The organism is Amycolatopsis sp. (assembly GCF_035276945.1).
Taxonomy (GTDB): Bacteria; Actinomycetota; Actinomycetes; order Mycobacteriales; family Pseudonocardiaceae; genus Amycolatopsis_E.
Genome location: NZ_DATELF010000116.1, coordinates 1 through 56,587, shown reverse-complemented (window position 1 = coordinate 56,587; position 56,587 = coordinate 1). Strand labels below are relative to the sequence as shown.

Sequence of the window (56,587 nt, the reverse complement as noted above, 5' to 3'; positions counted from 1 at the left end):
ACCGCTCGGCGCTGGACCAGCGAGGATCTCGACGCGGCCCAGCACACGACCGACCTTGTGCCGGGAGACCGGATCCACCTCAACCTGGACTACGGCCAGAACGGGGTCGGCACCGGCGCGTGTGGCCCCGGCGTACTGCCCCAGCACCGGCTCAATCCGGAACCCGTCTCTTTCGGCCTGACGATCCGCCCGGTTTCCCCGGGCTGAACGAGCGTCACACGTCCCGCTTCGTGACCGCGAAAGGGGGGTCTGGGGGCTTGCCCTCAGTCGTCATCCGGGGGGCAAGCCCCCCAGATGACGCGAGCCCGTCGAGGTGGCGCGCCAAGCTGCGCGGGGGGTCAGGTCGGAGCGGCGAGGAGGCCGCTTTCGACGCCGAGCCTGGCCTGGTCGGCGGCGGTGCGGCCGGCGTACCAGCCGGCGCCGTTGCTGATCGAGTGGCGGCGGCTCACCACGTCCGGGAACATCTCCTCGAACAGCGCGTCGACCTCCTTACTTCGCTTGGCCAGCACGGGAAGCAGGCGCTCGTCGGCCAGGTTCTCGCCGGTCGCGCGGTTGGCCTCGGTGAGCCGTTCGCGGATGCGCGCGGCGTAGGCGAGCAGGAACGACTGCCGGAACGAGCGGGTGCGTGACTGGCCACCACGGCCCACCTGCCTGCCCGCCGCGAGCATCGCCTCGGTGGCCTGTACCAGCAGGGAGGTGACGAGCAGTTCGACGATGTCCAGATCCACTTCGTGCCCCACGACCGCGACGAAGCCCAGCTTCTCGTAGGACACCGCGCGGCATCGGTTGGCCGAGGCGACCGCCGACACCAACGAGGACTTCGCCGACAGGTAAGGGTTGTCGAGCCAGACGCGCCGAGCCGAACCCCGTTGCCGCGGGACCGGATCGACCAGGGCCTGTTCGAAGGAGTACCGGCTCATCAGTTCCTGCGCCTTCGCGGAAAGCGCTTCGGCCTCTTCCGGGAACTGGGTCGACTCCGCCTTCGCCAGCAGCGCCCGCACGCGGGCGAGCATCTTCTCGTCCACGCCGGCCCGGGGCACCTCGGGTAGCGGGATCTCCGGCAGCGCCGGCAGCGTGGCGAACCGGGCGAGCACCGTGATCACTGTCCGCAGCGCCCCGGCCGGAGTCTGGCCGTGCCGCTCGGCCCACTGGGTCAGCTGCGGCCGGCCGGCGTCCCACCACACCGCCGCACCGATCCGAGCCAGTTGGTCATGCCAGCGCGGGTGCACCGTCGCGGTCGCACGCTGCCCGGTCTCGGCGGCGAGCGCGTCGACGACCAGCGTGACCGCCGCCTCGGCAAGCTGCCGGGTCGCGATCTGATAGACGTCGTACGGCTGCCAGCCGTGACCGAACAACGCCGACACCGTCTCGCGCAGCACCAGGTCCGCCGCCACGCCGACCAGGCGCGCGTGCGGGCCATACCGGCCGGTCAGCTCCCCCACCATGGTCGAGATGTCCCGGCCGCGCTGATGATCGAGGGCGGCGTGCCGGATCATCGCGGTGAACATCTCGACGGGTGGCGCGTCCCGCGCGCGCCGGGTCCCCTCGTCGCCGTGCCCACCAGCCTGCCCGCGGGCCCGCGCCTTTTGCTTCGCCGCGCGCTTCGCCTTGTTGTGCCTGCTCAACGTTTCCTCCCCCTCCGATTCGCGAATGTGTCTATCGGCCGCCGACCGGTTCCCGGCCCGGGAAAGGGGCGAGTTTATCGGCCGCGCTCGCGCCCTCGGGAGCGACACGCTCGGGACCGAACGGCCCGCCGGGGCCACGCGGTGTTTCGGCGAACCGGCTCCGCCAAGCCGCCAGCGCCTGCTCGGCCAGTTCGGGCTCGAAATCGATGGACTGTCCGGTGGCGTCCGCGATGTCCCAGCCGTGCGCAAGATACTCATTGGTGCGTATGTGCACCAGGAACGCGCCGGGCGCCGGGCCGAGCGGCGTCTGGACGGTTCGTTCGAGCAGCCCCGGCTCGGTCAGGGCGGCGCGGGCCTGCTGGAGGGTGTCGGCGAAGACGGCACGGAAGTCCTCGCCAGCCGGTCTCCTTCCTCGGGCGGCGGACCACTTCCCGCCCACGCCACCGTCTTCAGATTGCCCTGCACCAGATGGTTGCCGACCGCGCGCACATCCCATTCCGCGCACGCCGTCGGCAGCCCCGGTTGCCCGGGCTCGACCGCTTCGATGATCTTGGTGACGGTGGCGGTCGCACGGTCGAAGTCGTCGAATGAACTCATGCCCGGCATCATGCCCGCACCCACCGACAGTTTTGCTTCACACACGGCCCACGGGACCGGGCACATGGTCCAGCCACAAAGAAAACAGCAGGTCAGGCACGATCCAGGAGCGCGACGCACTCCACGTGGTGGGTCATCGGGAACGCGTCGAACGCGCGGAGTTCGGACAACGGGTAGCCGCGGCCCGCGAACGTGGCGAGGTCTCGGGCCAGAGCCGCGGGATCGCACGCCACATACACCACCCGTGCCGGGGACGAGTCCGCGATGGCGTCGACGATCGCGCGCCCCGCCCCCGCTCGCGGCGGATCCAGGACCACCACCTCGGGATCGCCGAGCTGCCGCACCACATGCTCGACACGCCCCGCGTGCCACCGTACCTGCGGCAGGTCCGCGAGGTTCGCCCCGCCGTCGTTCACCGCCCGGCGCCCTGACTCGACCGCCAGCACCTCGCCGCCGGGTCCCACCTGCCCGGCGAGCACCGAGGCGAACAGCCCCACGCCCGCGTAAAGGTCCCACGCCCGAGCGCCCGGCGACGCCCGCGACCACTCGCCGGCAACGGCCGCGAGCGTGTCCGCGGCGGCCGGGTGCACCTGCCAGAAACCGTGCGCGTCGAGCTTCCACTCCCGCCCGGCGGCATGCTGTACGGCGACACCGCCACGGATCTGCCGCGCCCTTCGCTTGCCCCGCACCGTGCTCAACTCACGCACATGCGTGTTCCCGTCGCCGTCCACGGTCAGTTCCAGCTCGGTGCCGGGCCGCCAGCGCCTCGACACCGCCGGATCCAGCAAGCCGGGCAAGGAAATCGGGCAGTCGTCGAGCGCGACCACGGCGTGGCCGCGGTGCTCACGCAACCCCGCACGCCCGTCGCGGCCCGCGACCAGCCGCACCCGGCTGCGCCAGCCGAGCATCCCACCCGGCAGCTCTTCGACCTCGACCGCGCGCTCGATTCCGGCCAGCCGCGACAACTGCTCCTCGACCACCCGGGCCTTCAGTTCTCGTTGGAGAGACGGGGAAGCGTGCTGCCAGTCGCAGCCCCCACATTTCCCTGGCGCGGCGAGCGGGCACGGCGGCTCGACCCGCTCGGCGGCCGCCCGCAGCACCCGCACCGCGTCGGCCCGGCAGTACGAACCGCCCTTGTCCTCGGTGACCTCGGCCAGCACCAGTTCCCCCGGCAGCGCGTGCCGGACGAACACCACACGTCCGTCCACTCTGGACACACAGTGCCCGCCGTGCGCGACCGCGCCGACCTCGAGCTCCAGAGTCCGTCCGGCCCAGCGTTGTGAGGTCTGGGGGCTGTTACCCGGCCGGGGGTCTGGGGGCGGTCCCCCCGACGCCCCGGACGACCCGGTCACCGCTTGCCTTCGGAGTACAGGCCGCGGCGGACGTCGCCGGGAGCGGCCGGATGCGCGCGCATCGCGCGGTCCACGGCCTTGGCGGAGGACGCGAGCTGCCACGGCACGCTGGTCACCATCACGCCCGGCTGGAACAGCAGCCTGCCCTTCAACCGGAGGGCGCTCTGGTTGTGCAGCAACTGTTCCCACCAGCGCCCGACCACGTATTCGGGAATGAACACGGTCACCACGTTACGCGGATTGTCGCCGCGAACCCGCTTCACGTAGTCCAGCACCGGCTTGGTGATTTCCCGGTACGGCGACTCGATCACCTTCAGCGGCACCTTGAAGCCGCGCTTCTCCCATTCCGCCACCAGTTCCCTGGTCTCGGCGTCGTCGACGTTGACCGTGACGGCCTCCAGCAGGTCCGGCCGGACTGCCTTGGCATAGGCGAGCGCCCGCAGCGTGGGCCGGTGCAGTTTGGACACCAGCACGATCGCGTGGTTCCGCGAAGGCAGCACGGAGGGCTGCTGCCCGTCGGTTTCGCTCAGTTCGACCGAGACCCGGTCGTAGTGCCTGCGGATCGCGGTCATCGTCAGGTAGATCGCCACCATGGCGGCGATCGCGATCCACGCGCCGAGCAGGAACTTGGTGATCAGCACGATGACCAGCACGGTGCCGGTCATGGTGAGGCCGATCGCGTTGACCGTCTGCGAGCGCCGCATCCTACGCCGCACCGCGGGATCGGTTTCGGTGCGCAGCAAGCGGTTCCAGTGCCGCAGCATGCCGGTCTGGCTGACCGTGAACGACACGAACACGCCCACGATGTAGAGCTGGATCAGCCGGGTGACCTCGGCATCGAACGCGATGATCAGCAACAACGCGAAGGCGGCCAGCAGGATGATCCCGTTGGAGAAGGCCAGCCGGTCGCCCCGGGTGTGCAGTTGGCGCGGCAGATACCGGTCCTGCGCCAGGATCGAGCCCAGCACGGGGAAGCCGTTGAACGCGGTGTTCGCCGCCAGGAGCAGGATCACCCCGGTGGCGAAGGAGATGTAGTAGAAACCGGGCGGGAAACCCGAGAACACCGCCTCGGCGATCTGCGTGACGATGGTCTTCTGCTGGTAACCGGGTGGTGTCCCGGTGAGCTGGGTCGCCGGGTCCTCGGCGAACTTGACGCCGGTGATGATCGCCAGCGAGATGATGCCGAGCAGCATGGTCACCGCCAGCAGGCCCATCATCAGCAGGGTGGTCGCCGCGTTCTTCGACTTCGGCTTGCGGAAGGCGGGCACGCCGTTGCTGATCGCCTCCACCCCGGTCAGTGCCGCGGCGCCGGAGGAAAAGGCACGCAGGATCAGGAAGACGAACGCGAACCCGGCGAGCGAGGTCTGCTCGCCGTGCAGGTCGAACCCGGCGCTTTCCGCACGAAGGTCGCTCCCGGTCAGTGCCTCGACCAAGCCCCACAGCACCATCAGGAAGATCCCGATGATGAAGCCGTAGGTGGGGATCGCGAACGCCTTGCCGGACTCACGCACACCCCGCAGGTTCATCGCGGTGAGCACCGCGACGATGAGGATCGAGCAGAGCAGTTTGTGTTCGGCCACCCACGGCAGCGCCGAACCGATGTTCGCCACCCCGGACGAAGTGGACACGGCCACCGTCAGCACGTAGTCGACCAGCAGCGCACTGGCCACGACGAGCCCGAACCGGCCGCCGAGGTTGGTGGTGGCGACCTCGTAGTCACCACCGCCGCTGGGATAGGCGTGCACGTTCTGCCGGTACGAGGCGACGACCACCAGCATGACCAGCGCGACGGCGACCCCGATCCACGGCGCGTACGCATATGCCGACAGCCCCGCGACGCTGAGGGTCAGGAAGATCTCCTCGGGCGCGTAGGCCACGCTCGACAGCGCGTCCGAGGCGAAGATTGGCAGCGCGATGCGCTTGGGCAAGAGCGTGTGGGCCAACCGGTCACTGCGGAATGGGCGCCCCAGCAGCAGCCTTTTGGTCACGGTCGCGAACTTCGGCACGCCAGCAGCGTAATGCCTGGCTCTACAAGGTAGGTTCTGCGCTGGCGCAACGCGGGTAACCGTGCCCTCTGGGGGCGCAACCCCCATACCAGTGACGTTGAGGAGGCAGGCAAGTGCACGTGGTGATCATGGGATGCGGCCGGGTCGGCGCGTCCCTGGCCGCGGCCCTGGAGCGCCTCGGTCACGAGGTCGCGGTGATCGACAAGGCCCAGGAGGCGTTCCGCCGGCTCGGCAGCGACTTCCACGGCCGTCAGGTACTCGGGGTCGGCTTCGACCGGCAGGTGCTGATCGACGCGGGCATCGAGCGGGCGGGCGCGTTCGCGGCCGTGTCGAGCGGCGACAACTCCAACATCATCTCGGCCCGGGTGGCGAGAGAGAACTTCGGCGTCGAGCACGTCGTGGCACGCATCTACGACCCGAAGCGCGCGGCGGTCTACGAGCGGCTCGGCATTCCGACGGTGGCGACCGTGCCCTGGACCACCGACCGGTTCCTGCGCACCCTGCTGCCCGACGGCGTGGCCTCGGCCTGGCGTGACCCGACCGGCAACGTGGCGGTGCTGCAGTTGCCGCTGCACGAGGCGTGGGTGGGGCGCAGCGTGGCCGACCTGCAGGACGCGACCGGGGGGCGGGTGGCGTTCGTGATGCGGTTCGGCACCCCCGTGCTGCCGGAGAACAAGACGGTGTTGCAGGCCGACGACCTGGTCTACGTCGCGGCGCGTTCGGGCACGGTCAGCGATGTGACGAGCGTCGCTTCGAGGGCCCCGGAAGAGGGGGCCTGATGGGCGAGAATTGCGCAGCCGCGCATCGAAGCCAACCGGGTGCGGGTGCCCCGCATGACACTCCGGGTGCGGGTGCCCCGCATGACACTGAGGAGGCGTGATGAGGGTCGCGATCGCCGGGGCCGGCGCGGTGGGGCGTTCCATCGCCGCGGAGCTGATCGACGGCGGGCATCAGGTGATGCTCATCGAGCGGCAGGCCGAGCAGTTCGAGCCGGAGACGGTCGAGCAGGCCGACTGGGTGCTCGGGGACGCGTGCGAGGTCTCGACGCTCGAGGAATCGGGTATCGAACGCTGTGACGTGGTGATCGCCGCAACCGGTGACGACAAGGTCAACGTCGTGGTGTCGCTGCTGGCCAAGACCGAGTTCGCGGTACGCCGGGTGGTGGCCAGGGTGAACAACCCGGCCAACGAGTGGCTATTCACCGACGCCTGGGGGGTGGACGTGGCGGTGTCGACGCCGCGCATGCTCGCGGCGATGGTGGAGGAGGCGGTCAGCGTCGGGGATCTCGTGCGGCTGATGACCTTCCGGCAGGGGCAGGCGAACCTGGTCGAACTCACCCTGCCCGAGAAGACCCCGCTGGCGGGCAAGCCGGTCAGCGAAATCGCGCTGCCGCGGGACGCCGCGCTGGTCACGATCCTGCGCGGGGACCGGGTGATCGTGCCGCAGCCGGAAGACCCGCTGGAAGCCGGCGACGAGTTGCTTTTCGTGGCCGCCGCCGAAGTCGAACCGGACATCCGCAAGGCACTGGGCTACTGACCCGCGGGCGACCGCGGGTCACGGCCCTTCCTTGTTCAAAGGATTCACAAAAACGTGAATCTTTTGTATATTGTGAAATATGGCCACTATGATCGAGCCCGCTCTGCCGGACGGGCTGCCCACCACGCGCCGCTGTCCCTTCGACCCGCCCGACGAACTGGGCCGCTTGCGCGCCCGGCATCCGGTCAGCCGGATGATCTATCCCGACGGGCACGCGGGCTGGCTGGTCACCGGGCACGCCGCCGTCCGTGCCGTGCTGGCCGATCTCCGCTTCAGCAGCAGGCAGGAGCTGATCCTGCACGCCCCGATCCCGCATCCGCTCGCGCCACGGGGAGAGCCCGTGCCGGCGATGCCCGGCACCCTTACGCGCGTCGACCCGCCCGAGCACACCCGCTACCGCCGGTTGCTGACGGGCCAGTTCACGGTGCGGCGGATGAAGCAGCTCGCACACCACATCGAAGAGATCGCCGAGGAGCACCTCGACGCGCTCGAAAAGGCCGGACCGCCCGGCGATCTGGTGCGGGGTTACGCGCTGCCGATCCCCTCGCTGGTGATCTGCGAACTGCTCGGCGTGCCCTACGCCGATCACGAGCGCTTCCAGCGAGACGCGGCGACACTGTTCAACCTCGAAGGCAAGGCCGAGAACATGATGGCCGCACTGACCGACCTCACCGATTACCTCGGCGAGCTGGTGCGCCGCAAGCGTGCCGAGCCCGCGGACGACCTGCTCACCGGCCTCGTCACGAGCGGGGCGCTCACCGACGCGGAACTGACCACCATCGGTCTCACCCTGCTCGTCGCCGGCCACGAGACGACCGCGAACATGCTCGCGCTGGGCACCTTCGCGCTGCTGGAGCACCCGGATCAGCTGGCCGCGCTACGCGCCGAGGAGTCGCTGATCGACAACGCGGTCGAGGAGCTGTTGCGCTACCTCAGCATCGTGCACATCGGGCCGGTGCGGGTGGCGCTGGAGGACGTCGAACTCGAAGGCGAGCTGATCAAGGCCGGCGACCACGTCACGCTCAACCTGCCCGCCGCCAACCGGGATCCGGCCCGTTTCCCGGATCCCGACGAACTGGACATCACCCGGCCGGCGACCGGGCATGTCGCGTTCGGACACGGCGTGCACCAGTGCCTCGGCCAGCAGTTGGCCCGGATCGAGATGCGCGTCGCCTTTCCGGCGTTGCTGCGACGCTTCCCGGGACTGCGCCTGGCCGTCCCGGCGAACGAGGTTCCCGCACGGCCACACGCGGCGATCTACGGCCTGGACCGGCTACCGGTCACCTGGTAGCTAAGCCTCGCGCGGCGGGGTCTGGCCGTATTTGATCCGCAACGTGGCCTCGGTGCTGGCCTCCTCGGCCGCCCGTGCCGCTTCGAGTTCCTTGAGACGCTTGTCGGAGCGGCGCACGGCCCAGACGACCACCAGCAGGGCGAGACCGTAGAGCGGGTAGCCCATGGCGATCTTCGCGAACGCCAGCCAGCCCGTGTAGTCCGCTTCGTACAGCCAGCGCTGTACCACGAACCGGGCGCCGAAGACGAACGCGAGCGCCAGGGTGGCCACGTCGTAACCGAACCGGGACGGCTTGTCGCTGAGCCAGGCCTTCCCGGTGCCGTTGAGGAAGTTCCAGATGACCCCGGCCAGCGGCCGGCGGACGAGGATCGACAGCACGAAGACCCCGCAGTACACCAGGCTCGCCCAGATGCCGAACAGGAAGAAGCCCTTGGCCGAGCCCGTGCGATAGGCGATGAACGCGGCGATGGCCACCCCGAAGAACCCGGAGATGGCGGGCTGTAACGGCTCCTTGCGCACCACACGCAGCACGGTGATGGCCACCGCGCTGCCCACCGCGCTCCAGATGCCCACCTGCAGCCCGAACAGCCAGTTGGCGAGCACGAACACCACCACGGGCACCGACGAGTAGATCAGGCCGGACACCCCACCCATCTGCTCCAGCAATGTGGGTTCGGGTTTGGCCCCGGTCTTCTCACCGGCTGATTCGGTCACGGTGGGGTCCTTGTCGCGATCCCGCGGGCGGGATCAGAAAGTCGTCTGCAGCTCGTAGAACGGGTTGTAGAGCACCTTCTGGCCATCGCGCTCGGCCATGCGGCCGCGCACCTTGATGGTCCTACCCGGTTCGATGCCCGGGATCCGGCGCCGTCCGAGCCAGACTAGCGTCACGCCCGCGGTCCCGTCGAACAACTCAGCCTGCAGTGTCGCCGCCTCGTCGTTGGGGCACAGCTGCACGCTGCGCAACCTGCCGAGTACGGTCACCTCTTCCCCCGACCGGCAGTCGCAGGCCCGCTGCGCCCCGCCTGCCTCGGATTTTTCGGACAGATCGTCGGCATCGAGCTCGTCGACGTCACTGGTCAGTTTGCGCACCAACCGGCTGAAGTAGCCGCCCTCTTTGGCGGACATAAGCGCCTGCTCCCATGAGTTCCGGGGCCCCCGACTACCACGGCCCTTTACGTGATCCAGCGTAACCTTTCCGAGCCAGGGAAACGGGTTTGCGGCAAGATCGCAACGTGACTTCCACGATGCCGGCGACCCGCGCCGTGCTCCTGCCGGGCACCGGATCGGACGAGACCTTCGTGGAATCCGTTTTCGCCGGCCCGCTCGCCGCCGCGGGGGTCGACGCGCTCATGCCGCCGCCACCGGCCGGTGCCAAGCTGGCCGTGGGTTTTCTCACCCTGCTGGACTCGCTGGCCGATGGCGCCGGTGTCCCGTGCGGGCACACCCCCTGTGTTCTGTGGGGGCACAGCCCCCACACCCCCACTGGAAGCAAGCCCCCAGACCGCTGTGTCCTATGGGGGCACAGCCCCCACACCCCCACTGGGGGCAAGCCCCCAGACCGCTGTGTCCTATGGGGGCACAGCCCCCACACCCCCACTGGGGGCAAGCCCCCAGACCCCCTTAAGTTGATCGTCGGGGGGATCTCGTTCGGCGCGCATCTGGCCGCGGAGTGGGCGGTGCGGAATCCGGACCGGTGCGCGGGACTGTTGCTCGCGCTGCCCGCCTGGCACGGCTCCCCGGACGGCGCGCCCGCGTCCTTGGCCGCGAAGGCGTCAGCGGACCTGGTCGAAACACAGGGCATCGAAGCCGCGCTGAGCCTGTCGACCGCGGGTGTCGTTCCGTGGCTGGCCGCCGAACTGACCCGGTCCTGGCGGCGGCACGGGGACGACCTGGCCGTGAGCCTGCGAGTGGCCGCGAACCGTGCCGCGCCGACGCTTTCCGCCCTGCGGCGGCTCGCCGTGCCGACCGGGATCGCCGCCTGCGTGGACGATCCGGTGCACCCGGCCGGGGTCGCGCATGCCTGGGCGGCCGCACTCCCCCGCGCCTCCGTGTCCGAAACGACCTTGGCCGCGCTGGGCGCCGACCGCGCGTCACTCGGCCGGGCGGCCGTGGCCGCACTCAAGCGCGCTGCTGGGCCTGCTGCTCCGCGATGTGCTGGGCGACCGCGTCCGGCAGGGTGACCGGCAGCGGAGTGCGCACGGGCATCGGGGCGTCACCACGGACGACGACCGTGCCGCGCACGATCTCCCGCAGCACGCGGGGTGCCTCCGCCGCCTGCGACTGCGGGCCGGCGATCACGCCGCGCAACATCCAGCGTGGCCCGTCCACGCCGACGAAACGCAGCGCCACGTCACCGATGAGCGCGGACAGCTCGAACCCCCACTCGCCTTCCCCCGGCGAGACCTTCGCGCCGTCGGCTCGCAGCTGCTGGGTCAGCTCGGCGCCGACCTCGTCCCACAGCCCGCCGGAACGTGGCGCGGCGTAGGCGCTGACCGTGACCTGGCCCTGCGGGGTCACCACGTGCACCGCGCGCACCCCGCCCGCGGCCGGGTCCATCTCGACCTGAACCTGGGTGCCGTCGGGCACCGGGACCCGCACCGAGCCGAGGTCGATCCGCGGCACGGCGTCCTCGGGCGCGTCGACGATGTCGAACGGACCGGTGGTCAGGGCCTCTTCGGGGACCTCCGTCTCCTCGACGGCGGCCTCCACGCGCTCTGGCGCCGCATGCCGTCCCCGGCGCCGTCTGCGTCCGAAAATGCCCACTACTTCCTCGCTCCTTCCCCAGGTGTCCCGGCGTCCGCGCGGCGTTTTCCGGGAGTGGGACTTCCGGGCCCCGCCTGGGGGCAAGCCCCCAGACCGCTCTGCCCTCCGGGGGTGCGACCCCCGGACCCCGCCTGGGGGCAAGCCCCCAGACCCCCTTCATCCAGCGTCGCATGCCCGCCGGTCGATCCGTAACCGCCGTCCCCCCGGACGGAGGCGTCCAGCGCCTCGACCTCCACGAACTCGGCGGTCTCCACCCGCTGCACGATCAGCTGCGCGATCCGGTCGCCCCGCGCGAGCTCGACCGGCTCGGCGGGATCGTGGTTGATCAGGCAGACTCGGATCTCACCCCGGTAACCGGCGTCGATGGTGCCCGGGGTGTTGACCACCGACAGGCCGACCCGTGCGGCCAGGCCGGAGCGGGGATGCACGAACCCGGCGTATCCGGGGGGTAGCGCGATCGCGATGCCCGTTCCCACCATCACGCGCTCGCCGGGCCGCAGCACGGCGTCGCTGGTGGTCACCAGATCGGCCCCGGCGTCGCCGGGATGCGCGTAGGTGGGCATCGGGACACCCGGATCGATCCGGGTGAGCAGGACCTGCACAGTGGACACGGGCGGCGAGACTACCCTGAGCGTGTGGGTGAGACGTCGAGCGCGCCTGGTGCGGCGGCGAACGGGACTTCCAAGCGGTACTCCGAACGGCTCTACCTGCCGTGGTGGAACTGGCCGCTGCCGCTGATCGGGGCGGCCCTGATGGCCGCGACCATCCATCTCGGCTATCCGGGCCTGCGGGCGTGGCTGCCGTACGCGGTGCTGCTCCCGCTCATGGCGGCGCTGCTGGTGCAACTGGGCCGGGCTAAGGTGGAGGTCGCCGACGGCGAGCTGCGGGTCGGGAAGGCGCATCTTCCGCTGCGATTCGTCGGTTCGGTCGAGGTGATCGGGAAGGACCGCAAACGCAAGGCCCTCGGGCCCGAACTCGACCCGGCGGCGTTCATGCTGCACCGCGGCTGGGTCGGGCCGGCCCTGCGCGTGCGCTTGACCGATCCCGAGGATCCCACTCCCTACTGGGTGTTCAGCACCCGGAAACCGGAGGAGCTGGCCGAACTGCTGCGGTCGCGGTAACGTCCGTGAGACGGAAGCCGCCCGGCAACATGTCCGCATGTTGCCGGGCCTTGCCGGTCACGCGCAGTCGCGGCAGATCATCCGGCCGTTGCTCTCCTCGGCCAGCCGGCTGCGGTGGTGCACCAGGAAACACACCGAACACGTGAATTCGTCGGCCTGCTTCGGTACCACCTTGACCGTCAGATCCTCGCCGGAAAGCCCCGAAAGGTCCGCCCCTGGGAGCTCGAAGTTCTCCGCGGTCGCGTCCTCGTCGACGTCCACGACGCCGGACTGGTTCTCGTTGCGCCGCGCCTTCAACTCCTCCAACGAGTCTTCGGCAAGCTCGTCGGCCTCGCTGCGACGTGGTGCGTCGTAGTCGGTCGCCATTGTCCCTCACCCCTGCGATCAGCTTGGATGTCAATCATTCCAGGCCCGCGAAGCCTTCGCGCGCCCGTCGTGCCGCTGGACAACGTTCCAGCGCCCCTGTTTGTGCCCGGCGCCGTAGTGAGTCAGGTCTCTCTTGGCAATCGGTTTCACGAGCCTGATCCACGGCCGGAGCCCGCAGAGGGTAGCTCACCAGGTACCCGTACTCGCAACGTGCTAGGCAAAGCCACCCATTCCTCACCCGGCCGGAGGAGCAACATGAACCAAATGCCTGGTCGCCCGGGTCGCGCGCAGCCACCCGAACGGGGTGTGGCGCGGACGGTGCGGGCACGGCCTAATCTGCTCTCAGACGGCGTTCCGGTACCGGCATGGACGCTGGGGAGCGGAAGGAACGGGCACGTGGCGTCGGGGATGAGTTCCGGCAACCGGAAGTCGAAGGGCTACCGCAAGCGCCGTCCGTTGCCCGGGCTCATCGTGATCGGCGTACTCGGCGTCGTCGCGATGGCCGTCTGGGTCCGCGCGATCACCAGCAAGGCGGACGTCGACGCCATCATCCGGTGCACCCCGGCCGCCACCCCGCCGAGCGGCGTCACCTACACCTCGCTCGGGCATACCGCGCTGGACGACACCTCGCCCGTTCCGCCTGCCAGCGTCGCGGTGAAGGTGCTCAACGCCAGCCAGAGCCGCGGCGAGGCGATGATCACCACGGAGAGCCTGCGAGAGCTGGGCTTCACGCAGGTCGGCGAGCCGGGCAACGACCCTGCCTACCCCAACGGCGACGCCAAGTGCCGCGGCCAGATCCGGTTCGGGGAAAGCGGCACGTCCGCCGCGCGCACCCTCAGCCTCGTCGCCCCCTGTGCCGAGCTGGTCAAGGACAACCGGCAGGACGCGAGCGTCGATCTGACCATCGGCAACGGCTTCACCGACCTCCAGCCCACCCGGCAGGCGCGCGAGGCCTTGCGGCAGCTGGCGGACTGGTCGGCGCGGCACCCGGACGGCGGCAGCGAGCAGTCCGCCCCGGCCGGCCCCGTCATCGACCACGCCCTGCTCGTCGACGCGCGCGAGGTCTCCTGCTGACTAGACCTCCCCGGCGCCGCAGGCGATGAGCGTTTCGCGCAGCGGCGCGGCGATGGTGGGCGCGGCGGCGAAGGTGGCGTCCGCGCCGAGTTCCCGGTCCTCGCCGGGCAGGCTGACCACCGCACCCGCCTCGGTGGCGATCAGCACGCCCGCCGCCCAGTCCCACCGGTGCAGCCCATGTTCGCAGTAGCCGTCGGTCCAGCCCGCCGCCACCGAGCACAGATCGAGCGCGCAGGATCCCGGCCGCCGCACGTCGCGGACGTGCCCGAGCAGCCGGTGGACCACACCGGCCTGCCTTGCCCGGCGTTCGGCCTGGTAGGAGAACCCGGTGGCGACCAGGGCCAGACCGAGCCGCTCCGGTGACGACACCCGCAGCCGGCGGCCGTCCAGCCAGGAACCCTCGCCGCGCACCGCCGTCCAGCATCGTCCGCCGACCGGTTCGACGATCGCGCCCGCGACCGAGACCCCGTCCACCTGCGCGGCGATGGAGACCGCGAAAACCGGTGAGCCGTAAAGGAAGTTCACCGTGCCGTCGATCGGGTCGACCACCCAGGTCACCCCGTCGTAGGCGGATCCGCCGCCACCGCCCCCTTCTTCACCGAGCACCGGCTCACCCGGCCGCAGTTCCCCCAGCCGGCGCCGGATCAGCTCCTCGGAGGCGTGGTCCACCGCGGTGACCACGTCCGTGTCGGAGGACTTCGTCTCGACCTGAACCCGCTGGCCTGCGACCATGGCGTCACGGGCCTTGGAGACCAGGTCCGCGGCCTCCCGGCCAACCTGGACGGCCACATCCTTCAAGGCATACTCGGCAGCTCCCACACCACCATGGGACCACACCCGGTTAAAGTCTCCTGAGCAGGCATCTGAATCGAGCAGGAAGGGACACGCCAATGACGGCGACCCGAGGTTTCGGTATCGACATCGGGGGCAGCGGTATCAAGGGCGCCCTTGTCGACCTGGAAAAGGGCGCGCTCATTGGCGACCGCCTCCGGATCGACACCCCCCAGCCCTCGACGCCCGAAGCGGTCGCCGAGGTGGTGGCCGAGATCGTGCGCCACTTCGGCTGGACTGGCCCGGTCGGCATCACCCTGCCCGCCGTGGTCAAGAAGGGGGTCGCGCACACCGCGGCCAACATCAGCCACCGGTGGATCTCCACCGACGCCGACGCGCTGTTCGCCAAGCAACTGGGCCGCGGCACCGACGAGATCGCGGTGCTCAACGACGCCGACGCGGCGGGCATGGCGGAGATCCGCTTCGGCGACCCGATCGCCCGTACCGGCGTGACCACCCTGCTCACCTTCGGTACGGGCATCGGCAGCGCCGTGTTCCAGGACGGGAAGCTGGTGCCGAACACCGAGTTCGGGCACCTGGAGGTGGGCGGCCACGACGCCGAGAAGAAGGCCGCGGCCTCGGTCAAGGACAACGAGGGCCTGTCATACCCGGAGTGGGCGAAACGGGTGAACCGTTATCTGACTGTGCTGGAGAACCTGATCTGGCCGGACCTGTTCATCGTGGGCGGCGGAGTCAGCAAGAAGTCCGAGAAATGGGTCCCGCTGCTCGACATCCGTACTCCGATCGTGGTGGCGTCGTTACAGAACAACGCGGGTATCGTCGGTGCGGCGGCCGCCGCGGCGGAGGGCCTGGAACACTAGGCGCCTCGGGCACCGGCCATGATGATCGGCCGCAACGCACAGGCGTATCGTCGTTACAATGGAAGCAAGCCCCGGGTCGCGGGAGGCGAACTCACCGGCCAGGGGACGTTCCCCGAATTTGAGGCTCGCTGGGATTCCGGTCCCGGCCGGCCGTGATCGACCGCTGCGAAAGGGCGTACGTGGCAGCCGCAAAAACCGCTACCCGAAGCGGCACGAAGACAACGAGCGCCGCCCAGGCTTCGTCGGCCGACGCGAGCGCGGAACCCGACGCGGGCTCGAACACCGACCAGACCGGCACCGAGCGGAACGGCACCGCCACCAGGAAGCCGGCCGCGCGGAAGTCGACCGCGGCCAAGCCGGGCGCGAAGAAGGGGCAGGCCAAGACGGCCGCCAAGCCCCGCAAGGCCGCCAAGGCCGAGGACGCCAAGACGGATCCCGATGACGGCCCCGGCGAGGACCTGGAGGAAGTCGACCTCGACGTAGACCTGTCGGACCTGGAAGAGGTCGAGGTCGATGTCGTCGACGCCACGGTCAGCGACGAGCCGGACGAGGACGAAGAAGCCACCGACGCGCCGCGTGGACGCGGCAAGACGAAGTCGGCCAACGACCCCGACTTCGTCTGGGACGAGGAGGAGTCCGAGGCGCTGCGGCAGGCCCGCAAGGACGCCGAGCTCACCGCCTCCGCGGACTCGGTCCGCGCCTACCTCAAGCAGATCGGCAAGGTCGCGCTGCTCAACGCCGAGGAGGAGGTGGAGTTGGCCAAGCGGATCGAGGCCGGGCTCTACGCCGCCGAGCGCGTCCGCGTCGCCGAGGAGGAAGGCGAGAAACTGGTTACCCAGCTCCGCCGGGACCTCAAGTGGATCGTCCGTGACGGTGAGCGTGCCAAGAACCACCTGCTGGAGGCGAACCTCCGGCTGGTCGTGTCGCTGGCCAAGCGCTACACCGGCCGTGGCATGGCGTTTTTGGACCTGATCCAGGAGGGCAACCTCGGGCTGATCCGCGCGGTCGAGAAGTTCGACTACACCAAGGGCTACAAGTTCTCCACCTACGCCACCTGGTGGATCCGGCAGGCGATCACCCGCGCGATGGCCGACCAGGCCCGCACCATCCGCATCCCGGTGCACATGGTCGAGGTGATCAACAAGCTGGGCCGCATCCAGCGCGAGCTGCTCCAGGACCTCGGGCGCGAGCCCACCCCGGAGGAGCTGGCCAAGGAGATGGACATCTCCCCGGAGAAGGTGCTGGAGATCCAGCAGTACGCCCGCGAGCCGATCTCGCTCGACCAGACGATCGGCGACGAGGGCGACTCCCAGCTCGGCGACTTCATCGAGGACTCCGAGGCCGTCGTCGCGGTGGACGCGGTGTCGTTCACGCTGCTGCAGGACCAGCTCCAGTCGGTGCTGCAGACGCTGTCCGAGCGCGAGGCGGGCGTGGTCCGGCTGCGTTTCGGCCTCACAGACGGCCAGCCGCGGACGTTGGACGAGATCGGCCAGGTCTACGGCGTCACGCGCGAGCGGATCCGCCAGATCGAGTCGAAGACGATGTCCAAGCTGCGGCACCCGTCGCGGTCCCAGGTTCTGCGCGACTACCTGGACTGAGCTACCGGCGAATAGCGGGTCCCGTTACGGGGCCCGCTATTCGCCTGTCTGATCACCAACGACGAGCAGGATCCCCTGAACGGCTTCGACGAAACGTTCGATAGTCTGGAAATGCACCGAGCCGTCGGTGTCCACAACGCACACTACGGCGCCGCCGGGACCGGTGACGGTACCGCCCAGCAATACGTTTCGCACGCCCGTTCGCCCCGAGCGCCACAAGGGCGGCAGACCCCCGTCGAGGTAGTCGAGCAGGGCGCGTTCGGGCGTGTCCTCGGCGCCAAGGTCGCCACTGTCCACTGTGGCCAATGGGGCGACCCACCGGCGGCCGTACAGCCCGGCCAGGAACAGGCCGAACTCCTCGACCGTCCACTCACGACTGACCGGTAGCCCGCGCAGCCGTCCGGGCAGCTCGATTCCGTTGCGGGGCACGAAAACCAGCTGGCGGGTAGCGGGAAACCAGTGCACCCGCTCAAGCAGTCTTGTCATCGTCGGTGAGTCAGTACCGCCACAGGTGCGCCGCAATGATCTCCTCCGTACCGTGTTCGGCCGCCCATTGCACGTCGGAGGACCGGACCGCCCGGAACGCGCCGAGCAACTCCTCCCCCAGCGTCTCACCCAGCCTCTTCGACGCGACCAGTGCCGCGTCCTGCTCCGCTGGGGTGGCGGGCAGCCGGAACACACCGGCCTCCCGGCGCCGCTCCTCGGTCCAGGTGCCGGGATCGGAGTCGATCGGATCGGGCAGGGACAATTCGTCCTCGACACCGCCCAAACCGGTCGCCAGCACGGCGGCCAGGGCCAGGTGGGGGTTCGCCGAGGCGTCGGAAGGCTTGAGCTCCACGTTGGCGTGCTCCGGCCCGAGCAACTCGCTTCCCGGGACGTACCGCAGCGGAGCCTCCCGGTTCTCCACCCCCCAGAAGGCGTACGCGCTGGCGAAATATCCGGGCCGCAGCCGTATCGTGGACGGCACGCTCGGCGCCGTGATCGCGGTCAGCGCCGGCAATTCCCGCAGCAAACCGGCGATGTAGCTCGCGCCGGCACCCTCCGGATACGCCGGGCCGAGCAGGTTACGCCCCCTGCGCCACAGGGACGTGTGCAGGTGCCAGCCGTTCCCTACCACCTCGGGGCTGACGATCGGCGCGAAGCTGACCCGCAGGCCGTGCGCGTGCGCGGCGGCGTGGATCGTCTGCCGGGCCAGCAACTGGTCGTCGGCGGCCGACAGCGGATCCGTGGCGGACAACGAAAGCTCCAGCTGGGCGAGGCCGTACTCGGCGTGCAACTGGTTGAGACCCAGCCCGTTGGCGCCGAAGTCGTGCAGCAGCGCGGTGATGAACCCATCCAGCTCGACCAGCGCGTGCGGGCTGTAGGCGGGCCCGCGGTGGCCCGGTGTGGAAGCGATGTCAGCACTGCCCGCCGGGGCGACGGCGAACTCCAGCTCATACCCCGCCCGCAGTTCGTAGCCGCGCCGGGCCGCCTCGGCCACGGCACGTTCCAGGACACCGCGTTGACAGTACGGCCACGGCGAACCGTCGGCCGCGACCTGCCTGCCCGGCGCCCAGGCGAGAGCGGGCTGCCCGGCGAGCCTGCGGAGCCGCTCGACGACCGGCACGAGCCGCACATCGCCCGCCGGGGTCGCCAGGCCGGGATGCGCGTAGGTGATGGCGTCATGCGTGTCGAAGACGGCGAACAGTGTGGTCACCCCGACCCCGCGCGTCGCGGCCCTGGCCAGCCCGGTGATCGGGATGATCCGGGAACGCGGGATGCCGTTGTTGTCCGCCCAGGCGATCTGCACCCCGGTGACCCCGGCCGCGGCGAGGTCCTTCGCCGCTGCCGATGCTGCCTTCGTCATGCCGTGAAGTGTCCCACCGATTCAGCTCAGAACGAACAAGACAAGCCCGCGCGGGCCGCCCACAAGAGTACGAACGGGTTCTTCTTCACCACCCGAAAAGGGCTCTTGACCACGGCAAACCAGGTTTCGAGGAGGTTTCCCCGTCCTGCATTCCGGGATTAGATCTACGACATCCGGGGTAAATCGGGGTGACACGAGTCCCACTCGTGCGGGAACACTTGCGGCTGGCTCAGCGTCTGCAAGAGTGGAGGCCAGCGAGCACCGCGGTGGTCGCGGCTGGATCGATGGCATCGGGACACCGATGCCGGGACGGAGGGAGACTCCATATGACATCGACGACGCTCACCCGCCCCGAACTGACCGCTGCCGACCGTTGCGACCGGTGCGGCGCCGCAGCCAAGGTTCGCGCGATTCTCCCCACCGGGGGCGAGTTGCTGTTCTGCGGTCACCACGCCCGCGAGCACGAGACCAAGCTCCGCGAGTTGGCGGCAGAGATCCAGAGCTAGGAGTTCCAGGCTTCACACAAGATGGGAGGCGAGCGCTCGCGGAGAGCGCTCGCCTTTCCTTGTTCCGCGTGTCTTGTGGGGGCGCCCCCCACGTCCCGCCCAGGGACAAGCCCCGGGCCCCCAGCGGTGCTCACCGTCACATCAATCCGCGCGGGAACCGAACCGGACAAAAAGCCGACCAGTAGGGCATGACGACCGACGACCCCGTCGCGCCCGCGCCCCCCACCCAGCGCCCCGCAAGCGCTTCCCTCCGACCGCTGCTCCTCCGGCTGCACTTCTACGCCGGTGTCCTCGTCGGGCCGTTCCTGCTCGTCGCGGCACTGACCGGGCTGCTCTACGTCTTCACGCCGCAGCTGGAAGACGCGATCTACGACCACGAACTGCACGTGCCCGCGGCCACCGCGGCGCAGCCGCTGTCCACGCAGGTCGCCGCGGCCCAGGCCGCGCTGCCCGGCGGCACGCTGGTCAAGATCCGGCCCGCCCCTTCGGCGACGGACACCACGCAGGTGCTGTTCAGCGTCCCCGGTTTGGGCGAAAGCTACTCGCGAACGGTGTTCGTCAACCCGCACGACAACGAGATCCGCGGCATCCTCGACACCTACGGGTCGAGCCAGGCGCTGCCCCTGCGGGCCTGGCTGGACCAGCTGCATCGCAATCTCGACCTCGGCGACTTCGGCCGGCTCTACAGCGAACTGGCAGCGAGTTGGCTCTGGGTGGTGGTGCTCGGCGGGCTCGTGCTGTGGTGGACCGGGCGGCGCCGGGGAACCACCACCCGCGCCCGGGTCAGGTCACGGCATGCCACGACCGGGACCGTGGTCGCCGTGGTGCTGCTGTTCCTGTCCGCGACCGGCCTGACCTGGTCACAGTTCGCCGGCGAGAACATCACCGACCTGCGGTCCGCACTGAGCTGGGAGACCCCGGCTGTGTCCGGTACCGCCGAGCACCACGACGGCGGCCATGTCGGCGCAGGAGCCGCGGCCGTGACGATCAGCCCGGACGCGGCGCTCGCGGCGGCCCGGGCCGTGGGGCTGAGCGACCCGGTCGAGCTCACCGTCCCGGCCAAGGCCGGGAAGGCGTACGTGGTCAAGCAGACCGGCCGGAGCTGGCCGTCCAAGCAGGACTCGGCGGCCATCGACCCGTCCACCGGGCACGTCACCGAGGTCCTGCGGTTCGCCGACTACCCGCTGATGGCCAAGCTCGCCCGCTGGGGCATCGACGCGCACATGGGCCTGCTGTTCGGCCTGCCCAACCAGATCCTCCTCGCCGCCGTGTGCCTCGGGCTCGTCACGATCATCTGCTGGGGCTACCGGATGTGGTGGCTGCGACGCCCCACCCGCGGTTTCGGCCGCCCCTACCCCCGCGGCAGCCTGCGCAAACTGCCCGCCCGGATGCTCCCGCTGGCCGTCTGCGCCCTCGCCGTCGGCTGGTTCCTGCCCGTGTTCGGCGTGTCGCTGCTCGCCTTCCTGCTGCTGGACCTCGCGCAGGCCGCTCGCGCTCGCCTCACCACGAGCGCAGCGTGACGATCCGCTCCTCGAGCTGTTCGACGGTGGCCATCGCGGTGGGCGGGCCCCCGCAGACCCGGCGCAGTTCGCCGTGAATCGCACCGTGTGGCTTGTTCGTGCGGTGGTGGTACATCCCGACCAGGGCGTTGAGTTCCTTGCGCAGCGCGGCGATCCGCTCCTGAACCGACTGCGGTTTGGGTGCGGGCGCCGGCTCGGGCTCCTTCTGCGGTTTGCGGCGCTTGGTGTCGGCGAGCTGTTCCTCCTGGCGCTTGCGCAGCAGCGCACGGACCTGGTCGGGTTCGAGCAGGCCGGGCAGGCCGAGGTACTCCTGCTCCTCCTCGCTGCCCGAGAACACCGCCGTGCCGAAGGAGTTGCCGTCGTAGATGACCTGGTCCAGCTCGGCGGAGGCGCCCAGTGAAGTGAACGCCTTCTCCTCCTCGCCCGGCTCGTCCTCGGTGCGGTTGGCCTGGGCCAGGAGTTCGTCGTCCCAGCCCTCCTTCTCGCGGTGTGGCTTGCCCAGCACGTGGTCTCGCTCGGCCTCCAGCTCGCTGGCCAGTTCCAACAGCACCGGCACGCTGGGCAGGAACACGCTCGCCGTCTCGCCCTTGCGCCGCGCCCGCACGAACCGGCCGATCGCCTGGGCGAAGAACAGCGGGGTGGAGGCGCTGGTGGCGTAGACGCCGACAGCCAGCCTCGGCACGTCGACGCCTTCGGAGACCATCCGGACGGCGACCAGCCAGCGGTCGGTGGACTCGGAGAACTCCCCGATCCGCTTGGTCGCCTTCGGGTCGTCGGAGAGCACCACCGTGGGCGCTTCGCCGGTGATCCCGTGCAGGAGCTTGGCGTAGGCGCGGGCGGACTCCTGGTCGGTGGCGATCACCAGGCCGCCGGCGTCCGGCATGCCGCCGGCCCGCACCTGCGCCAGACGGGTGTCGGCGGCCTGCAACACGGCGGGGATCCACTCGCCGCCGGGGTCCAGGGCGGTCCGCCAGGCGCGGGCGGTCTGCTCGGCGGTCAACGGCTCGCCCAGCCGCGCGGTGAACTCCTCCCCGGCGCTGGTCCGCCAGGACGCCTCACCGGAGTACGCCAGGAACACCACCGGCCGTACGACGCCGTCGGCGAGCGCGGCGGCGTAGCCGTAGGCGTGGTCGGGCTTGCTGCGCAGGGCGCCGTCACCGTCGGGTTCGTAGGTGATGAACGGGATCGGCGAGTCGTCGCTGCGGAACGGGGTACCGGTCAGGGCCAGGCGGCGCACGGCGGGTGTGAACGCCTCCCGGACCGCATCGCCCCAGGACTTGGCGTCCCCGCCGTGGTGGATCTCGTCCAGGATGACCAGGGTCTTGCGGTTCTCCGTGCGCACCCGGTGCAGCGTGGGGTGGGCGGCGACCTGGGCGTAGGTGAGCGCGACACCCTGGTAGTCCGACGAGGTCGCGCCCTGGCCGTTGCGGTAGTTCGAGTCGATGGCGATGCCCGACATCGCCGCCGACGCCGCCCACTGGTGCTTGAGGTGCTCGGTCGGGGTGACGATGGTGACCGACTCGACCGTGCGGTCGGACAGCAACTCGGCCGCGATCCGCAGCCCGAAAACCGTCTTGCCCGCGCCGGGGGTCGCCACCGCGAGGAAGTCCCGCGGCTTGGTGGTCAGGTACTTCGTCAGGGCGCGGCGCTGCCACGCCCGCAGCGGGCGGGCCGTGGCGTCATGCTGCGGCTCCGGAGCCCCTACCGTCCGATTACGCTGGGCCGTGTCCGACAAGGATGGTCCCCCTCCTCTCGCCGATCAGGAACGCGACATGCGAAGGCCCCCAGCCAACCCGGCCATGGCGACGATGCCGGCGGGCTGCGGTGAGGGCGCCCGCACGAGACTACCTGTCTCCACCGACAGGGATGGAGCCGAACACGCCACAGCGGGGGCGGGCCAAATCACCCCGAATGCAGGATCCTGGTAGTGCGATGGGTGACACAGGCGAGAAAAGGCAGCCGCGCGCGACCCGGAAGGGGCCGCGTCAGCTGATCTCGCGCACGCTGGCCAAGGCGTGGGGCGGCAACATCTTCTCCGAGTCGGCCGAGGCGGCGTTCTGGCAGACGCTGTCGCTGCCGCCGCTGCTCCTGGGACTGCTGGGCAGCCTCGGTTTCATGAGCGACTGGTTCGGCCCCGCCTTCGTCGCCACGGTGCACGACAAGATCCTCGCCGCCTGCCACCGGGTGTTCACCCCCAACGTGGTCAGCCAGATCATCGAGCCGACCGTGAACGACATCCTCACCAAGGGCAAGGGCGAAATCGTCTCGGTGGGTTTCCTGATCTCGCTGTGGGCCGGTTCCTCGGCGATGTCCTCGTTCGTGGACGCGATCACCGTGGCACACGACCAGTACGGGGTGCGGCACGAGGTCTGGCAACGGATCTTCGCCCTGCTGCTGTACCTGGCGGGGCTGATCCTGCTGGTGATCGGGCTGCCGGTGACCGCGGTCGGGCCGGACCTGCTGGCCGACTTCTTTCCCGACTCCTGGCAGCCGACGGTGACGACCTGGATCAACAGGCTGTACTACCCGGTGCTGGGGATCATGCTGGTGCTCGCGCTGGCCACGCTGTACAAGCTCGCCCTGCCGCGCCGCCTGCCCTGGCACCGCGGTCTGCCCGGCGCCGTGCTGGCGATGGTGATCTTCCTGCTGTCCAGTGTCGGCCTGCGGATCTACCTCACCTGGATCACCAGCACCGGCTACACCTACGGCGCACTGGCCACGCCGATCGCGTGGCTGCTGTTCACGTTCTTCATCGGGCTGGCTGTGGTCGGTGGCGCCTACTTCAACAGCGCCATCCAGGAGCTGTGGCCGGCCAAGATGACCTGGCGCCAGCGCCGGAAGTGGCGCCGGCTGGAGATGGAACGCACCGGCGGGCGGACGGTCTCCGAGCGCGATCGCAACCTGCGGGGACGGACCAGTGCCCCGTGGCGGAGGCCTCGCAGGCAGGAACCCGAGAAGCCCGAGTCCGAGCAGGCCCAGCCCGCCGACCGCCCCTCCTGACCCCGGCACCCACCAGGACTCGCCCGTCACCAAAGCCCGACTCGCCCGTCACCAAAGCCCGACTCGCGCGACGCGAAAGCCCGACTCGCGCGACGCGAAAGCCCGACTCGCGCGACGCGAAAGCCCGACTCGCGCGACGCGAAAGCTGGACTCGCGTGGGGGGCGTCAGTCGCCGCTCCGGCCGGGCTTGAGACCCTCGTAGATCTTCTTGCAGGCCGGGCAGACCGGGGAGCCGGGCTTGGGCGAGCGGGTGACCGGAAAGACCTCGCCGCACAGCGCCACCACGTGCGTGCCCGTGACCGCGCTTTCGGCGATCTTGTCCTTGCGCACGTAGTGGAAGACTTTGGGTTCGTCACTGTCGGTGCTGTCGGTGCTCTCCGGACGGGTGTCGACCTCCGGCAAAGTCGCTGTGCTCATGTCACCATGATACGGACGAGGAAGTGAGCACGATGCTGGAACCGCGTGCGAGCCGTCCGTACATGCCGGGGTACGGAACGCTGCCCGCCGGCCAGGGTTCCGGCCTGCTCCCCTGGTCCTGGGCGCTGAAGCGGCTGCGTGACTCCCACGACTACTGGCTGTCCACCGTGTGGCCGGACGGCCGCCCGCACCTGACGCCGGTGTGGGCGGTCTGGCGTGACGACGCCATCTGGTTCTCCTCCGCGTTCAACGCCCGCAAGATCCGCAACATCCGCGCGGGTTCCGGTGTCTCGATCGCCACCGACGATCCGCTGAACCCGGTCGTGGTCGAGGGAACCGCACGGGTGATGAAGGACTCCGTGTCGCTGCGGGCGTTCCTGGCCGCCATGAACGAGAAGTACCGGACCGGCTACGGCCTGGAGTTCCTCGACCCGGCACGGAACGCGACGGTGAGGATCCGGCCGACGTGGGCGTTCGGGCTCGTCGAAGGAGACTTCCCCGGCTCTCCCACCCGCTGGGAGTTCCGCTGAACACTTCGATGAGGATGAACCCTCGTGACTCGGATTTCTCTGGGCGAAGAGGTCGCCGACGCCGTCCGTGACGGCCGGCCGCTCGTCGCGCTCGAAAGCACGCTGCTGTCGCATGGTCTGCCGCCCGGGCGCAACCTCGAGGTCGCGCGACGGCTGGAGCGGGCGGTCCGCGAGGCGGGGGCCGTGCCCGCCACCATCGCGATCCTCGACGGCACGCCGATCGCCGGCCTTTCCCCCGCCGAACTGGAGCGGGTCTGCGCCCCCGACGCGGACCTGGCGAAACTCTCGCTGCGCGATCTCGGTCCGGCCATCGGGCTGGGGCGTTCGGGCGCGACCACGGTGGCCGGCACCTCCGCGCTGGCGCACGCGGCCGGAATCGACGTGTTCGCCACCGGTGGGCTCGGCGGCGTGCACCTGCCGACGAGCACATCGTGGGACGTGTCCGCCGATCTCGGCGTCCTGGCGAGGATCCCGATGACGGTGGTGTGCTCGGGGGTGAAGTCGGTGCTGGACATCGCGTCGACGCTGGAGGTGCTGGAGACCAACTCGGTTCCGGTCCTGGGTTACCGCACCGATCAGTTCCCCGCCTTCTACCTGCGGTCGTCCGGATTCCCGGTGCCGTGGCGCGTGGACAACGCGTCGGAGGCGGCCGCGGTGATCACCGCGCATCGCGCCTGCAGCGGATCCGGGGTCCTGCTGGCCAACCCGATCCCACTCGAGTCCGAAATGGACAAAACGGCACACGACCTTCTGCTCGCCGAGGGCCTGGAACTGTTACAAGACAAGGACGTGCACGGCAAGGACGTGACGCCGGTGCTGCTGGAGCACTTCCACACCGCCAGCGGTGGAGCGAGCCTCGACGCCAACGAAGCGCTCGTGCTGTCCAACGCGCGGCTCGCCGCCGAGGTGGCGGTGGCGCTGGCATGAGCGGCCCTGTGTCAAGCCGCGGCACCCGGGCCGACCCGAGAGCGCGCGTTTCGCCGACAGGCCCGCTATCGGGGTGGCAGGGCGCCCCGACCGGGGAGGCGACTCGTAAGGAGCGCCCTGTCGACACGATCAAGGGGGTCTGGGGGCTTGCGCCCGGTCGGGGCGTGGGGGCTGAGCCCCCACAGGACACCGTCGCGCGCAAAGTCGCGGAGGAGAAGGCATGAGGGTGGTCGTGGTCGGCGATGCCGGCTTGGACGTCGTCGCGTGGCACCAGGACGAAATCGCGCACGGTGACGACACCCGGGCCCGGGTGCGGCTGACCGGCGGCGGCGCTGGGGCGAACACGGCGCTGTGGCTGGCTTCGTGCGGTGTCGAACCCACCCTGGTCACGAGGGTGGGCGACGACGCGGGCGGGCGGCTGGTGCGCGCCGAACTGGAGGCGGCCGGCGTCGACTGCGTGTTCGCGGTCGACGACCGGGCGGCGACGTTCTGCGTGGTCGTGCTGGTCGACGCCGACGGGCAGCGCACCATGCTGGCCGACCGGGGCGCGAACGCGCGGTTCGCCGCCGGTGACATCGATCCGGCCGTGCTGGCCGGCGCGACGCACCTGCACCTGTCCGGTTATGTGCTGCTCTACGAGTCCTCGCGGCCGGCCGGGCTGGCCGCCCTCGAGGCGGCGCGGAAGGCGGGGCTGACCACCTCGGTCGATCCCCAGTCCGCCGCGCTGATCGCCGACCGGAAGGCCTTCCTCGAAGACGTCCGCGACGTCGACCTGCTGCTGCCCAACGCCCCGGAACTCGCGGCGCTGACCGGCTCACCCTGCCCGGACTCGGCGAGCGAGTTGCTCGATGTGGTCGGGGCGGTCGCGGTCACCGCCGGCACCGACGGGGCCAGCTGGGTGGACGCACGCGGGGTCACCAGCGTGCCCGCCGAGCCGGCCGAATGCGTGGACGCCACCGGTGCCGGCGACGCCTTCGACGCGGGCCTGCTGTCCGCCTGGCTGCACGGGAAGTCCACAATGGACGCTCTGCGCGCGGGCGTGCGGCTTGCCACCAGGGCGATCGGCCGCGTCGGCGCCCAGCCCTGACCGGCGTGCCTCAGCCGTCGATCACGGGATGGCCGCGGCTTTCGATGGCCTTCGCCTCCCGCTGGTAGCGGTTGACCCGCTCGGCCTTGCGCGGCGGCCGATCGTTGGCGATGAGCACCGCGATCCACGGCAGCGGGACCGACAGCACGACGAACAGCAGCGCCAGCCACCAGGTGTGGTAGAAGACGCCCGCCAGGATCAGGCAGGGAAACCGCAGCCCCATCATGATCATGTACTTGCGTTTGCGGGCGGCGTGCTCTTCTTCGTAGGAGGGGGCGGCCTCGGTGATGAGCACCGGTTCGGCGTCGTCCCCGGAACTCCGGGGGGACCTGTTCACTGTCGACCACCTCCACGCTGTCCGGGGTGCGAGCCCCGGGCCCCTTCTCCATGCTCCCACTCCCGTCGCCCACGCGACACCCCAGGGCGGGACCGGACTCTGGTTGGCTCGTCGGCATGGGCACCCCCGTCATCCTCGACTGCGACCCCGGCCACGACGATGCCATCGCGATCCTCCTGGCCGCGGCCGACCCGGCCGTAGACCTGCTCGCGATCACCACGGTCGCCGGCAACCAGACCCTGGACAAGACCACGCTCAACGCCCGGCGCGTGTGCACGGTCGCGGGAATCACCGGGGTGCCCATCGCCGCCGGCTGCGCCGGGCCGCTCAGCGGCCCGCTCCGCGTCGCCGCCGACGTGCACGGCGAGTCCGGTTTGGACGGTCCGGCATTCGGCCCGCCCACCGTGGAGGTGGTGGGCGAGCACGCCGTGGAACTGATCCACCGCGTCCTGGCCACACATCCCGAACCGGTGACGCTGGTGCCCACCGGTCCGCTCACGAACATCGCGACACTGCTCGGCCGCTACCCCGGGGACGCCGCACGCATCCGCGAGATCGTGCTCATGGGCGGTTCGACCGGGCGCGGCAATGTCAGGCCGTACGCGGAGTTCAACATCCTCACCGACCCCGAAGCGGCTGCCGCCGTGCTGGGCGGCGGAGTGCCGGTCACCTTCTGTGGGCTCAACGTGACGCACCAGGCCCTGGTCACCCCGGAGGTGGTGGCACGGTTCACCGGTTTGTCCGAACTCGGGCGGGTGTGCGCCGAGCTGATGACCTTCTTCGGCGCGACCTACCGGCGGATCTGGGGTTTTCCGGCGCCTCCGCTGCACGATCCGGTCGCGGTGGCCCGGGTGATCGACCCGGATCTGGTGTGGTGCGTCGAGGCGTATGTCGAGATCGAACTGCGTGGCGAGCACACGCGCGGCGCCACCGTGGTCGACCTGCACTCCTACCTCGGCCGCCCGGCCAACGCGCGGGTCGCCACGACGCTCGACGTCCCGGGCTTCTGGGACCGCGTCATCGCCGCCGTCTCCCGGTTGAGCTCCCGGTAGCTCGAAACGGCCAGGCCGGTTCCCGCGGTCCCCGGATCGCGCGCCTGGTCAGCACGGCGGTCGAGTTCGCGGCGGGGTCTCAATAACCCGTCGCACCGTCGATCCGCTCCCGGAGCAGGTCCGCGTGGCCGTTGTGGCGGGCGTACTCGACGGTCATGTGGACCAGGATCCGGCGCAGCGAGATCGGCTCACCCGAGGCGAAGTGCGTGCCGGTCGCCGCCAGAGAGGGTGCCGCCGCGACGATCTCCCGGGAGCGCTCGCATTCGGCCCGCCACACCTCGAACGCCGCTTCCACATCGCCGTCCAGGTCGTCGAAGTCCTGATCCGGATCGTCGTCCGAGTAGTACAGGTGCGGCACGTCCTCACCGGCGAACTGCATCCGGAACCACCAGCGTTCCGTTCCCGCGAGGTGGCGGACGAGGCCGTGCAGGCTGAGCCCGGAGGGCGGGATCCTCTTCTCGGACAACGCCCGCACGGGCGCTCCCGAACACTTGAGCTCGAACGTCTGCCGATGCCAGTCCAGGAAGGCGGTGAGGATCTCGCGCTCGCTACCTGTCTTCGGCAGCGGCGGGCGGTTGTCCTCGGCCCAGAGCTGGGCGTGGTTTCCGGCGGGAATCTGGTTCATGCGGTGAGGGTCTCACCGGGCACCGACAAGAATTCGAGCGCGCCGACGACGAGGGTTTCCACGCCGGTGCGCAGGGTCGGGTGCAGCACGGGCGCGAACCGGGGTGAGTGATTCGACGGGATGTCCTGCTCGAAGCGGGACGCGGCGATCGCTTCGAGCACGGCCTCGGCGTCCGCGCCGCCGACGAGCCAGAACACCGAGGGCGCCCCGGACGCGCCGCCGAACTCGCCGAAGTCCTCGCTGCCGGTGATGAGCGGGGCTTCGAGCACCCGCTCCGGTCCGAAGAACTCCCGGAAGGACCCGGTCAGCCTGGTGTTGGCGGGTTCGTCGTTGACCGTCACGCCGAAGCCGGTGACCCGCGTGATCTCCGGCGGCTCGGGGGCGCCGGCCGTGGCCGCCTCGCCGTGCACGATCCGTTCGACCGCGGCCAGCACCTTCTGCCGCACCGCCTCGTCGAAGGCGCGCACGTTGACCTCCAGCACGGCCTCCTCGGGAATCACGTTGTGCGCGGTGCCCGCGTGCAGCGACCCGACCGTCACCACCGCCGACTCGGTCGCCGAAATCTCGCGGGAGACAATCGTCTGCAGGCGCAGCACGACGGAGGCCGCCAGCACCACCGGATCGACCGTGCACTCCGGCCGGGCACCGTGCCCGCCCCGGCCGCGCAGGACGACGCGCAACGCGTCGGTGGCCGCCATGATCACCCCGGGCCGGGTGAGCACCCAGCCCGCGCCCCCGGGCACCACGTGCTGGCCGAGCACGACGTCCGGTCCGCCCGCCACGTCGAACAGGCCGTCGTGGATCATCGCCTCGGCACCGTCGCCCGCCTCCTCCCCGGGCTGGAAGACGACGAGCAGGGTGCCCTGCCAGGCGTGCCGTGCCTCGGCCAGCAGGGTGGCCGCGCCGCTGAGCCAGGTCGCGTGCATGTCGTGCCCGCAGGCGTGCATGACCGGCACCTCGTTGCCGTCGGCGTCGGTCGCCCTGACCGTGCTCGCGTAGTCCAGGCCGGTCTTCTCTTCCACCGGTAGGGCGTCGATGTCGGCGCGCAGCAGCACGGTCGGGCCCGGGCCGTTCCGGAGCACGCCGAGCACGCCCGTGCCGCCGATGCCGGTGTGCACCTCGTAACCGGTCAGGCGGCGGGCCAGTTCGGCCGCGGTCCGGTGCTCGGCGAACGACAGTTCCGGATGGCGGTGCAGGTCGAGGTAAAGCTTCTCCAGCTCGGGCAGCAGCCCATCGAGCCGGGCGAGAACGTCCCGGGCGGTCATGGACGCCAGACTAAGCGCCCGCCATCTATGGGAAGATTACGCATCGTGAGTGGCGACCTTCCCAAGTTCTCCGACGAGGTGTGTGCCCGGCTGCGCGAAGCGCTGCGCCGCACCGGCTACGACGCGGACGGTGTGCTGGCCGTGCTGGGCCCGGCGGCGCACGCCGCGCTCGGCCGTGGCGAGCCGGAACTGGCCGACCGCGCCAGCCGCGACGCCGGTGACCTGGGCGTGCTGATCCGCCTGTTCCTGCTCGGCGGCGCCGAACCACGGGAGAAGGTGCGTTCGGCGATCGCGCCCCTGTCCCTCGACGACGCGATCGAGACGGGGCTCCTGCGAAGGGGTCCGGGGGCTTGCCCCCAGGCGGCGTCCGGGGGTCACGCCCCCGGAAGGCAGAGTAGTGACGGGCTGCGGGCCGGGCTGGATCTGCGTCCGCACGGTGACGAGGAAGGCTCCTGGTGGGTGCTCTCCGACCTCGATTCGGACCTGCTGGGTGCGGAAGTGCCGCCGGAGCACGTGCTCGGGGTCGGGCACGCGTCCCTGAGCCTCATCCGCGCCACCGTCCGGCGTCCGGTGAGCACCCTGCTCGACCTCGGCACCGGCAACGGAGTGCAGGCGCTGCACGCGGCACGGCACGCCGGCCGGGTCACCGCGACCGACGTCTCCGCGCGGGCGCTGGCACTCGCCGACGCGACGTTCCGGCTCAACGGACTCGACGTGGAACTGGCACGGGGCGAATGGTTCGCGCCGGTGGCCCGCCGCCGGTTCGACCAGATCGTGTGCAACCCGCCGTTCGTCGTCGGGCCGCCGCGCGTCGACTACACCTACCGCGACTCGGGTTTGGCGGGTGACGACGCCAGTGCGCTCGTCGTGCGGCAAATGCCCGCGTTCCTCACCGAAGGCGGAGTGGGCCAACTGCTCGCTTCGTGGCTGCATGTGGAGGGCGAGGATTGGGCCGATCGGGTGCGGCGATGGCTGCCGGCGGGCACCGACGCCTGGTTCGTGCAGCGTGACGTCGCCGATCCCGGCCTGTACGTGGGGACCTGGCTGCGGGACGCCGGAATCGACCCGCGGTCGCCGCGCGGCCGCGGGAAGGCCGCGGCCTGGCTCGACTGGTTCGCCGACGAGAAGGTGCGGGGCGTCGGATTCGGTTTCGTCACCTTGCGTCGCGCCGAAGTCGCGAATCCCACGGTGGTCTGCGAAGACCTGCGGCAGTCCTACGACGATCCCCTTGGTCCGGAGGCAGGCGCCTGGCTGGACCGGGTCGCGTGGCTGCGCGCGCACTCCGGTGAGCTGCTGGACACGACGTTCGAGGTGCCGTCGACGGTCGTCCTCGAACGAGTCGAAACACTCGGTGACGAGGGATGGGAGGCCTCGGTGCGGCGGCTGCACCGCACGAACGGCCCTGGCTGGCAACACGAGGTCGACGAGCTGGCCGCCGCGCTGCTGGCGGGCTGCCGGGGCACCCTTCCACTGTCCGACCTGCTGGAACTGCTGGCCTTCGCGCACGGCCGCCCGGTGGCGGAGCTCACGGACGCGGCCCTGCCGGTGATGCGGGAACTCGTGCGGCACGGAATGGTAAGCCCCGTATGAGGGCTGTCGTGGCAAGGGTCACCGAGGCCGACGTCACGGTGGACGGAAAGGTCGTCGGGGCGATCGACGAGCCAGGCCTGTTGGTTTTACTGGGAATTCACACCGGGGACGAGCCGGACAAAGCGGCCGCGATGGCCCGCAAGCTGCATGAACTGCGCGTGCTGCGGGACGAACAGTCCTGCGCCACGGCGAACGCACCGCTCCTTCTGGTGAGCCAGTTCACGTTGTATGGCGACACGCGCAAGGGTCGGCGTCCATCGTGGACAGCCGCCGCCCGCCCCGAACACGCGGCCGAATTGTTCGACCGCGTAGTCGAAGAACTACGGCACCGTGGCGCCCGGGTGAGCACCGGCACCTTTGGCGCAATGATGGCGGTACGGAGCGTGAACGACGGGCCGTTCACCGTGCTGATCGATGTTTAGTTAAATGTCTATACCACTATCTCTCAGGTAAACCTCAGGCTTGGTGGAACACCGGCCGGAAAAAGCAAGGGGTGTTCTCTTTTCGAGAACACGGGAACGTTTCGCGCCCGCGCGACGTTGACCCCAGTGTCCAGCCAGCAAGCTGGTCTCGCACAGCGGGTTCCACAGGTCCGCTACGCGACGCACAACCGGTGTGACGCACCAATGCGTCAGCCCGTGACCGGGGAGGCAGAACATGTCAGTACAGACCCTCGAGCGCAAGACTCGCGGGATCCGCGAGCGCCAGATCCCCGAGCCCGCGGCCGATGCGGCCCTTGACACCAGAGTACCCGCTCAGCAGAGTGCCGACGGGGATCTCGACGCCCAGGGCCCCGCCGCGGACCTCGTTCGCGTGTACCTCAACGGGATCGGCAAGACGGCACTGCTGTCCGCGGCCGACGAGGTGGAGCTGGCCAAGCGCATCGAAGCGGGCGTGTTCGCCCAGCACATGCTGGACACCACGCCGAACCTGAGCGTGCAGCGCCGGACCGAGCTGAAGGCTCTGGTCCGTGACGGCCACCACGCCAAGAATCACCTGCTGGAGGCCAACCTGCGGCTGGTCGTGTCGCTCGCGAAGCGCTACACCGGCCGTGGCATGCCGCTGCTCGACCTGATCCAGGAGGGCAACCTGGGCCTGATCCGGGCGGTGGAGAAGTTCGACTACTCCAAGGGGTTCAAGTTCTCCACCTACGCCACCTGGTGGATCCGCCAGGCCATCACCCGGGGGATGGCCGACCAGGGCCGCACCATCCGGCTGCCGGTGCACCTGGTGGAGCAGGTGAACAAGCTCGCCAGGATCAAGCGCGACCTGCACCAGCAACTCGGCCGCGAGGCGACCAACGAGGAACTCGCCGCGGAGTCGGGCATTCCGGCCGACAAGGTGGCCGACCTGCTCGACCACGCGCGTGACCCGGTGAGCCTGGACATGCCGGTCGGCACCGAGGAGGACGCCCCGCTGGGCGACTTCATCGAGGACGCCGAAGCCACCGACGCCGAAAGCGCCGTGATTTCCGGCCTGCTGCAGGACGACCTGCGGCGCGTGCTGGCCACCCTCGACGAGCGGGAGCAGCAGGTGATCCGCCTGCGGTACGGGCTCGACGACGGGCAGCCGCGCACGCTGGACCAGATCGGCAAGCACTTCGGGCTCTCGCGGGAGCGGGTGCGGCAGATCGAGCGGGAGGTCATGTCGAAGCTACGTCAGGGCGAGCGCGCCGAGCGTCTTCGTGCTTACGCAAGCTGAACAGACGCAACACCCGTTCGGCGGCATTGACATATGAGATAGGTCACGCCACCTTCGATGCAACGGGCTCAGGACGTACAACGTCTTCGGGGTGCGTTGACCTCGCGGTGGGTGACCCGTGCGCCCAGCCGCTTTCCCCGGAAGGTCGGGTCCGTCGGGGTGGGCCCGGCCTTCCGACTTTCCGGGGGTATTGCTCACATCCATGCGGTGGAGGGCAGGGCGCCGGCGGTAACGTCTTCCCACCCGAGAGAACTCGCGTGCAAGGGAGCGTCGTGACCACCACCCCGTTCGAGTACACCGACGTGCTGCCGCTGGCCCCGGACCACGACACCGAATACCGGCTGGTGACGCCGGACGGTGTGCGCGTGGTGGAGGCCGCGGGCCGCAAGTTCCTCGAAATCGCGCCGGAAGCGCTGACCACGCTCGCGCGCACGGCGATCACCGACATCCAGCACCTGCTGCGCTCCTCGCATCTGGCCCAGCTGCGCGCGATCGTCGACGACCCCGATGCCAGCGGCAACGACCGGTTCGTCGCGATGGACCTGCTGCGCAACGCGGCCATCTCGGCCGGCGGGGTGCTGCCGATGTGCCAGGACACCGGAACCGCGATCGTGATCGGCAAACGCAGCGAAGGCGTGCTCACCGGCGGCGACGACGAGAAGGCGCTTGCTCGCGGCATCTTCGACGCCTACCACGACCTCAACCTGCGCTATTCCCAGATGGCGCCGCTGACGTTCTGGGACGAACGCAACACCGGGTCGAACCTGCCGGCGCAGATCGAGCTGTACCACAAAGACGGCGCGGGCGAGCCGGGCTACGAGTTCCTGTTCATGGCCAAGGGTGGCGGCAGCGCCAACAAGACGTTCCTGTACCAGGAAACCAAGGCGGTGCTCAGTCCCAAACGGCTCGCCCGGTTCCTGGACGAGAAGCTGCGCAGCCTGGGCACCGCGGCCTGCCCGCCGTACCACCTGGCGATCGTCGTCGGCGGGATGTCGGCCGAGTACAACCTCAAGGTCGCCAAGCTCGCTTCGGCGCGGTACCTGGACAACCTGCCGCGTGAAGGGTCACCGCTGGGACACGGGTTCCGGGACGTGGACCTGGAACAGCAGGTGCTCGAGATGACCCGCCAGTTCGGCATCGGCGCCCAGTTCGGCGGCAAGTACTTCTGCCACGACGTGCGTGTGATCCGGCTGCCCCGGCACGGCGCGTCCTGCCCGGTCGGCGTCGCGGTGTCCTGCTCGGCGGACCGCCAGGCCAAGGCGAAGATCACCGCGGACGGCGTGTTCATCGAGCAGCTGGAGCGCGACCCGGCCCGGTTCCTGCCGGAGGTGACCGAGGACCAGTTGTCCGACGAGGTCGTCAAGGTGGACCTGAACCGCCCGATGGCCGAGATCCGGGCGCAGCTTTCCGCCCTGCCGGTGAAGACCCGGCTGTCGCTGTCCGGGCCGCTGGTGGTGGCGCGTGACATCGCGCACGCCAAGATCGCCGAACGCCTCGACGCGGGCGAGCGGATGCCGGAGTACCTGCGAGACCACCCCGTCTACTACGCGGGACCGGCGAAAACGCCGGAGGGCTACGCGTCCGGCTCGTTCGGCCCGACCACCGCGGGCCGGATGGACTCCTACGTCGAGCAGTTCCAGGCCGCGGGCGGCTCGCTGGTCATGCTGGCCAAGGGAAACCGGTCCAGGAAGGTCACCGAGGCCTGCCGGGCACATGGCGGGTTCTACCTCGGCTCGATCGGCGGTCCCGCCGCGCGGCTCGCGAAGGACTGCATCAAGAAGGTCGACGTACTCGAGTACCCGGAACTCGGCATGGAAGCCGTCTGGAAGATCGAAGTCGAGGACTTCCCCGCGTTCATCGTCATCGACGACAAGGGCAACGACTTCTTCGCCGCCACCTCCGAACCGGTGCTGCAGATCAGCTTCCGCGGTTGATGTCCGTGTTCAGACGCTCGCCGGATCACCTCGGCCAGGAACACGGGCATCCACCGTTGTTGTCCATAGTGGATCCTCAGAGCGGTCGCTTCTCCGACTGCAGCACGACGACGCGGTCACCCAGTGGCTGCACGAGCGGGACGGACACCACGGGATAGCGGATGTCCATGGTGCACATCCGTCCGGTGAGCTGTCGCTGGTCCTCCACGAGCGCGACCACGACGCGCTGCGGGGTCTCCTCGCGCAGTTCCGCGGAGGCACGGCCGCAGCCGCCCTCCTCGGCGCGGGCATAGAGCGTTTTCCCGTCGGGGGAAACCCAGACCTCGTGCGGAAATCCCTCGGGCAGCGCGGCGAAGTCGGCCTGGGTCGCGGCCACCGGCTTGGCGTCGGCGGGCGGGAAGGTCTGGTGCCGGCCCGGGACCGGCGGGGGCGAAACCGACGGGCTCGATGACGTGGCCGGTGCCGGGGCCGGCTGAGCACCGGGGCTGACGTTGTCCGCCCGCTGGCCGCAGGCGGTGCCCGCGGCGACGACGAGACCGAGACCGATGACCAATCCTTTCCACCTCATACCCCAAGGACGGGACGGCCCGGCTGGGAGGTTGCATCGGCAGCCGGTTGAATGAACGCGTGACTGAACGGCTAGCACGACGGCTGGGCGTCGGAGACGCCGTGGTGATCGGACTCGGCTCGATGATCGGGGCGGGGGTGTTCGCGGCGTTCGCGCCCGCGGCCCGCGCCGCCGGATCCGGCCTGCTCGTCGGGCTGGCCCTGGCAGCGGTGGTGGCGTACTGCAACGCGACCACTTCGGCCCGGCTCGCCGCCCGCTACCCCTCTTCAGGCGGCGCATACGTGTACGGCCGGGAACGGCTCGGCGACTTCTGGGGTTACCTCGCCGGGTGGGGATTCGTGGCCGGCAAGACGGCGAGTTGCGCGGCGATGGCGCTGACCGTCGCCGCCTACACCGCGCCTGGGCTCGGCCGCGTGGGCCAGTCCGCGATCGCCGCCGCGGCGGTGCTCGCGCTGACCGCCCTGAACTATCGGGGCGTCCAGCGCTCGGCGCTGGCGACCCGGGTGATCGTCACGGTGTCGTTGCTGGTGCTGGCCGGTTCGGTGACGGCGATCTTCTTCGCCGGGGAGCCCGCGCTCGCCCGCCTTTCCCCGTTCCCCGGGGCCGGTCCGCTCGGCATTCTCCAAGCCGCGGGGCTGCTTTTCTTCGCCTTCGCCGGATATGCCCGGATCGCGACCCTCGGCGAGGAGGTGCGCGACCCGGAGCGCACTATCCCCCGGGCCATCCCGATCGCGCTGGCCCTGACACTCGTCGTCTACGCCGCGGTCGCGATCGCGCTGCTACTCCAGCTGGGGCCCGCCGCGCTGGGTGCGGCCCCGGATCCTTTGGCGCTGGCGGTGCCTTCGTGGCTGTCACCCGTGGTCCGGGCCGGGGCGGCGCTGGCGGCCCTGGGCTCGCTGCTCGCGCTGGTGCTCGGCGTGTCCAGGACGACGTTCGCGATGGCCCGCGATGGTCACCTGCCGAAGCAACTGGCGGCCGTGAACCCACGGTTCGGCGTTCCCCACCACGCCGAACTGGTCGTCGGCGTGGTGGTGGCCGTTCTGGTCGCCTTCACCGACCTGCGCGGCGCGATCGGCTTCTCCTCCTTCGCGGTGCTGACCTACTACGCGATCGCCAACGCCAGCGCCTGGACGCTGCGTACCGGCCGGCTGGTCCCGGCGGTCGGGCTGACCGGGTGCGTCGTGCTCGCCTTCACCCTGCCGCTCTCCTCGGTGATCACCGGCGGTGCCGTGCTCGCGGTCGGAGCGCTGGCCTGGCTCATCCGAAGTCGGCTGCGCGGTGGGCGACCCAGCTAGCGTAGGTGCGCGGCGCGCGACCGGTGACTTCCTCGACCGTGGGCAGCACCTCCGCGGTGGTGCCGACGAGTGACGCGAGCATGGTGAGCAGGCTGTCGACAATGCTTTCCGGCGCTTTCCGGCGCTTTCCGGCGCCACGGCCACCATCTGCGCACGGGCCTCGGCGGGATCCTGTTCGTCGAACCGCACTTCGCGGCCCAGCACCTCGCCGATGGTCCGCACCCGGTCGGCGACGGTCAGCGACTCGGGTCCGGTCAGTTCGCGGGCCTTTCCGTCGTGGCCATCGCCCAGCACGCACGGCGACCGCCGCGATGTCCCGCTCGTCGATGGGCGCCCCCGCCGCTGCGCCGTATGGGGCCCGCACCACGCCGGCCCGGACACCCGGCCAGGCCAGGTCGTTGGCCATGAAGGCGCCCGGTCGCACGAAGGTCCACGCCAGACCGGGCTCCCGCACGGCACGCTCGTGCGCGAGGTGCATCAGCCCGATCTCGTTGGGCTTCTCACAGGTCACCGCCGACGAAGACCGCAACGTGACTTTCCACAGCCCGGCGTTCCTCGCCAGGCCAAGGAATCCGCTGAGGTCCGCACCGGAAACAGGAACACCTTGTCCACATCGGACAGAGAGGCGGACAGGTCCGCGCGCACCACCTCCACCCCGCCCGGCAGCGCGGCACGTTCCGGGTCCGCGGCTGATCGCCCGCACCTTCTCCCCCGCTTCGAGCAGTTGGGCCACCACGTCGCGGCCCACGTTCCCGGTCGCCCCGGTCACCAGAATCATCGGCCACTTTTTCCCAGTTGTTCGAGCAGACTTTCGTGCCACGCGATCTCGGCCTCGAGCCGGGCGAGCGTGTGGTGGAAGGTCATCGGCTCCAACCCCTTGGGACACCTCTGCGGCGCGCGCCAGCGCGCCGAGGACGGCGCGCATGAGGTTACTCACGAGTACCCGGCTCGAGGCAAGGCCCACCGCGAGCAGGTCACGGTGGGCCTTCCCGAAATCAGCGGGTCTTGTCGAGGCGAGTGAGGGTTTCCTCGTAGCCGCTGACGAGTTCGGCGACGATCTCCGCCACCGGCCGCACCTGCTTGATCCGGCCGATGATCTGCCCAGCGGGCATGGACACCAGCGCCGGGTCGTTCGCCTCGGCCAGCCGGTTGTGCGCGGGCGTGACCAGGATGTTCTGCAACGGCATCGGCAGCGGTTCCGGCGCGTCCGGCGCCGCCCATACCTCGGTCCACCTGGTCCTGAGCAGCCTGGCCGGCTTGCCGGTGTAGATCCGGGTGCGCACGGTGTCGGACGACGTCGAGTTCACCAGGGCCGTCTGCATCGCCTTCGACCCCGGCATCGTGCGCAGGTACTCCTCGGTGGCCAGCCACATCGAGCCCATCCACACCCCGGCCGCGCCGAGCGCCAGCGCCGCGGCGATCTGCCGTCCCGAGCCGATCCCGCCCGCGGCCAGCACCGGCGCCCGATCACCCACCGCGTCCACGATCTCCGGCAGCAGCACCATCGACGCGATCTCGCCGGTGTGCCCGCCGGCCTCATATCCTTGCGCCACAACGAAGTCCACGCCGTTGTCGACGTGCCGCGCCGCGTGCTCCGCCTTGCCTGCCAGCGCCGCCACCGGAACCCCGTGCGCGTGGGACCGCTCGACCACGTCCACCGGAGGCGAGCCGAGCGCGTTGGCGATCAGCTTGATCGGGTGCCTGAGCGCCACCTCGACGTGCGAACGCGCGACCGAGTGCAGCCAGCCCAGCACCCCGGCGCGTTTTTCGCCACCCTCCGGCAGCTCCGGCACGCCGAGCTCGCGCAGAACGCGCGCGACGAACGCCTTGTGCTCCTCCGGGATCAGCTTGTCGAGGTCGACCTGGGTGCCCTCGGTCGGGATCTTGGCAGGCATCACGATGTCCACGCCGTAGGGCTTGCCGCCCGTGTTGGCGTCCATCCAGTCGAGCACACGGTCGAGCTCGCCGGCGTCGTTGAACCGCACGCAGCCCAGCACGCCCAGCCCGCCGGCCTTGCTGATCGCGGCCGCCACGTGCTCGGACGGGGTGAACCCGATGATCGGGTACTCGATGCCGAGCGTCTGGCACGGTGCCGTGCGCATTGCTTTCCTCCTAAGCCTTGACCGGCTCGTGTTCGGCCGCGTACCGCTGTGCCCACGGATAATCCGCCTTGCCGGTGGCCAGCCGGGAGATCTCGTCGACCACCCAGATGCTGCGCGGCACCTTGTAGCCCGCGATCTCGGTCCGCACGTGCGCCTGGACCGCGGCGAGATCCAGGGTGTGCCCGGGCCGCGGCTGGACGATCGCGGCGACCCGCTGGCCGAGCCGCTCGTCCGGCACGCCGATGACGATCGCGTCGAACACGTCCGGATGCGACTTGAGCGCGCCTTCGACCTCCTCCGGGAACACCTTCTCGCCGCCGGTGTTGACGCACTGGGAGCCACGGCCCAGCAGCGTCACCGTGCCGTCTTCCTCGTACCGCGCCCAGTCCCCGGGGATCACGTACCGCACGCCGTCGATCTCGGCGAAGATCTGCTTCGTCTTTTCCGGATCCTTGTAGTAGCCCAGCGGCAGGTGACCGCGCCGGGCGATCCGGCCGGTCGCCCCCGGTGCGGGCGGCACGACCTTGTTGTCGTCGTCGACCAGCACGGCCTGCTTGCCGAAGTTGACCCGCGGCCCCGCCGAGTGGTCGACGCCCTTGGACACCTGCCCCATACCGGTGAACCCGCTCTCGGAGGACCCGATCGCGTCGGTGACGAAGAGGATGGGGAAAGTCTTCAGGTACTCCTGCTTGACCGCTTGGGAGAACAGGGCCGCGTGGCTGGACAGGGCCACGAGCGACGACGCGTCATACCCGCCCTCGTGGTACGCCTCGATGAGCGGGCGCGCCATCGCGTCGCCCACGAGGGCGAACACCTGGACCTTGTGCTTGTCGATGGTCCGCCAGATTTCGTGCGGGTCGAACCTCGGCGCCAGCACCACCGTGCTGCCCGCGAAGAGGGCGCCGAACGCGGCCCACTGGGCGGCACCGTGGATCAGGGGCGCGGCGGACATGCGGACCAGGCCGTACTGTTTGGCCTGTTCGGCGAGTGCCCACTCGTCGGGTACGTACTCGCCCGTGACGAAGTCGATACCGCCGCCCAGGGCACGGAAGACGTCCTCGTGCCGCCACATCACGCCCTTCGGGTAACCCGTGGTGCCGCCGGTGAAGAGGATGTAGAGGTCGTCGCCGCTGCGCTCACCGAAGTCGCGTTCAGGTGAATGCGCCGCGAGGGCCGCCTCGTACTCGACGCCGTCGAAGTCGCGGTCCGTGCCGTCCTCGACGACTACAACGTATTTCAGTTCAGGTGTTTCGGCGCGCACCGCGGCGACCTTGTCGGCATACCGCCGTTCGTGCACCAGCGCGACCAGGTCCGCGTTGTCGAACAGGTACTTCAGTTCGCCGTGCACGTACCGGTAATTGACGTTGATCGCGATGGCGCGAAGCTTGTACGCCGCGAACATCGCCTCGATCATCTCGATGGAGTTTCGCGAGTACACACCGATGTGATCGCCCTTGCCGACCCCGTGTGCGGCAAGATGGTGGGCCAGCCGGTTGGCGCGTTCGTCCAGTTGTACGTAGGTGACCTGCCGATCGCCGCAGATGACCGCGGTGCGATCCGGCACGGCGTCGACGGCGTGCTCGAGTAGATCCGCGATGTTGTATGCCACTCAATCAAAGTAGAACATGTTATCGTTTTGGGCAAACGCTGTCTTGGCCGGTCCTGATTGACGGAGGTTGGCATGACACAACCGCACGCCCTGGTCGAACAACGCGGGCACACCCTGGTGGTGGCGATGAACCGCCCGGAGGCCCGCAACGCGATCACCGGCGAGATGATGGCGATCATGGTCGACGCGTGGAACCGGGTCGACGAGGATCCGGAGATCCGCAGCTGCGTACTCACCGGCGCGGGCGGCACGTTCTGCGCCGGCGCGGACCTGAAGAACATGTCCCGCAACTCCCCCGGCGACGCCCATGCGCGCGGCGCCTTCGATCCCACCCGTATCGAAGGCCTGCTCAAGGGACGACGGCTCACCAAGCCGCTGATCGCCGCGGTGGAGGGGGCCGCGATCGCCGGCGGCACCGAGATCCTCCTGGGCACCGACATCCGGATCGCCGGCGAAAGCGCCAGGTTCGGCGTCTCCGAGGCGCGCTGGGGATTGTTCCCGCTGGGCGGGTCCGCGGTCCGGTTGCCGCGCCAGATCCCCTACACGGTCGCCGCCGAAATCCTGTTGACCGGCAAGCACATCAGCGCCGCCGAAGCGAAGGAAACCGGGCTCATCGGCCGCGTGGTTCCCGACGGCACCGCACTGGAGCACGCGCTGGAAGTCGCCGGGCAGATCGCCGCGAACGGCCCGCTCGCCGTGCAGGCGATCCTGCGCACCATCCGGGACACCGAGGGCATGCACGAGGAGGAGGCGTTCAAGCTCGAGGCCCAGTACGGCATCAAGGTGTTCCAGTCCTCCGATGCCAAGGAAGGTCCGCGAGCCTTCGCCGAGAAGCGCGGGCCGAACTTCCAGGGGCGCTGAACTAGAACCTGTTTCATCTCGATTCGACTATACCGCACCTGGATCTTGCCGACATTTCGAGAACGTGTTTCACTCACTTCGTGAGTACCCCACTGTCCGCCCCCCTGGAAGTCGGCTTCGACTACACCCGTTCGCTCGGGCCGGTGCTCGGGCGGTTCGTCACCGGCCTGCGTGAGCATCGCATCGAAGGCGTGCGCGGCTCCGACGGCCGGGTGCACGTGCCACCCGTCGAGTACGACCCGGTCACCGCCGAACCGCTCTCCGAGTTCGTCCCGGTAACCGAGGAAGGCACCGTGCTGTCCTGGTCGTGGATCGCGGTCCCCCTGGAAGGGCAGCCGCTGTCGCACCCGTTCGCGTGGGCCCTGATCCGCCTCGACGGGGCCGACACCGCGATGTTGCACGCCGTCGACGTCGGCAGCCCCGACAGGATCCACACCGGCATGCGGGTCCGGGTCCGCTGGACCGACGAACCCGCCGGGCACATCCGGGACATCGCCCATTTCGTGCCCGCCGGCACCCCTGTGCCGGACACCCGGCCGGGCTCCGGGGACGAGCCGGTCGTCGTCATGGTCACGCCGGTACACCTGCACTACCAGCATTCCGCCTCCCCCGAAGAAACCCGGTACCTCCGCGGGCTCGCCGAAGGACGGTTCATCGGCCAGCGCTGCCCCGCCTGCGGCAAGGTCTACCTCCCGCCGCGTGGCGCCTGCCCGACCGACGGGGTGCCCACCGCGGAAGAGGTCGAACTGCCCGACACCGGCATCGTCACCACGTTCTGCATCGTCAACGTGCCATTCCTCGGACAGCGCATCAAGCCGCCCTACGTGGCCGCCTACATCCTGCTCGACGGCGCCGACATCGCCTTCCTGCACCTGGTACTCGGGTGCGAGGCGTCGGAGGTGCGGATGGGCATGCGCGTGCGCGCGGCGTGGAAACCGCGCGAGGAGTGGGGGACCACCCTGGAAAACGTCCACCATTTCGAGCCGACCGGCGAGCCGGACGCGCCCTACGAGTCCTTCGCCCACCATCTGTAGAAGGGGATTTGATGCAAGACGTGGCCGTGGTCGGGTTCGCGCAGGCCCCGAACGTCCGGCGCACGAGCGGTACCACGAACGGCGTGGAGATGCTCGTGCCGATCTTCGCCGAGGTGTTCTCCGCCACCGGGCTGGCCAAGAAGGACATCGGGTTCTGGTGCTCGGGATCCTCGGACTACCTGGCCGGACGGGCGTTTTCGTTCATCTCCGCGATCGACGCGATCGGTGCCTTCCCACCGATCCACGAGTCCCATGTGGAAATGGACGCCGCGTGGGCGGTGTACGAGGCGTGGCTGAAGATCCGGACCGGCGAGGTCGACACCGCGGTGGTGTACGGATTCGGCAAGTCGTCCGCAAGCCAGTTGCGGCGGGTGCTGACGTTGCAGTTGGACCCCTACACAGTGGCTCCACTTTGGCCGGATTCCATCAGCATCGCCGGAATCCAGGCACGGCTGGGACTGGAAGCCGGGCTCTGGACCGAAAAGGACCTCGCCGAGGTGGCCGCGCGCAGCCGCGCCGACGCCGCCCACAACCCGCACGCGCAGGTCTCCGGCACCGTGGCGATCACGGACCTGCTCGACGCGCCCTACCTCGCCGATCCCCTGCGAGCGCACGACATCGCCCCGGTCACCGACGGTGCGGCCGTACTGGTTCTCGCCTCGGCCGAGCGCGCGAAGGATCTCGTCGACCGTCCCGCGGTGATCACCGGAATCGAGCACCGCGTCGACTCTCCCGTGCTCGGCGCCCGCGACCTCACCCGCGCCCCCTCGGCGGAGGCCGCGGCGAAGGCGGCTGGAGTGTCCGCCGAGGTGGAGGTGGCCGAGTTGCATGCGCCGTTCACGCACCAGGAACTGATCCTGCGCACCGCGCTGGGTCTCGGCGACCGCGTGCACGTCAACCCGTCCGGCGGAGTGCTGAGCGGCAACCCGATGTTCGCCGCCGGACTCGCCCGGATCGGCGAGGCGGCGACCCAGATCTTCACCGGAAAGGCACGCAGGGTCCTCGCACACGCGACCAGCGGTCCGGCGCTGCAACAAAACCTCGTCGCCGTCCTGGAGGCCGCATGATCGACGATCGCGAAGTCCCGACCATGCGGGCCGGCCGGGCGCGGGTGTCCCGCATCAGCACACAAGCGTGGGAGGGCTGAATGGCCAAGCAACTCGCCGCGGTGCTCGGCACCGGGCAGACCCATCACCGTGCCAAGCGGACCGACGTGTCCATGCCGGGTCTGCTCCGCGAAGCCATCGACCGGGCGATGGCCGACGCGCGGGTGGAGTGGGCGGACATCGACGCGATCGTGCTCGGCAAGGCGCCCGACTTGTTCGAGGGCGTCATGATGCCCGAACTGTTCCTCACCGACTCGATCGGCGCGACCGGGAAGCCGCTGCTCCGGGTGCACACCGCGGGTTCGGTCGGTGGCTCGACCGCGCTGGTCGCGGCGAGCCTGGTGCAGGCGGGAGTGCACCGGCGCGTGCTGACGGTCGCCTTCGAGAAGCAGTCCGAGTCGAACGCGATGTGGGCGCTGTCGATCATCCCGCCGTTCCAGATGCCGGTGAGCGCCGGGGCGGGCGGCTACTTTGCGCCGCACGTGCGGTCCTACATCCGGCGTTCAGGCGCGCCCGGGCACGTCGGGGCGATGGTCGCGGTCAAGGACCGGCGCAACGGCGCACTCAACCCGTACTCGCACCTGCGGCAAACCGACATAACGCTGGAGTCCGTGCAGGCGTCGCAGATGCTGTGGGACCCGATCCGCTACGACGAGACGTGCCCGTCCTCGGACGGTGCGTGCGCCATGGTGATCGGCGACGAGGCCGCCGGTGACGCGGTGGCCGGCGGTCCGGCGTGGATCCACGCGACCGCCATGCGCACCGAACCGACCACCTTCGCCGGCCGGGACCAGGTCAATCCCCAGGCGGGCAAGGACGCGGCGGCCGCGCTCTGGCGGGAAGCGGGGATCACCAACCCGCTGTCCGAAGTGGACGCCGCGGAGATCTACGTGCCGTTCTCGTGGTTCGAGCCGATGTGGCTGGAGAACCTGGGATTCATGCCGGAAGGCGAGGGCTGGAAGCTGACCGAGGCGGGCGAGACCGCGCTCGGCGGCCGCCTTCCGGTGAACCCCTCGGGCGGAGTGCTCTCCTCCAACCCGATCGGCGCCTCCGGCATGCTCCGGTTCGCCGAGGCGGCCAAGCAGGTGATGGGCCGGGCCGGCGACTACCAGGTCGACGGCGCACGGATCGCGCTCGGCCACGCCTACGGCGGCGGCTCCCAGTACTTCTCCATGTGGGTCGTCGGCTCCGCCAAGCCCGCACGCTAGCCCCGAGAACGCAGAACTCGCACGCCCCGAATGTGGGACACGCGCACCCGGAACGCGGGACTCGCGCGTGTCCCACACTCCCGTCGCGTGAGTCCCACATCGGTGACACGAGAGAGCCCGGCGCCATGGGCTTGGCGCGGGGCTCGGGGTCGGCGGGCGGCGCGGTTATTCGTAGGCGACCTGGTAGTGCTTGATCCCGTTGAGCCAGCCCGAACGCAGGCGCTGCGGCGGAGCGAGCTCGCGGATGCCCGGCATCTCGTCGGCGGCCGCGTTGAAGATCAGGTCGATCTGCAGCCGCGCCAGGTTCGCGCCGATGCAGTAGTGCGAGCCGGTTCCGCCGAAGCCGACGTGAGGGTTCGGATCGCGCAGGACGTTGAACTTCTCCGGCTCGTCGAACACCTCCGGGTCGAAGTTCGCCGAGCTGTAGAACATGCCGACCCGGTCGCCCTTGCGGATGTGCTGCCCGCCCAGTTCGGTGTCCGCCATGGCCGTGCGCTGGAAGGCGACCACCGGGGTGGCCCAGCGGACGATCTCGTCGGGCGCGGTCTTGGGGCGTGACTGCTTGTAGAGCTCCCACTGGTCGGGGTGGTCGAGAAACGCCTTCATCCCATGGCTGATCGAGTTGCGGGTGGTCTCGTTGCCCGCGACCGAGAGCAGGATGACGAAGAAGCCGAACTCGTCCGAACTGAGCGCCTCACCGTCCACGTTCGCGTGCAGCAGCTTGGTGACGATGTCGTCCATCGGGCACTTGCGGCGTTCCTCGGCCATGTTCCACGCATAGCCGACCAGTTCGGCGGAGGCCGCCATCGGCTCGACGTCGTATTCGGGGTCGTCGTAGCCGATCATCTGGTTCGACCACTCGAAGATCCTGCCGCGGTCCTTCTGCGGGATCCCGATCAGCTCCGCGATCGCCTGCAGGGGCAACTCGCACGCGACGTCCGCGACGAAGTCGCCCGAGCCCTTCCGCTTCGCCCCATGCACGATGTGCGCCGCGCGTTCCCGCAGCGCGTCTTCCAGCTTGTTGATCGCGCGCGGGGTGAACCCCTTGGACACGATACAGCGCAGTTTGGTGTGTTGCGGGGCATCCATGTTGAGGAGCACGAGCCGGTTGGCGTCCAAGCTCTCGTCGGTGAGGTTCTCGTCGAACCGGATGATCGCGAGCTTTTCCCGTGAGGAGAACAGCTCGCTGTCCCGCGAGACCGTCTTGACGTCTTCGAGCCGGGTCACCACCCAGAACCCCTCGTCGCGGAATCCCGCCTTGTTGTAGGGCTGGGCGTTCCACCAGACCGGCGCGGTCCGGCGCAGCTCTGCCCACTCCTGGAAGGGCAGCCGGTTCGCATACAGATCCGGGTCGGTGAAATCGAAGCCGGCAGGGATCATCGGCGTTGTCACGGCTACCTCCCGAAGGTGTCACATCGTCGTGGAACACGTTCTATAAGAGATTGAAGCATACGGTGTTAACTAAATGAAGAGCCTGAGTGATACGTGTTCACTTCTCCCGAAGTGGTCTTGAAACCCCAGGTAGAATCATCGAGTTCGAGCAGTAGCCCAAATGGCGGTTGACACGCGTCACGCTTGCCTAATATTGAAACTCGTTCTACTTTTGAGCCCAGCTGACGAACTGGACGAAGGAGACGCAGGTGGGCGACCCCGTCATCGTCGAAGCCGTGCGGACCCCGATCGGGAAGCGACGTGGCTGGCTGTCCGGCCTGCACGCGGCGGAACTGCTGGGCGCGGCGCAACAGGCGCTGGTCGAACGCGCCGGGCTGGACCCCTCGCTCGTCGAGCAGGTGATCGGCGGCTGCGTCACCCAGGCCGGGGAGCAGGCCGGCAACATCACCCGCACCGCCTGGCTGCACGCGGGGCTCCCCCAGGACACCGGGGCGACCACGATCGACGCGCAGTGCGGCTCGGCACAGCAGGCGACTCACCTGATCGCCGGGCTGATCGCGACGGGCGCGATCGAAATCGGCATCTCGTGCGGTGTGGAGGCCATGAGCCGCGTGCCGCTCGGCGCGAACCGAGGAGTCGACGCCGGGCACCGCAGGCCCGAGTCCTGGTCGATCGACATGCCCGACCAGTACAGCGCGGCGGAACGGATCGCGGTGCGTCGCGGACTGACCCGGGAGGACATCGACCGGTTCGGGCTGGTGTCCCAGACCAAGGCCGCGACGGCCTGGGCACAAGGCCGCTTCGACCGCGAGATCGTCCCGGTGAAGGCCCCGGTGCTCGACGAGCAGGGCGCACCGACCGGGGAAACCCGGCTGGTCGGCCGCGATCAGGGCCTGCGGGAGACGACGCTGGAGGGCCTGGCGAAGCTCAAGCCGGTGCTCGACGGCGGGGTGCACACAGCGGGCACGTCGTCACAGATCTCCGACGGCGCTTCGGCCGTGCTCGTGATGGACGCGGGGTTGGTGCGGCGGCTCGGTCTGCGGCCCCGGGCACGGATCCGGGCGCAGGCTCTCGTCGGCGCGGAGCCGTACTACCACCTCGACGGCCCGATTCAGGCCACCGAGCGGGTGCTCCGGCGGTCCGGGATGAAGATCGGCGACCTCGACCTGTTCGAGGTGAACGAAGCGTTCGCCTCCGTTGTGCTGTCCTGGCAACAGGTTCACCAGCCCGAGCGGGCCAAGGTCAACGTCAACGGCGGCGCCATCGCCCTCGGCCACCCAGTCGGCGGCACCGGAACGAGACTGCTCACCACCGCCCTTCACGAACTCGAACGCCGGGACGTCGCGACCGCCCTCGTCACGATGTGCGCGGGCGGCGCCCTTTCCACCGCCACGATCCTGGAACGCGTCTGACCGTTCACGAACCCGCACCGCCTTCTGGGGGTGCGATCGCCGGACCTGGGGGCAAGTCCTGGGGGCAAGCCGTCACGGCGAAGCGTCGCCAGCACATGCGACTTCCCGGCGGTGAAACGCTTCCGCACGACCACGGCGAGCGGGGGAGCGTCCTTCTCGAACTGCTGCAACTTGGTCATACCTACAGTGTGGCAGCGACCACTGACAGTTTCGGGAGCGAGCGCTAGGCCGACTTGGCGGCGTCGTAGCGGGCGCGCGCGGCCATCACCTGGGGGACCTGTGACTCGACGAACTCGATCAGACCGAGCAGCCTCTCCGCCACGTCGCGGCCGGCCGGGGTCAGGCTGTACTCGACCTTGGGCGGGATGGTCGGCTCGGCCTCGCGGCGCACGAACCCGTCACGTTCCAGGGTTTGCAGGGTTTGCGCCAGCATCTTCTCGCTGACACCGTCCACCTTGCGGCGCAACGCGTTGAACCGGAACGGGCCCTCGGCCAGTGCCGCGAGCGCGAGCGAGCCCCAGCGGCCGGTGACGTGTTCGAGCACACCACGGGAAGCACAGGCACGGGCGAACACGTCGGCCACCAACTGGTCGTGCTCGACGTCGGTCACCGACGGCATGGTCTCGGAGGCCCGGCTGGTCATGGGTCCACAGTACGTGGCCGGACCGCCCACGCGAGAAAAACTGTGACACCACTTACCATGGGTTGGCACTTTCAGAAAGTTAGTACAGTCTTCAAGTACCAACACTGATCAGGAAGAGAGCAGCACATGATCGTCGTCACCGGTGCCTCAGGACATCTCGGCCGCCTCGTCGTGCAGGGCCTGCTGGAGAAGGTGCCCGCCGGGCAGATCGTCGCCGCCGTCCGCTCGCCGGAGAAGGCCGCCGACCTCGCCGAGCGCGGGGTCACCGTGCGCGAGGCCGACTACAACGAGCCGGAAACGCTGACGTCCGCCCTCGACGGGGCCGACAAGGTCCTGCTCGTTTCGGGCACGGAATTCGGCAAGCGGGTGCGGCAGCACCAGGCCGTGGTCGAAGCCGCGCAGAAGGCGGGCGTCGGCCACCTCGTCTACACCAGCGCGCCGAAGGCCGACACCAGCAAGCTGATCCTCGCGCCCGAGCACAAGGCGACCGAAGAGATCATCCGTTTTTCCGGTTTGACGTACACCTTGCTGCGCAACGGCTGGTACAACGAGAACTACCAGCCGACCATCGAGCAGGCCGTGCGGATGGGCGGCTTCATCGGCAGCGCGGGCGACGGCCGGGTCTCCAGCGCCGCGCGCGCCGACTACGCGGCGGCAGCGGTGACGGTACTCACAGGCGAGGGTCACGAGAACAAGATCTACGAGCTGTCCGGTGACGTTGCCTGGACCTACGCGGATTTCGCCGCCGAGATCGGCAAGGTGGCCGGCAAGGAGATCGCCTACACCGACCTGTCCCCGGAGCAGCACAAGGCCACGCTCACCGAAGCCGGCCTGCCGGAAGAAACCGTGAATTTCGTGGTAGCACTGGACGCGAACATCAAGGAAGGCGAACTGGCGGGTACCTCCGACGAACTGCACGCGCTCATAGGGCGCGCGACGACGCCGATCGCCACCACCATCGCCGAGATCGTCACGGAAATCTGAGCCACTCGCGCTAGATTTTCCGCTGTGATCTCCGAGGGCAGCTGCCAGGTCGAGAACGGCGAGGTCTACGTCCAGCGCGGCGGAGACGGGCCACCGCTGTTGCTGATCGCGGGCGGGACCGGCTCGGCCGAGGCGTACCGGGCACTGTCGGCCGGCCTGTCCGGCGAGTACACGGTGCTCACCTACGACCGGCGGGGACACTTCCGCAGCAAGGATCGTTCGGAGGGCTCGATCACCGTGGCGCGGCACGCCGACGACGCCCGCGCGGTGATCGAGCACTTCGGCTACGGCAAGGCCCTGGTGTTCGGCAGCAGCGCGGGCGCGCAGATCGGTCTGGCGCTGGCCACCCGGCATCCGGAGGTGGTGGACGGCCTGGCCGCCCATGAGCCGCCCGCGGTCCGGCTGCTGCCGGACGCCGACGCATGGCTGGAGTTGGCCGCCGAGCAAGTGGCGCTGACCGGGCAGGGTGAGGTTTTCGAAGCGGTCAAGGGCTTCATCGGCTCGATCGCCGGCGCGGGGCTCCCCGGGCTGAAGACCGTCCGCCTGCCACACGAGAGCGAATGGCGCCGGTTGTTCCTCCGGGAGCTCACCGAGATCTACGAGTATCTGCCGGATGTCGAGGCGCTGCGGGGCGGCGGGGTGCCCATCGTGCTCGCCGCGGGCACGGGCAGCCGTGGTTACTACCACTACCGCCCGGCACGAACGCTCGCCCTCGAACTCGGCCTGCCGTTCGTGGAAATGCCCGGCGCCCATTTGGCACCCCAGCGCAACGCGGCCGAGTTCGCCGCCGCTCTGGGCGAGATCCTCACCGACCTCCTGGTCTGACCACGGGGCTACAGGTCACGAAGGACGCGGCACGGGTTTCCGGCCGCCAACACCCGAGCAGGCAGGTCTTTCGTGACGACACTGCCCGCGCCGACCACGGTGTCGTCTCCCACCCTCACCCCGGGACAACCACGCCGCCGCCGAACCACACGCTGTTCCCGATGGCGATGGGCGCGGCGCTCTCCCACCGTTGCCGCCGAAGTTCGTGGTCCGCCAGCGGGTGCAGCGCGGTGAGCAACCGCGCACGCGGACCGATGGACACGTCATCCGCTACACCTTGCTAGTGGTTACGGCCGGCGAGCCGCGACTGTAGGTCGGCCCCGCCAGGTGCGAGCAACACCATGACGGGGCCTCGACGGGAGGAAGCCCGCCGTGGCAACGAATTCTCGCATTTCCCTCGCCCTCGCCCGCGTCCAACGCGGCGCGCTGACCGACCTGACCGCGACGCCCTGGCCGCTCTGCTCGCGACCGCCGCCCGCGCCGTCGACTCCGGCGGGACCCTGCCCTCGTGCGTGCATGCCGCCGCCGAGCACGCCTTGGCCACGCTCGGGGGTGCCCGATGATCACCGCCTTGATTCTCGCCGGGCTCGTCCTGGTCGCCCTTGGCGTCGCAGCCGGGGTGTTCATCGCTGACGCGCTGCGCCGTCGCGCGTGCCGGAAAGCGGTGGCGCGATGACGGAGCAGATCACCAACGACACCCTGGTGTGGGTCCGGCGTCAGTGGAACCACCGGCAGCGCGCCGCGTGCCGTGGGTGATCTATCGGGCTTTCATTGGTCGGATATCTCCGGAGGCGTTCAGGTCCGTGCGAACAGGCCGTATGCCCACGCGTACGCGATGTGCGACGCCGCTGTCGAGGGGAGGTGGCGCACTCCTGTCGGATCTGCCACCGCTGTCGGGGTACCGGGGCGCGCGTTCGCGTCGGCCGGCGCCTGCTCGATCGGGCCGTCGACTGGCGAGACTCGTGGCGGTGATGGCGGCATTCCGAATGCCTGCGTGATCAGGGACGAGGCCCAGGCAAGGAGACGCGGGCCTCTTCCTCTGTGATCGTGCGCAGTTCGCCGTCACGGTCAATGCGCCAGTACTGACCGGCGCGGAAGAACTGCACTTCCAAAGACAGGTCGTCGAGTGCGCGCCCCACCTTGGCACCGTCGGCGTTCGCCCCCAGGTGCTCGGCGAGCTTGTTGGAGAAGTAGAACGCAAGGTCAACGTCGAGTGACTGCTGGAGCCGGGACGGACCGCTGGTTGGCGGCAACATCCCCAGCGGCAGAAGGACCTCGTCTTCGGCCCAGGTGAGCCGAGCGATCGCCCTGTAGGCCGGCAGCGGCGTCAGGTTGTTGTAGATGACCTCGTACCGCGCGTTGCCTTTGCCCTGAAGCCAGACTGCAATGCGCGACGCCTCCGCTCGTCGGGTTTCGTGCTCGGCCCGGCGCCAGTCTGTACGGGCAATCCACAGCGCGACCAGGGCGGCAAGGGCCGATCCGATCCCGCCGACCCATTGCCCAGCGGCGGCCCACCAGTCGAGACTCTCCGCCCAAAGCCAACCCCAAAGGACCAGCATCAACAGGACCGCGCTGATCACGATGGTCGTTGTCCGGGTTGGGTGTCTCATCGGTAAGCCGAACAGGAGTCGTGGCCACTTCCAGGTCCAGGGGCGAGCCCAAACACTCTTCGATCCTGTGCGCATGGCCGGTAGTCGTCCGAATGCGTTCCGATGTTTCGGGCTGAGAAGATGAGTCGGGCAGGCTCGGCGAGACAAGGGGGCACGTGGACGCAGAGATCATCGTCGTGATCGCCGCCGCAATCATCGCGGCCGGAGCCGCCGGGGTTGCGATCTGGCAGGCCCGCGAGGCGGCCAAATCACGCGCCGCTGCCGAGCGCCAGGCGAGAGCGGCCGTGGAGTCGGTAACCGAGATGCGCAAGCAGATCGAGGCCCTGGAGCACGAGCGCGCCGCCCGAGACGAGCAGGAGGGACCACGGTTCACGATTGGGCAGACCCGGGGCAGCGGAATCCGCCACTACTTCGAGGTGACCATGATCGAGGGACCGGAGGTCGATGTCACGGTGGCGGAGGTGCTCGGCAGCAACGCCCTGACCTCCAGGTCTACGCCCCGGATGACGATGCCGGACCCCGCCGCATGGTTCAAGGAACGGAAACCGAGTTCGTCGTAGAGTTCCCGCAGAGCGACGACACGGTTCACGTCGAGGTCCGACTCACCTGAACTGAGGTCGGCGGGCGCGAACGGCAGTGGGATCGCTGGAAGGCCGTGGAATTCACGGGTCCGCCCAGGGTGTACTTCGCCGAGGACGGCAAGGCGGGGCAGCCACAGCCCGCCCGCTCGCACACCATCTGCTTGACCACTGCAAGCCCTGCGCTCTCGGGCGCACCGTCGGGCTTCGCGAACTCGAGGTCGACGAGGAGCGCGTTCGCATCGATCAGGCGTTGTGCCGGGGATTCGTAGTCGGCGTGAAAGCGCAAGTTGCCGAAGCTGTGGACAACCCGGCTCATGTGGATACCTTCGCCGTAGTCGGTTGCGGTGGCGTGCGATGCGGCCCACAACGGCGTGGGGAAGCGTCTCAGCCGATGGGGTCGTTCCGGCAACGGAGGTTCGTGGAGTTCACGATCGCCGTATTGGCCGCTCAGATCATCGTAGAGCGTCGCGGGCCTCTTTCCGCCCTTTCCTGGTCCTTCATGGCCAATTACCTTGTTCCATCGAAGTTAGCGCCCGCGTCTCTCGCCGTGAATCATTGCAAGATTCGCCTGCAAAAAAGGAAAGCAGGAGATTTGGAAATTAGAATCTTTATGTGCACCAGTCCTTTTTCGCGCACATGGGCCCTTCGCGGAGAGAAGAAGCAGGGTATTCACTGGTCAGACCCCGGAGATCACGCCGACAGGCTTGCAGTTCGTCCCGCACCGGGGCTTCCGTGGGATCCCCCGCCGTGAGCCCAAACACCCGGCGCCTATATCTGAGGGGCGGACGCCTCGTGTATCTTGCCATTTCGTCACCTTGGCCGGTCCCGACCGCTTGGCGAATTCCGCCGAGGCCCTTGGCTCAGGCTGAGGGTTCACGGGTTGCGCGAGCAGCCCACACGACCCAAAGGGGTGACATGAGGAGGAAGCGGAACGAGCGCAGGACCTGTGCGCGTTGCCGTCGGCTCAGCAGGATAGGGGCGGTGGTGGCCACCACCGCCCCCCTCCTGGTCCTGCTGGCCTTTACCCACGAGGTTGCGCGCCTCGTGAACTAACGGCCCAAAAGGGCCAGCGTTGCCGCGGGGTCGGTCTTCGGGACCGGCCCCGCTCTTCACACCTGGGTGTGTACCCGGCAATGCATAGGTACATGTCCAAGCGAATTGCAGTATCGCACGGGTGCGGTAGGGCACGACCCACTGCACTGGGGTGCGCTCTACTGCACTCAAGTGCTATTGAGACGCTGCCGAGCCCATCTTCGCGCCGCCGCCGTCAGCGCGGCACGGTGCGGCAAGGGGTGGCGGCGTTCCAGGAATTCCCAGATGCCCCAGATCGCCACGGCGAACGCCGTCCGCGCCGTCTCGGAGGTCTCCTGCCACACCGGCACGGTCTCCGCCCAGCCTTCGGCCTCGGCGGGAATGTGCCCGGCGGCGACGAGCCGGGCGACGAGGAACGCCAGGTCCACGGCGGGCGCGCCTTTGCGGGACCAGGCCCAGTCCACGACCAGCGCCTGCTCCGTCGACGAGGATGTTGAGCGGGTGCAGGTCGGTGTGCCCAAGGCTCTTGCCGTCGGCCAGCTCGATCGCGCGGGATTCCCACTCCACCAACGCGTCCAGGTGGTCCCGCGCCCACCCGTCCAGGTCGTCCGGGGTGTCTTTCGCCAGCCTCCGCCACGCGGCCAGCCGCGCCCACTGCTCGGCCAGCCCCTGAGCGCTCGCCGGGCAGTGCGCCAGCTCGCACGCCAGCACGGTCACCATGTCGGCGACCAGGGGCAGGTCCGGGGAGCCGGGCACCAGGTCGGCATAGCGCCCGGCCACGTGGTCAAAGCCGAGCAGCAATCAGCCGTCGGCCTCGGTGCGCCAGCACAGGTGGGGCGCGATCGCCGAGGGCAGCCACCGGTTGATGTTCGCCTCGTGACGGTGCATCGTGCCGCGCTTGCCCTCGGCGTCGGCGATGCCCTTGCAGAACACCTTGCCCTCGCGCAGGTGCAGGGTCGCGGAGAAGTCGGAGTTCCGCCCGGCCGAGGGGATCTCGACACGGAGGACTGGTCCGGTTTCACGCTCGATCGCGGCGCAGACGGAGACAGGGAGGTCTTCCCAGGTGCTGCGGGCCATCGGGTTCCCACCGGTTTCAACCTGCCCGCACTGGCTCCGTTCGTGCGACTGGGCGAACGCATCGAGGCCACAACCACCATCAGCACCGACGACCGGACATGGCTGCTGGAGCGCCTGGCCGAACTGCGCGAGCGCTACACCGCGTTGCCGCCCGGCCTGCCCAGGGGTGTGGTGCACGGCGACGCCTGGCGCGGCAACATCGCCCGCACCGGCGACGGGCGAACCATCCTGCTGGACCTGGAAAGCTGCGCCCTCGGACCACCCGAGTGGGACCTCACCTCCACAGCCGTCTCCCGCGTCACCACCGGCTGGCTGGACGCCGGGGAATGGGCGGACTACAGCGCCGCGTACGACCTGGACGTCACCACCTGGACAGGCTTCGACGTGCTCCGCGACATCCGCGAGCTACGCATGACCTCGATGGCCTGCCAGGTCGCCGCCACTGACCCCGAACGCTACGGCCAGCAGGCCGCACACCGTCTTGCCTGTTTGCGCGGACGACGCGGGTCACGGCCATGGCCGGGCTGGGAGGCGGTGCCGTAAGCCGCGAAAGTTGAAGAACGAGGACGGGCTGACCACAAAGGCCCGCGCTCCCGTCTCACCGGGAGCGCGGGCCCTTGTGTGGGGTTGGCTATGCGGCCTGCTCGCTGGACACCTCGGCGAAAGCGCGTTCAAAACCCACGCCGGGTAGGTGTTCACCGTGCCGAACGCTGGATGTTGCGTCTTGCCAAGTTCCTCACCGTGCTGCCGCAACCAACGGCGGGCAAGAGCAGGGTTCCCATCCGTAACACGGCGCTCACATTGCGCGACTCAGAGGCGGCAGAGTCGATGCGAGAGGTCAGAAGTCAATGCCCATACCGCCTCTGGACGGAACGACGGGGCTATTGCCCCCAGGTTGACACCATTGCACTGTCGACGAGTTTCAAGCCGCGTTCGTTGAAGAAATACAGTTCGATGTCAACCGGAGGAAGGAGCTTTGGTCGCACTGGGATCGAGCGAAGAAGATCCTGGCGCAACTTGTACCCGTGTATGCGGCGTGGATCAGCGGAAGTTTCGTCACGAGCGCTCCTGAACCTGACGACATGGATGTCACCTTCGTCATCGATGGCCGGGTAGCGGAGTTCTTGGCCTCGACGCAGCCCAACCGTGTTCCTTTGCTTGCCGCGTTTTCCCAGGGAGCGAGGTTCCATCGACCTGCGGGACGTCGGCTTGATACCTACCTGATCGAGGGGCGACCGATCCTCAATCCTGGAACAGCGCTGACCGATGAGGAGGTCGTGTATTACCGGGCGCGAGGATACTGGGACGACTTCTGGCAGCGTTGTCGATCGGGAGCGAAGTCTGACCCCATCACCGTCGCCGACGCCTTGCCTCGTCGTGGCTACCTGGAGGTGAAGCCCAGCCCGGATCCACCGATCGGATTGGCTTGATCATTTCCTGAAGGTTTGTTGATCTTCGGTGGAGCAAGACGGTTTGTGGACGTGCGCTACCTACCAGCCTCCGTGTCGGCTTGTCCACGTGGTGTCTCCGGTCGGGGCCTGTGAGCAGGCGGTGGGCAGGTCAGGCCGTGTGGTGCCCAGGTGGTTGGCAGACTGCGGTATGCAGGGTCTGCACTGTTGGCTCCGATCTCGATCAAGTAACCATAGTCACATTGGAATCGCGGCATGGCCCACGATCCCTCACCAAGCGCGCCGGGCAGCTTGCGTGGCACCGGATCCCGTCCGCCGGCAGGACAGCTGTTGAACTCGTCGCACAACGTCTGCGCGCGACCGCGTTCCGCCACCAGCTGTGAGCTTGTTGTTTAAGGTGGTTGTTTCGTTGTGGTCGTGGTCGTTGTGTCCGTTTTGGTGGTTTTTCCGACGTGGCATACGGCGGCGCGGGTTGTGTTTGGTGATCCGGGTGGGCGGCCTGGGCCTGGCCGTGAGGGTTT

56 protein-coding genes and 3 pseudogenes (1 of these 59 cut by a window edge) are annotated in these 56,587 nt (G+C 69.4%); 31 read left to right on the top strand and 28 right to left on the bottom strand.

All coding sequences use genetic code 11. The features are described 5' to 3' along the window. Window positions 1–207, top strand: partial view of a glycoside hydrolase family 2 TIM barrel-domain containing protein gene (locus VJT49_RS21280; protein ID WP_324166635.1) — the final stretch only. The gene continues 2,742 nt to the left of window position 1, outside the view; only the last 207 of its 2,949 coding nucleotides appear in the window; its start codon lies beyond the left edge, outside the window; the stop codon is at window positions 205–207. 131 nt (window positions 208–338) lie between these two features. Here VJT49_RS21280 and VJT49_RS21275 read toward each other — a convergent pair whose 3' ends face one another. The 5 genes from VJT49_RS21275 to VJT49_RS21255 all read right to left on the bottom strand — a co-directional run bounded on the left by VJT49_RS21275 (window position 339) and on the right by VJT49_RS21255 (window position 5,580). Continuing rightward, complete coding sequence (locus tag VJT49_RS21275; protein WP_324166634.1) at window positions 339–1,625, bottom strand: DUF2786 domain-containing protein; 1,287 nt, start codon at window positions 1,623–1,625, stop codon at window positions 339–341. A gap of 31 nt (window positions 1,626–1,656) precedes the next feature. Further along, the gene (locus VJT49_RS21270; RefSeq protein ID WP_324166633.1) at window positions 1,657–2,064 is read right to left on the bottom strand and encodes a TIGR03086 family metal-binding protein; all 408 of its coding nucleotides are present in this window, start codon (window positions 2,062–2,064) and stop codon (window positions 1,657–1,659) included. Next, window positions 1,965–2,222 carry a maleylpyruvate isomerase N-terminal domain-containing protein gene (locus VJT49_RS21265; RefSeq protein WP_324166632.1) on the bottom strand — a complete coding sequence of 86 codons (258 nt, stop codon included), beginning with the start codon at window positions 2,220–2,222 and terminating at the stop codon, window positions 1,965–1,967. Before VJT49_RS21265 ends, VJT49_RS21270 begins: the two co-directional genes overlap by 100 nt. Window positions 2,223–2,314: 92 nt before the next feature. Further along, window positions 2,315–3,481, bottom strand: coding sequence for a class I SAM-dependent RNA methyltransferase (locus VJT49_RS21260; protein WP_324166662.1), 1,167 nt, complete (start codon window positions 3,479–3,481; stop codon window positions 2,315–2,317). Between the two features lie 89 nt (window positions 3,482–3,570). Next, a complete protein-coding gene (locus tag VJT49_RS21255) occupies window positions 3,571–5,580 on the bottom strand; it encodes an APC family permease (RefSeq protein ID WP_324166631.1) in 2,010 nt (669 codons plus the stop codon). Window positions 5,581–5,693: 113 nt separating this feature from the next. Here VJT49_RS21255 and VJT49_RS21250 point away from each other — a divergent pair, with 113 nt between their 5' ends. The 3 genes from VJT49_RS21250 (at window position 5,694) to VJT49_RS21240 (ending at window position 8,407) form a co-directional block, all read left to right on the top strand. Then, on the top strand, window positions 5,694–6,359 hold the full coding sequence (locus VJT49_RS21250; protein WP_324166630.1) for a TrkA family potassium uptake protein: 666 nt from the start codon (window positions 5,694–5,696) through the stop codon (window positions 6,357–6,359). A 100-nt stretch (window positions 6,360–6,459) separates the two neighbouring features. Continuing rightward, complete coding sequence (locus VJT49_RS21245; RefSeq protein ID WP_324166629.1) at window positions 6,460–7,116, top strand: TrkA family potassium uptake protein; 657 nt, start codon at window positions 6,460–6,462, stop codon at window positions 7,114–7,116. A gap of 88 nt (window positions 7,117–7,204) precedes the next feature. Beyond that, window positions 7,205–8,407: a cytochrome P450 gene (locus VJT49_RS21240; RefSeq protein WP_414636050.1), complete on the top strand. Its 1,203-nt coding sequence runs from the start codon at window positions 7,205–7,207 to the stop codon at window positions 8,405–8,407. Here VJT49_RS21240 and VJT49_RS21235 read toward each other — a convergent pair whose 3' ends face one another. Together VJT49_RS21235 and VJT49_RS21230 are read right to left on the bottom strand one after the other, a co-directional pair. After that, window positions 8,408–9,121, bottom strand: coding sequence for a DUF3159 domain-containing protein (locus tag VJT49_RS21235; RefSeq protein WP_324166627.1), 714 nt, complete (start codon window positions 9,119–9,121; stop codon window positions 8,408–8,410). Window positions 9,122–9,154: 33 nt separating this feature from the next. Beyond that, the gene (locus tag VJT49_RS21230; RefSeq protein WP_324166626.1) at window positions 9,155–9,532 is read right to left on the bottom strand and encodes an OB-fold nucleic acid binding domain-containing protein; all 378 of its coding nucleotides are present in this window, start codon (window positions 9,530–9,532) and stop codon (window positions 9,155–9,157) included. A 107-nt stretch (window positions 9,533–9,639) separates the two neighbouring features. Between VJT49_RS21230 and VJT49_RS21225 the strand changes: the two genes are divergently transcribed. Beyond that, window positions 9,640–10,587, top strand: coding sequence for an alpha/beta hydrolase (locus VJT49_RS21225; protein ID WP_324166625.1), 948 nt, complete (start codon window positions 9,640–9,642; stop codon window positions 10,585–10,587). Here the strand turns inward: VJT49_RS21225 and VJT49_RS21220 are convergent. Beyond that, window positions 10,526–11,170, bottom strand: coding sequence for a DUF3710 domain-containing protein (locus VJT49_RS21220; RefSeq protein ID WP_324166624.1), 645 nt, complete (start codon window positions 11,168–11,170; stop codon window positions 10,526–10,528). The genes VJT49_RS21225 and VJT49_RS21220 overlap by 62 nt on opposite strands. Before the next feature lie 152 nt (window positions 11,171–11,322). Further along, a pseudogene (dut, locus tag VJT49_RS21215) lies at window positions 11,323–11,781 on the bottom strand (dUTP diphosphatase); the annotation flags it as partial. A gap of 24 nt (window positions 11,782–11,805) precedes the next feature. Between dut and VJT49_RS21210 the strand changes: the two are divergent. Beyond that, entirely contained in the window at window positions 11,806–12,291 is a 486-nt protein-coding gene (locus VJT49_RS21210) for a DUF3093 domain-containing protein (RefSeq protein WP_324166622.1), read from the top strand. Window positions 12,292–12,348: 57 nt separating this feature from the next. On the opposite strand, the gene VJT49_RS21205 is transcribed toward VJT49_RS21210, so the two are convergent. Further along, window positions 12,349–12,657 (bottom strand): DUF4193 domain-containing protein, encoded by a 309-nt coding sequence (locus tag VJT49_RS21205; RefSeq protein WP_027947044.1) that lies wholly within the window; start codon window positions 12,655–12,657, stop codon window positions 12,349–12,351. Between the two features lie 396 nt (window positions 12,658–13,053). Here VJT49_RS21205 and cei point away from each other — a divergent pair, with 396 nt between their 5' ends. Further along, window positions 13,054–13,731, top strand: coding sequence for an envelope integrity protein Cei (gene cei / locus VJT49_RS21200; protein WP_324166620.1), 678 nt, complete (start codon window positions 13,054–13,056; stop codon window positions 13,729–13,731). Here cei and VJT49_RS21195 read toward each other — a convergent pair whose 3' ends face one another. Continuing rightward, a complete protein-coding gene (locus VJT49_RS21195) occupies window positions 13,732–14,550 on the bottom strand; it encodes an inositol monophosphatase family protein (protein ID WP_324166619.1) in 819 nt (272 codons plus the stop codon). Between the two features lie 71 nt (window positions 14,551–14,621). Here VJT49_RS21195 and ppgK point away from each other — a divergent pair, with 71 nt between their 5' ends. Together ppgK and VJT49_RS21185 are read left to right on the top strand one after the other, a co-directional pair. Further along, window positions 14,622–15,383 (top strand): polyphosphate--glucose phosphotransferase, encoded by a 762-nt coding sequence (ppgK, locus tag VJT49_RS21190; protein ID WP_324166618.1) that lies wholly within the window; start codon window positions 14,622–14,624, stop codon window positions 15,381–15,383. A gap of 179 nt (window positions 15,384–15,562) precedes the next feature. Then, window positions 15,563–16,981, top strand: coding sequence for an RNA polymerase sigma factor (locus tag VJT49_RS21185; protein ID WP_324166617.1), 1,419 nt, complete (start codon window positions 15,563–15,565; stop codon window positions 16,979–16,981). A gap of 36 nt (window positions 16,982–17,017) precedes the next feature. Here the strand turns inward: VJT49_RS21185 and VJT49_RS21180 are convergent, their stop codons facing one another. Beyond that, a complete protein-coding gene (locus tag VJT49_RS21180) occupies window positions 17,018–17,467 on the bottom strand; it encodes a DUF6885 family protein (protein WP_324166616.1) in 450 nt (149 codons plus the stop codon). A gap of 10 nt (window positions 17,468–17,477) precedes the next feature. Further along, entirely contained in the window at window positions 17,478–18,827 is a 1,350-nt protein-coding gene (locus tag VJT49_RS21175; RefSeq protein WP_324166615.1) for a glutamine synthetase family protein, read from the bottom strand. Window positions 18,828–19,153: 326 nt separating this feature from the next. Here VJT49_RS21175 and VJT49_RS21170 point away from each other — a divergent pair, with 326 nt between their 5' ends. Beyond that, window positions 19,154–19,333 carry a DUF7455 domain-containing protein gene (locus VJT49_RS21170; protein ID WP_324166614.1) on the top strand — a complete coding sequence of 60 codons (180 nt, stop codon included), beginning with the start codon at window positions 19,154–19,156 and terminating at the stop codon, window positions 19,331–19,333. 188 nt (window positions 19,334–19,521) lie between these two features. Further along, entirely contained in the window at window positions 19,522–20,853 is a 1,332-nt protein-coding gene (locus tag VJT49_RS21165; RefSeq protein WP_324166613.1) for a PepSY-associated TM helix domain-containing protein, read from the top strand. Here VJT49_RS21165 and VJT49_RS21160 read toward each other — a convergent pair. Beyond that, window positions 20,834–22,588 (bottom strand): DEAD/DEAH box helicase, encoded by a 1,755-nt coding sequence (locus tag VJT49_RS21160; RefSeq protein WP_324166612.1) that lies wholly within the window; start codon window positions 22,586–22,588, stop codon window positions 20,834–20,836. The two genes, VJT49_RS21165 and VJT49_RS21160, sit on opposite strands and share 20 nt — an antisense overlap. A 197-nt stretch (window positions 22,589–22,785) precedes the next feature. Here VJT49_RS21160 and VJT49_RS21155 point away from each other — a divergent pair, with 197 nt between their 5' ends. Then, on the top strand, window positions 22,786–23,853 hold the full coding sequence (locus tag VJT49_RS21155) for a YihY/virulence factor BrkB family protein (protein ID WP_324166611.1): 1,068 nt from the start codon (window positions 22,786–22,788) through the stop codon (window positions 23,851–23,853). A 165-nt stretch (window positions 23,854–24,018) separates the two neighbouring features. Here VJT49_RS21155 and VJT49_RS21150 read toward each other — a convergent pair whose 3' ends face one another. Beyond that, the gene (locus tag VJT49_RS21150; protein ID WP_324166610.1) at window positions 24,019–24,270 is read right to left on the bottom strand and encodes a DUF3039 domain-containing protein; all 252 of its coding nucleotides are present in this window, start codon (window positions 24,268–24,270) and stop codon (window positions 24,019–24,021) included. 32 nt (window positions 24,271–24,302) lie between these two features. Between VJT49_RS21150 and VJT49_RS21145 the strand changes: the two genes are divergently transcribed. The 3 genes from VJT49_RS21145 to VJT49_RS21135 all read left to right on the top strand — a co-directional run bounded on the left by VJT49_RS21145 (window position 24,303) and on the right by VJT49_RS21135 (window position 26,814). Beyond that, complete coding sequence (locus tag VJT49_RS21145) at window positions 24,303–24,800, top strand: pyridoxamine 5'-phosphate oxidase family protein (RefSeq protein ID WP_324166661.1); 498 nt, start codon at window positions 24,303–24,305, stop codon at window positions 24,798–24,800. Between the two features lie 24 nt (window positions 24,801–24,824). Beyond that, a complete protein-coding gene (locus VJT49_RS21140; protein WP_324166609.1) occupies window positions 24,825–25,727 on the top strand; it encodes a pseudouridine-5'-phosphate glycosidase in 903 nt (300 codons plus the stop codon). A gap of 220 nt (window positions 25,728–25,947) precedes the next feature. Then, window positions 25,948–26,814, top strand: coding sequence for a sugar kinase (locus VJT49_RS21135; protein WP_324166608.1), 867 nt, complete (start codon window positions 25,948–25,950; stop codon window positions 26,812–26,814). Between the two features lie 10 nt (window positions 26,815–26,824). Here the strand turns inward: VJT49_RS21135 and VJT49_RS21130 are convergent, their stop codons facing one another. Then, a complete protein-coding gene (locus tag VJT49_RS21130; protein ID WP_324166607.1) occupies window positions 26,825–27,151 on the bottom strand; it encodes a DUF3099 domain-containing protein in 327 nt (108 codons plus the stop codon). A gap of 116 nt (window positions 27,152–27,267) precedes the next feature. Between VJT49_RS21130 and VJT49_RS21125 the strand changes: the two genes are divergently transcribed. Beyond that, complete coding sequence (locus tag VJT49_RS21125) at window positions 27,268–28,203, top strand: nucleoside hydrolase (protein WP_324166606.1); 936 nt, start codon at window positions 27,268–27,270, stop codon at window positions 28,201–28,203. Window positions 28,204–28,282: 79 nt separating this feature from the next. Here the strand turns inward: VJT49_RS21125 and VJT49_RS21120 are convergent, their stop codons facing one another. Both VJT49_RS21120 and VJT49_RS21115 read right to left on the bottom strand, forming a co-directional pair. Next, complete coding sequence (locus VJT49_RS21120; RefSeq protein ID WP_324166605.1) at window positions 28,283–28,828, bottom strand: DinB family protein; 546 nt, start codon at window positions 28,826–28,828, stop codon at window positions 28,283–28,285. Beyond that, a complete protein-coding gene (locus VJT49_RS21115) occupies window positions 28,825–30,093 on the bottom strand; it encodes an amidohydrolase (protein WP_324166604.1) in 1,269 nt (422 codons plus the stop codon). Before VJT49_RS21115 ends, VJT49_RS21120 begins: the two co-directional genes overlap by 4 nt. A 45-nt stretch (window positions 30,094–30,138) precedes the next feature. Between VJT49_RS21115 and VJT49_RS21110 the strand changes: the two genes are divergently transcribed. The 4 genes from VJT49_RS21110 to VJT49_RS21095 all read left to right on the top strand — a co-directional run bounded on the left by VJT49_RS21110 (window position 30,139) and on the right by VJT49_RS21095 (window position 35,318). Beyond that, window positions 30,139–31,683 (top strand): class I SAM-dependent methyltransferase, encoded by a 1,545-nt coding sequence (locus tag VJT49_RS21110; RefSeq protein ID WP_324166602.1) that lies wholly within the window; start codon window positions 30,139–30,141, stop codon window positions 31,681–31,683. After that, window positions 31,680–32,105, top strand: coding sequence for a D-aminoacyl-tRNA deacylase (dtd, locus tag VJT49_RS21105; RefSeq protein WP_324166601.1), 426 nt, complete (start codon window positions 31,680–31,682; stop codon window positions 32,103–32,105). Before VJT49_RS21110 ends, dtd begins: the two co-directional genes overlap by 4 nt. A gap of 235 nt (window positions 32,106–32,340) precedes the next feature. Continuing rightward, on the top strand, window positions 32,341–33,384 hold the full coding sequence (locus VJT49_RS21100) for a sigma-70 family RNA polymerase sigma factor (protein WP_324166600.1): 1,044 nt from the start codon (window positions 32,341–32,343) through the stop codon (window positions 33,382–33,384). A 272-nt stretch (window positions 33,385–33,656) separates the two neighbouring features. Beyond that, window positions 33,657–35,318, top strand: coding sequence for a fumarate hydratase (locus VJT49_RS21095; RefSeq protein WP_324166599.1), 1,662 nt, complete (start codon window positions 33,657–33,659; stop codon window positions 35,316–35,318). 76 nt (window positions 35,319–35,394) lie between these two features. Here the strand turns inward: VJT49_RS21095 and VJT49_RS21090 are convergent, their stop codons facing one another. Then, a complete protein-coding gene (locus VJT49_RS21090; RefSeq protein WP_324166598.1) occupies window positions 35,395–35,871 on the bottom strand; it encodes a hypothetical protein in 477 nt (158 codons plus the stop codon). A gap of 137 nt (window positions 35,872–36,008) precedes the next feature. Between VJT49_RS21090 and VJT49_RS21085 the strand changes: the two genes are divergently transcribed. Continuing rightward, the gene (locus VJT49_RS21085; RefSeq protein ID WP_414636049.1) at window positions 36,009–37,181 is read left to right on the top strand and encodes an APC family permease; all 1,173 of its coding nucleotides are present in this window, start codon (window positions 36,009–36,011) and stop codon (window positions 37,179–37,181) included. 995 nt (window positions 37,182–38,176) lie between these two features. Here VJT49_RS21085 and VJT49_RS21080 read toward each other — a convergent pair. Continuing rightward, on the bottom strand, window positions 38,177–39,283 hold the full coding sequence (locus VJT49_RS21080; RefSeq protein WP_324166596.1) for a nitronate monooxygenase family protein: 1,107 nt from the start codon (window positions 39,281–39,283) through the stop codon (window positions 38,177–38,179). A gap of 10 nt (window positions 39,284–39,293) precedes the next feature. Continuing rightward, complete coding sequence (locus VJT49_RS21075; protein ID WP_324166595.1) at window positions 39,294–40,892, bottom strand: acyl-CoA synthetase; 1,599 nt, start codon at window positions 40,890–40,892, stop codon at window positions 39,294–39,296. A gap of 72 nt (window positions 40,893–40,964) precedes the next feature. Here VJT49_RS21075 and VJT49_RS21070 point away from each other — a divergent pair, with 72 nt between their 5' ends. The 4 genes from VJT49_RS21070 (at window position 40,965) to VJT49_RS21055 (ending at window position 45,101) form a co-directional block, all read left to right on the top strand. Next, window positions 40,965–41,753 (top strand): crotonase/enoyl-CoA hydratase family protein, encoded by a 789-nt coding sequence (locus VJT49_RS21070; RefSeq protein WP_324166594.1) that lies wholly within the window; start codon window positions 40,965–40,967, stop codon window positions 41,751–41,753. Window positions 41,754–41,833: 80 nt separating this feature from the next. Continuing rightward, the gene (locus VJT49_RS21065; protein ID WP_324166593.1) at window positions 41,834–42,787 is read left to right on the top strand and encodes a Zn-ribbon domain-containing OB-fold protein; all 954 of its coding nucleotides are present in this window, start codon (window positions 41,834–41,836) and stop codon (window positions 42,785–42,787) included. 11 nt (window positions 42,788–42,798) lie between these two features. Beyond that, window positions 42,799–43,854, top strand: a complete 1,056-nt coding sequence (locus VJT49_RS21060) for a thiolase domain-containing protein (protein ID WP_324166592.1) — start codon at window positions 42,799–42,801, stop codon at window positions 43,852–43,854. 80 nt (window positions 43,855–43,934) lie between these two features. Further along, a complete protein-coding gene (locus tag VJT49_RS21055) occupies window positions 43,935–45,101 on the top strand; it encodes a thiolase domain-containing protein (protein WP_324166591.1) in 1,167 nt (388 codons plus the stop codon). A gap of 165 nt (window positions 45,102–45,266) precedes the next feature. Here the strand turns inward: VJT49_RS21055 and VJT49_RS21050 are convergent, their stop codons facing one another. Continuing rightward, window positions 45,267–46,493, bottom strand: coding sequence for a cytochrome P450 (locus VJT49_RS21050; protein ID WP_324166590.1), 1,227 nt, complete (start codon window positions 46,491–46,493; stop codon window positions 45,267–45,269). A 248-nt stretch (window positions 46,494–46,741) separates the two neighbouring features. Here VJT49_RS21050 and VJT49_RS21045 point away from each other — a divergent pair, with 248 nt between their 5' ends. Next, on the top strand, window positions 46,742–47,905 hold the full coding sequence (locus VJT49_RS21045) for a steroid 3-ketoacyl-CoA thiolase (protein WP_324166589.1): 1,164 nt from the start codon (window positions 46,742–46,744) through the stop codon (window positions 47,903–47,905). A 223-nt stretch (window positions 47,906–48,128) separates the two neighbouring features. Here VJT49_RS21045 and VJT49_RS21040 read toward each other — a convergent pair whose 3' ends face one another. Beyond that, the gene (locus VJT49_RS21040; protein ID WP_324166588.1) at window positions 48,129–48,548 is read right to left on the bottom strand and encodes a helix-turn-helix domain-containing protein; all 420 of its coding nucleotides are present in this window, start codon (window positions 48,546–48,548) and stop codon (window positions 48,129–48,131) included. 126 nt (window positions 48,549–48,674) lie between these two features. Between VJT49_RS21040 and VJT49_RS21035 the strand changes: the two genes are divergently transcribed. Beyond that, window positions 48,675–49,532 carry an SDR family oxidoreductase gene (locus VJT49_RS21035; protein WP_324166587.1) on the top strand — a complete coding sequence of 286 codons (858 nt, stop codon included), beginning with the start codon at window positions 48,675–48,677 and terminating at the stop codon, window positions 49,530–49,532. Window positions 49,533–49,556: 24 nt separating this feature from the next. Continuing rightward, window positions 49,557–50,357, top strand: coding sequence for an alpha/beta hydrolase (locus VJT49_RS21030; RefSeq protein ID WP_324166586.1), 801 nt, complete (start codon window positions 49,557–49,559; stop codon window positions 50,355–50,357). Window positions 50,358–50,365: 8 nt separating this feature from the next. Here VJT49_RS21030 and VJT49_RS21025 read toward each other — a convergent pair. Next, window positions 50,366–50,631: pseudogene (locus VJT49_RS21025) on the bottom strand (DapH/DapD/GlmU-related protein); the annotation flags it as partial. Window positions 50,632–51,355: 724 nt separating this feature from the next. Further along, the gene (locus VJT49_RS21020; RefSeq protein WP_324166585.1) at window positions 51,356–51,937 is read right to left on the bottom strand and encodes a hypothetical protein; all 582 of its coding nucleotides are present in this window, start codon (window positions 51,935–51,937) and stop codon (window positions 51,356–51,358) included. Between the two features lie 185 nt (window positions 51,938–52,122). Between VJT49_RS21020 and VJT49_RS21015 the strand changes: the two genes are divergently transcribed. Then, window positions 52,123–52,527 (top strand): hypothetical protein, encoded by a 405-nt coding sequence (locus tag VJT49_RS21015; protein WP_324166584.1) that lies wholly within the window; start codon window positions 52,123–52,125, stop codon window positions 52,525–52,527. A 25-nt stretch (window positions 52,528–52,552) separates the two neighbouring features. On the opposite strand, the gene VJT49_RS21010 is transcribed toward VJT49_RS21015, so the two are convergent. From VJT49_RS21010 to VJT49_RS21000, 3 genes are all read right to left on the bottom strand, one after another. Beyond that, entirely contained in the window at window positions 52,553–52,864 is a 312-nt protein-coding gene (locus VJT49_RS21010) for a hypothetical protein (protein WP_324166583.1), read from the bottom strand. A 911-nt stretch (window positions 52,865–53,775) separates the two neighbouring features. Further along, a complete protein-coding gene (locus tag VJT49_RS21005; protein WP_324166582.1) occupies window positions 53,776–54,360 on the bottom strand; it encodes a hypothetical protein in 585 nt (194 codons plus the stop codon). 21 nt (window positions 54,361–54,381) lie between these two features. Beyond that, the gene (locus VJT49_RS21000) at window positions 54,382–54,657 is read right to left on the bottom strand and encodes a hypothetical protein (RefSeq protein WP_324166581.1); all 276 of its coding nucleotides are present in this window, start codon (window positions 54,655–54,657) and stop codon (window positions 54,382–54,384) included. A 42-nt stretch (window positions 54,658–54,699) separates the two neighbouring features. On the opposite strand from VJT49_RS21000, the gene VJT49_RS20995 reads away from it, so the two are divergent. After that, window positions 54,700–55,200, top strand: coding sequence for a phosphotransferase family protein (locus VJT49_RS20995; RefSeq protein WP_324166580.1), 501 nt, complete (start codon window positions 54,700–54,702; stop codon window positions 55,198–55,200). Between the two features lie 368 nt (window positions 55,201–55,568). Continuing rightward, window positions 55,569–56,087 (top strand): annotated as a pseudogene (locus VJT49_RS20990) (DUF6932 family protein); the annotation flags it as partial. Between the last annotated feature and the right edge of the window lie 500 nt (window positions 56,088–56,587).

Coding starts and splice junctions, on each gene's coding strand:
- VJT49_RS21070 (WP_324166594.1), top strand. CDS start 40,965: ATGACACAACCGCACGCCCTGGTCGAACAACGCGGGCACACCCTGGTG.
- VJT49_RS21100 (WP_324166600.1), top strand. CDS start 32,341: ATGTCAGTACAGACCCTCGAGCGCAAGACTCGCGGGATCCGCGAGCGC.
- VJT49_RS21180 (WP_324166616.1), bottom strand. CDS start 17,467: ATGACAAGACTGCTTGAGCGGGTGCACTGGTTTCCCGCTACCCGCCAG.
- VJT49_RS21035 (WP_324166587.1), top strand. CDS start 48,675: ATGATCGTCGTCACCGGTGCCTCAGGACATCTCGGCCGCCTCGTCGTG.
- VJT49_RS21125 (WP_324166606.1), top strand. CDS start 27,268: ATGGGCACCCCCGTCATCCTCGACTGCGACCCCGGCCACGACGATGCC.
- VJT49_RS21135 (WP_324166608.1), top strand. CDS start 25,948: ATGAGGGTGGTCGTGGTCGGCGATGCCGGCTTGGACGTCGTCGCGTGG.
- VJT49_RS21080 (WP_324166596.1), bottom strand. CDS start 39,283: ATGCGCACGGCACCGTGCCAGACGCTCGGCATCGAGTACCCGATCATC.
- VJT49_RS21010 (WP_324166583.1), bottom strand. CDS start 52,864: ATGAGCCGGGTTGTCCACAGCTTCGGCAACTTGCGCTTTCACGCCGAC.
- VJT49_RS21085 (WP_414636049.1), top strand. CDS start 36,009: ATGATCGGGGCGGGGGTGTTCGCGGCGTTCGCGCCCGCGGCCCGCGCC.
- dtd (WP_324166601.1), top strand. CDS start 31,680: ATGAGGGCTGTCGTGGCAAGGGTCACCGAGGCCGACGTCACGGTGGAC.
- VJT49_RS21150 (WP_324166610.1), bottom strand. CDS start 24,270: ATGAGCACAGCGACTTTGCCGGAGGTCGACACCCGTCCGGAGAGCACC.
- VJT49_RS21060 (WP_324166592.1), top strand. CDS start 42,799: ATGCAAGACGTGGCCGTGGTCGGGTTCGCGCAGGCCCCGAACGTCCGG.
- VJT49_RS21055 (WP_324166591.1), top strand. CDS start 43,935: ATGGCCAAGCAACTCGCCGCGGTGCTCGGCACCGGGCAGACCCATCAC.
- VJT49_RS21155 (WP_324166611.1), top strand. CDS start 22,786: ATGGGTGACACAGGCGAGAAAAGGCAGCCGCGCGCGACCCGGAAGGGG.
- VJT49_RS21115 (WP_324166604.1), bottom strand. CDS start 30,093: ATGACCGCCCGGGACGTTCTCGCCCGGCTCGATGGGCTGCTGCCCGAG.
- VJT49_RS21120 (WP_324166605.1), bottom strand. CDS start 28,828: ATGAACCAGATTCCCGCCGGAAACCACGCCCAGCTCTGGGCCGAGGAC.
- VJT49_RS21205 (WP_027947044.1), bottom strand. CDS start 12,657: ATGGCGACCGACTACGACGCACCACGTCGCAGCGAGGCCGACGAGCTT.
- VJT49_RS21145 (WP_324166661.1), top strand. CDS start 24,303: ATGCTGGAACCGCGTGCGAGCCGTCCGTACATGCCGGGGTACGGAACG.
- VJT49_RS21165 (WP_324166613.1), top strand. CDS start 19,522: ATGACGACCGACGACCCCGTCGCGCCCGCGCCCCCCACCCAGCGCCCC.
- ppgK (WP_324166618.1), top strand. CDS start 14,622: ATGACGGCGACCCGAGGTTTCGGTATCGACATCGGGGGCAGCGGTATC.
- VJT49_RS21175 (WP_324166615.1), bottom strand. CDS start 18,827: ATGACGAAGGCAGCATCGGCAGCGGCGAAGGACCTCGCCGCGGCCGGG.
- VJT49_RS21265 (WP_324166632.1), bottom strand. CDS start 2,222: ATGAGTTCATTCGACGACTTCGACCGTGCGACCGCCACCGTCACCAAG.
- VJT49_RS21170 (WP_324166614.1), top strand. CDS start 19,154: ATGACATCGACGACGCTCACCCGCCCCGAACTGACCGCTGCCGACCGT.
- VJT49_RS21245 (WP_324166629.1), top strand. CDS start 6,460: ATGAGGGTCGCGATCGCCGGGGCCGGCGCGGTGGGGCGTTCCATCGCC.
- VJT49_RS21040 (WP_324166588.1), bottom strand. CDS start 48,548: ATGACCAGCCGGGCCTCCGAGACCATGCCGTCGGTGACCGACGTCGAG.
- VJT49_RS21230 (WP_324166626.1), bottom strand. CDS start 9,532: ATGTCCGCCAAAGAGGGCGGCTACTTCAGCCGGTTGGTGCGCAAACTG.
- VJT49_RS21240 (WP_414636050.1), top strand. CDS start 7,205: ATGATCGAGCCCGCTCTGCCGGACGGGCTGCCCACCACGCGCCGCTGT.
- VJT49_RS21000 (WP_324166581.1), bottom strand. CDS start 54,657: ATGGCCCGCAGCACCTGGGAAGACCTCCCTGTCTCCGTCTGCGCCGCG.